The sequence below is a fragment of the Nitrospirota bacterium genome (genome assembly GCA_023229435.1).
GTDB lineage: Bacteria > Nitrospirota > UBA9217 > UBA9217 > UBA9217 > JALNZF01.
In genome coordinates this window covers 346,029-390,470 of the sequence record JALNZF010000001.1, presented here as the reverse complement: position 1 = coordinate 390,470, position 44,442 = coordinate 346,029, and the positions used below count along the sequence as shown (strand labels likewise).

The window sequence follows — 44,442 nt, the reverse complement described above, 5'->3', positions numbered from 1 at the left end:
GTGATCAATCGTCGCCGATAGGTCCCGTCTCTGGTTATGCCCTGGAGCAATAACTGATATCATCCCTTTTGTACGGAGGGGCGGGGAAACTGTTTTTTCCTTGACAACTGTCAACCATATCAGGGTCCGTACGTGGAAATATTGCCGAATAGTGTTGAGGGATGAACATTAGCACGCTGGCTTTTCAGACCCGCCTTGACAAACTGCCCATTCACGTAGAGCTTGGGTTGTTTATTCTGATAAACCACGGCAACATGGTTCCATCCGGATAACGTCGTATTATGAACAAGGAGTGACGGTAAATAACTGCTCCCATGCTCAAAAACGCTGATCCCGTTGTTTCCTATTGAAACTCCGGCCCCTGAATCGGTATTCCCTCCGTTTTGAGGAGCAACAGCGTACCGCTGTCCACTTATCCCTGGAGTACCGGAATTGCTTTCCGAAGTGACGTTGCGGCTGGCAGCAGGATTAGCCCAGAATACAATGGTAAAGGTGTTCGACACGTTCGACACAATTCCGGATCCTGCGCTCACGTAATCATTCAATCCATCAAAGCTACCCGCCTGACTTCCCACCCGAGCAGTAGTGCTGAATGTCGCCCCGCTATAGGGTGTCCCATTGATACCGTTCCCCGATGTATCCGTCCAGTCCCCGTCCATATGCCAAAGACCGATAAGGGATGGATCAATGACCGTAAATGTCACTTCAGCATAACCGGTGTTATTTGCCGCATCGGTTGACTCGACCCGAACAGTATGTGAGCCAAAAGTTAGGACATCTAGGTTGTCGCCGGAGACTTTGGTGGCCGCAACACCGTCCACCTTCACTACAATCGTCCCGTCGCTCACGGTATACGTCAGGGTCGGCGTCGTATTACTCGTATTCCCCACGGCCGGAGATGTTATCGTAACCACAGGCGAGGTAGTATCGAGGGTTATGGTACTGCTGCACGGCAAAATCATCCAGTTGTCAGCATTGTCCTTGAAATTTGCAAAGACCGTCTTTGTCCCATCGCCCGTAGTCAATGTCCAGTTTTTCGACGTTGCGTAAGGTTCAGGCGTCGACCATGTCGAACCGTCATTGCTGAACTGCATCTCAGTCACGCTGCCGTCGCTGTCTGTTGCGCTGAGTGTCAGGGTCACAGCCGTTGTATTCGTAAATACTGCTCCGTTGTTGATCACGATCGAGCCTGTGGGTGGTGTTGATACGGGGCACCCTGACACAGGATCACACTCACCAACCGGACAGACTATGGGGGCTCCGCCGCAGACCCCGCCCGAACAAGCATCGTTTTCGGTGCAGGCGCTGCCATCATTACAGGCTGTTCCATCGGCAATTGGCGTTCCCGTGCAGACCTTGTTCGCGCACACATCGCCTGTGGTGCAGACGTTGCTATCGTTGCAGAGCAAGGTATTGACTCCATATACGCAACAACCGGGAAGGACTGGAACACGCGAATCGGTGGTGCAGACATTCCCGTCATCGCAGTTCTTGAGCGGCCCGGGCTGGCAGACGCCGTTCAAACACACATCGCCCACGGTGCAGGTGTTGTTATCACTGCACGACAGCGTGTTGTTTGTAAACATGCATCCTGTCGCCGTGTTGCAAGTATCGGTGGTGCAGACATTGTTGTCGTTGCAGGTCCTAGGCGTGCTGACGCACACCTGATTGACACATGAGTCGATGGTACAGGCATTGCCGTCAGTACAGGGGGAGCCATCCGGTTTTCCTGTGCAGATACAATCCGGCACCGGGGTATACACACAACTGCCCGAGGCCGGATCACAGGAATTGGTGGTGCACGAGTCATAGTCTTCGCAGGTCTTGGACGTGCCCGCGCAGACAAAGTTTGCACACTTGTCGCTTGAGGTGCAGGCGTTGTTGTCGTTGCAGGACTTGGTATTGGAAACGTGCACGCAGCAAGCGGCAATAATGGGCAACATCTTATCATCCGTGCAGATATTTCCGTCGTCGCAGTTTCTGACCACCCCGGACCTGCAGGCGCCGTTCAAACAATAATCGCCGTCGGTGCAGCTGTTCTTATCACTGCACGGCAGCGTGTTGTTGATGGTGAACACGCATCCATTCAACGTGTCGCAGGTGTCGGTGGTGCAGACGTTGTTGTCGTTGCAGGTCATGGCCGTGCCGACGCAGGCTCCATTCAAACACGCGTCGCCCACGGTACAGGCATTGTCATCGGTACAGGCACTCCCATTCGATTGTCCATCGCACATAGGACATGTCTGAACCCGCACACAATTGCCCGAGACCGTATCGCAGGAATCGATCGTGCAGGTATTGTTGTCATCGCAGTTCTTTTGCGTCCCCGCGCAGACCGCGTTTTTACACTTATCGCCTGTGGTGCAGGCGTTGTTGTCGTCGCAGGACAGGGTATTGGGGTTGTGCACGCAGCCATTCGGAATAATGGGAACACATGAATCGGTTGTACAGATATTTCCGTCATCACAGTTCTTGGTAGTGAAGACACACCCGGTCGCCGTATTGCACGCGTCGACCGTGCAGTTATTGTTGTCATTGCAGACAATGGCCGTGTGGCCGCAAACGCCCGTTCCCTCGTCGCAGGTGTCCGTGGTGCAAGCATCGTCGTCGTTACACCGTATGGCGTCGTCGTCGCAGTTACCTGCAGCAGTAACCGTTGATGACGCAAATGAGATAAGAAGGCCAGTAAAGAGAATCGCGAGAAGGGCCTTGGATATGTAATAATTGCTATTTCTCATTATAATGTTTGTTCTCATCTGACAATCATCCCCTGAATTAATTGACATAAATTGCCATTGATTGCTGAAAGAATACCAATGTTATTAGATTGACCGCTTCGGACCAATGGGCTGACATAGCTGCCCCAAGTGTTGCACTTCGTGATAGAACTGGCGAATATTTTTTAAATAATAGCTGCTTTTTTGCGTTTTTTAAAGAGTTGCAATATTAATACCTTATGGTAATACCATATTTATCAAACACATTGTTTCAATCGTAATAACTTTGTTTGTTATTTCGACAGTCATATAAATATGCCCATAACTTATAAATATCAATGGACTATTCAAATAACTATACGAATATTGTATTATCAATATTGATTTTAGGATTTTTTACTGTAAATAATACCGACAAGTATTTTGGGTAAACTTGATGATGTATCGAAGAGGATTCTGATAAGAATAAAAATCTAATGACATCAGCCCAAACAAGGTTCTTCATCGAGCTTATTAGATAAATTGAGTCATGTCATAATCGTCTTTGCTGTAAGGAGCTTTATTAATCCCAAGACAATGTACCGATCCATCATGGCTTGCTTGCCCGGGCATGAACGATTTTTTAAACAGGGACCACCCCTCATCAGTAAATCGAAAAAAGAAACAGCGCCCCCCGGTTTCCCCCCCTACCAGGTTACCCCCTGGCTTATCAGAGAGTTCTGAGCACCTTTATGACCCAAACGTGCCGCTCTCTTGAGATCCTCAATCGCACGTTCCTTGTTACCGATGGCCATAGAGGCATTCCCCCGGTTGGCATAAGCCCCTGCATTTTGAGGATTGCCCTCAATGGCTCTATCAAAATCCTCAATCGCCTGCATGTAATTTCCCAGGGAGGCATGGGCGGAACCCCGGTTCAAATAGGCGCTCGCGTCCCTGGGATTGATCTCAATAAACTTGTTATAATCCTCAATTGCTTGTCGCTGGTTGCCAAGTTTGAAAAAGGCATTCCCCCGGTTATAATAAACCTCTGCATAGCGAGGGTTGACCTTGAGGGCTTTGCTGTAATCCTCTATCGCCCGCCCATTGTCGCCAAGGTCCGCATAGGCATTTCCCCGGTTGGCGTAAGCCCCTGCATAATCAGGATATACCTCGATGGCTTTATCATAATCCTTAATCGCCTGTCTTTGATCTCCAAGGCTGTAATAGACATTCCCCCGATTATAATATGCTTCTCCATATTGAGGATTGACCTCGATGGCTTTTCCATAATCCTCGATCGCCTGTCTTTGGTTGCCAAGGCCGTAAAAGGCATTCGCCCGGTTATTATAGGTCTCCGCATGTCTCGGATCGACCTCGATGGCTTTGTTATAATCCTCAATTGCCTGCCGCCTGTTGCCAAGGTCCGCATAGGCAAGCCCCCGGTTAATATAAGCCTCGGCATATTTTGGATCAACTTCGATGGCTTTATCAAAATCTTCAATCGCCTGCTTATAGTTGCCAAGATTGTAATAGGCATTCCCCCGGTTATTATAGGCGGACAAATTGTGATCGGTAACTTTCAGGGTGTGATCAAACAAGGTGATACTGTTATGCCAGTATCCGACCTGTGTCCCGGTAAGAATGAAAAGAGATGATAGTATCAATGCAGACGACGCGAAAAGCGCCTCTTTACGATGGCGCCATGTGCCCAAGAGTTGCGGGATACCCCATGCCGCCATGATGAACAACCCGATCAAGGGAATATAGGTGTACCGGTCCGCCCTGGACTGTAAACCCACTTGTATGATCCCGATGACCGGTACCAGTGTGCCTGCGTACCACAGCCATCCCACGGCCAAATACTGAAATTTCTTTGCCGTCCGGATAACCAGTAAGGTCACCGCGGTAAAGAGTGCAATAGACGCCCAGATCTGCCAGGCCGGCCGCGAGCCCGGATAAGGATAAAAAACGGCAAGATCATTCGGCCAGAACATATTTGCGATGTAAGTGATATACGAAACGAAGGCGTTCGCGATGCGAATAGTAAGGGGAAACTCTTCAATGGATGCCACCGTCCCCCCCTTTTGCTGGGCGATGTAGGTTACGATACTTGAGAGTATTGCCAGGCCCAAAAGGGGGATTTTCTCCAAAAGCAGAGGACGAATCAATGTCCATTGATATGGTGAATTTGCAGGCTTTTCCTCTTTCACCTCTTCCTTGACAGCAGTCTGCTTTATCGATTTTCCTTTTGGCTTATCAGAACCACCAGCTTTGTTTGCTTTTGTCTGGATTTCCCGAACCGATATGTTTTGCTGGAAGCGTTGAAGCGGCCAATAGTCCAGCAGGAGGAGGACGAATGGCAGCGTTACCAGCATGGGTTTCGCCATCAAGCCTAAAACGAATGCGAAAACAACAAGCAGATAGCTCCGAAGACGCGGACGCTCAACATACCGGACATACGCCGCCATAGTGAGCATCCAGAAGAAGGTGGAGAGGACATCCTTTCGCTCGGCCACCCAGGCGACAGACTCCACATGAAGAGGATGTAAAGCAAACAGAGCGGAAACAAACGCACTCTGCCAGAGTGATTTCGTCATGCGGTGAAGAACAAAAAAGAGCAATAGCATGTTTGCAAGGTGGAATAAAAGGTTCGTTCCATGATGCCACCCCGGATTTAAGCCGAAGAGCTGAACATCCGTCATGTGGGATATCCAGGTAAGGGGATGCCAGTTCGCGAAATGAATGGTCGTGAATGCCCAACGGATCCCCTCTAAGGTAACGCCATTCTGAACATGAGGGTTTTTTGTTACGTAGTAGGGATCGTCATAATTGGTGAAATCGCAATGAATGACCTGCCAGAATGCCATGAGGGTGGCAACCGTGAGGAAAATATAAATCATCAGGAGCTGCTTGTTCTTCAACACGACAATCCCCCCTCATTCTTATCCCCAGGGCAAGGTGAAACACGTTCGCGGCAGCACTTATCGAAGAGGAAACGACTTGCAGCTATTCGTAAACACCGGCCTCTACATAATACAGGGCGCCGTTCTTTATTGCGAAGAAGCCGGTCATATCCTTGTAATCACGCGGATTGAAGCCTGAATCGGCACAGCAGAGAAAATGCGGGATTTCATCGTAATCAAGCGGAAGGACTACTCCGGCGTATGAAATGCCGCCGAATTTTGTACTCGAACGGAAGAAATAAAACGGCTTGTCTTTGATGTATCCGTAGTTGAACATTTCCTGATAATTATATTGTGCAGTAAGGTTTGCGCCATCCATCATGACGCTGCCGCTGTATACCGTGCATTGTTTATCAGACGCGTCTTTTTGTTTGTACTCAAGAATCCAATGGCCGTTATATGCGTAGAGCTGCTGTATCTCTCGATAAGAAGTACCCTCTATTGTTTCAAATGAATAGAGAGGTCGGTCCCCCAATTGAATTTCGAGGGTCAGGAGAGGGACCCCGAGGTCCTTTCGTATATTTTTTGCGGTAGTAGGAGTTACGCGTCCCACGCCGAGCGTTTTATTGTCCAACTGGTCCTGCTGGAAGTTTGGGGCGATTGCTCTCCGTTCCTTTCTCTTCTTCAGGATTTCGGCAGGCAGACAATCAGCAAGATCGGTGCATTTGTTCTTTCTCGGCAAATCATGAATGTTTTTTGCGGGAAGCTTATACTCTTCAATGATCAGCGGGTTGCTCGTAATTTTTTTGATATATTTCTTATGTAGATAGGCGACAACGTTCGCCGAAGAGCGTTCTTTCCCCTCGCGTATTCCGCTACTCCTGTCAATTGCAACGATATCCATCGTCGTGCCGATCTTGCTGTTCTTTGAGTCGTACAGGATTGCCTTATTATTGATCCTGTCCTTACCGATCACGTCGGTCTTCGATAGAAAAACTTCCACGCTCACAATATACCAGTCATCTTTTACTGCAATGCAATCAACATCCGCATCATTAAGCAATGACACGATGATCTTGCCATCCGGTTTGTCCCGTAAATCCGCGGGACCCGTTACCCGTTCAGCATGCACGGTGGATTGAAAGCATAGTAACAGCACAAGAAACAACAAGTATTTATTCATGATCTTGCCCTCCTGAGTTGTACGCTTCTCAAATATAGTGCACGATTGTATCGCGGTTACGTGATGCTATATCAGCTCGTCAGCATCCTGAGTACTTCGAGATACTTTTCGCTCGTTTTTTGCACGACGTCATCGGGAAGCACGGGCGCGGGGGGCTTTTGGTTCCAGTTAAGAGAAAGAAGATAATCCCGGACGAACTGCTTGTCGAAGCTTTTCTGTACGACCCCTTCCCGGTAATCATTCTTCGGCCAGAAACGGGACGAGTCCGGGGTGAGCACTTCATCGATCAGGATCACGTCTCCGTTGAACATGCCGAATTCAAGCTTCGTATCCGCAATGATGATCCCTTTAGGTTCAGCAAGTTCGCATGCTCTCCGGTAAATGGCGAGCGTATATTTCCTTATTTTATCCGCTGTGTTAGCCCCAATACGCTTAACAACATCTTTAAAGTCTATGTTCTCGTCATGCTCCCCTATCTCGGCCTTCGTGGACGGTGTGAATATCGGTTCAGGTAGTCGGGATGCCTCGGACAGACCGGGTGGCAGTTTGATGCCGCTCACTGAGCCGGAAGTCTTATACTCCTTAAGCCCGGAGCCGGACAGATAACCGCGAACGATGCACTCAACCGGCAGCGGTTGCGACTTCTTCACAAGCATGCTCCGACCTTCTAGGACCGCAGCATGTTTTCTGCACTCAGCAGGATAGTCTTTGACATCCGTGGAAATGAGGTGGTTCATGACGATATCCGAGGTCTTGGAGAACCAGTACCTTGATATCTGCGTGAGCACCCTGCCCTTCTCCGGGACCGCGTTCGGGAGCACCACATCGAACGCGGATATCCTGTCCGTTGCGACAATGAGCAGGGTCTCGCCGAGATCGTAGATATCGCGCACTTTGCCGCGCTTTGGCGGCTTGAGACCTGCAAGATCAGTCTCGAGAATCAACGGCGTCTTCATTATCTTCACCCTCCTTCTGATCAGGCGCGTATTTAAGGACCCGGATGCGGGAGATCCGGTTCTTTCGCAAGCGGAGCACGGTGAACATCAGGTTCTGATACCGGACCTGGTCGCCTTCGGCCGGCAGCCGTCCAAAGATGCCAAGAACAAAACCGCCGATGGTCTCGAATTCGTCCTCAGGCAGGTTCACGTTCAGCCGTTCATTCACCTTTTCAATATTCGTTTTTCCATCGACAAGATACCGGTTCGCGGCTATTTCGTCGATCTCGCGAAGCACTTTATCCTGTTCGTCCTGGATATCGCCGACGATCTCCTCGATAAGGTCCTCCATAGTGACCAGACCGTCGGTGCCGCCGTACTCGTCTCCGACGAGTGCGAGGTGGATGCGTTTTTCCCGCATCTCCTTGAGCAGCACGCTTACATTCTTGTTCGGCGGCACGATATACGGCTTGCGAATCACCTGGTCAAGTTTGAACGGACGATTTTCCATGTGGAGCGCAAGAATGTCTTTGAGATAGACAACGCCGATCACATTGTCGATGGTCTCTGAGTAAACGGGCAGCCGGGAGAACCCCTTCTCATTCATGGTCCGAAGGATGGCATCAACATCGCTCTCCGCCTCAAGCGCCACGATCTCGGTCCGGGGTACCATCACTTCCTTTACCACGGTGTCGGTAAAGCGGAACACACTGTGGATGAGGTCCTCTTCCGATGGTTCGAACACTCCGCTCTTTCGTCCTTCCCGGATGAGATATTTGACCTCATCTTCAGATACCAGGGATGGTTCATGATGGTCGGAGGCAACAAATAATCCGAGCACAAAATTGTTGGAAACCGTAAGAATGCGAAGAATCCAGCGAATAAGCCTGGAAAGAATATCAATGGGAGTTGCAGTAATAAACGCTATCTTTTCGGAATAACGGATTGCCAGTGATTTGGGGACCAGTTCGCCGAACACCAGCGTCAAATAGGTGATTATACCTACGACGAGAAAGACTGCCATCGGTTCCGCTGTCTTGCTGATGAATTCCACGGGCAGGGAGGCTATAAAAGGTTTGATTCGCTCGATGGCAATGACCCCGCCAAAGGTCGCCGCCAGGGTCCCGATGAGAGTGACTCCGATCTGAATGGTGGCGAGAAAGCGCTCCGGTTCCTCCTGAAGTTTCTGGATTTTCCTTGCTTTCGGATTGCCGCTTTTTACAAGATGCCGCACACGGCTTTTGCGCAAAGATATCAGGGATATTTCAGATGCCGAAAAATATCCATTCAGAAGGATCAGAAGTATGATTATCAGAATTTCAAGGAAAAGCATAATTTTATGAACAGTTCAATGGCCAAACGGCCAATAACAAATAATACAAACGAAAAAACAGTTTTTACCTTTCAACAAGCCCCCTCACCCTACCCTCTCCCCGCTGGGGAGAGGACAAAGGTGAGGGGCAAGATTGTTTCAATATTTGTATATTGGTCTATGTAATTTATTTGAGATTTGTTATTTGTGATTTGGAACTTATCAGAATCCATATTCCTTCCAGCGGTTCTCGACAAGCGCCTGTATCGCCGGTGACATTTTGATCTCATCGGGCCATGAGCGGCTGAATCCTTCGCCGGGTCCTTTTCGCGTGGCATCGATGCCCATCTTGCCGCCGAACCCGATCTGAGGACACGAGTGATCAAGAATATCAAGCGGCCCGTCGGTGATGATGACGTCGCGCTGCGGGTCGACATGGTTCATGACCTTCCAGGTGACTTCGGAGTAATCGTGGATATTGACGTCCTCGTCGCAGACAATGACGAATTTGGAGAGCATGAGCATACCCGTACCCCAGATCGTGTTGATCACCTTCTTGCCGTGGCCGGGATAGCGTTTTTTGATCCTGACGATTACGTTGTTATGGAACACGCCTTCAACGGGCATGTCCATGTCGAGTATGTCGGGCGCGACCATCTGGAGAAGCGGGAGAAATATCCGTTCCGTGGCCTTGCCGAGATAGGCGTCTTCCTGCGGCGGGCGGCCGACCAGCGTGGCCGGATAGATCGCGTCCTTACGGTGAGTGATGGCGGTAATATGGAATACCGGGTACTCATCCGCCTCGGAGTAGTAGCCCGTATGGTCGCCGAAGGGTCCTTCCACCCGGCGCTCATGCGGGTCGACAAATCCTTCAAGCACGAACTCAGCCTCTGCCGGCACCCGAACGTCGACGGTCTTGCACTGGACGACCTCCAGCGGCTTCTTTCTGAGAAAACCCGCGAAGATAAACTCGCCGATGGCCGGAGGGAGCGGCGCGGTGGCGGAATAGATGATAGCAGGATCGCCGCCGATGGCAACCGCCACTTCCATGCGCCTGCCGAGGGCCTCGTACTGCTGATACTGCCGGGCGCCGTCCTTGTGTTTGTGCCAGTGCATGCCCGTGGTCTGATGATCAAAGACCTGCATGCGGTACATGCCGACGTTCGTGATCTTCGTCAGGGGATCGATCGAGCAGACCATGGGGAGCGTGATAAAACGTCCTCCATCGGCCGGCCAGCACTGAAGCACGGGGATTTTGGAAAGGTCCACGTGGTCTCCCGTCAGAACAACCTCCTGACAGGGGGCTTTTTTTACGGTTTTTGGGAAAAATTTGGCGAGTTCGGCAAGCTTCGGCAGTACTCCCAGCTTGTCCATGATTCCGGCGCCCGGACCCGGGAACAGGTTTGTGGGATCGACAAACTCCTTGATCCGCTGGCCGATCTCATCCAGACTTTCGACCTCGAGAGCAAGACACATCCGTTTCATTGAGCCGAATGCGTTGGTCAGTACCGGGAAGGCGGAACCTTTGACCCGCTCGAAAAGGAGCGCTTTATTTGCCGCACCCTTTTCTTTTGATACCCGGTCGGTAATTTCCGCGATCTCAAGCTGGGCGTCCACTTCAGCCTTGATCCTGACCAGTTCGTTGTTTTTTTCGAGGACCGCGATAAAATCTCTTAATGTATCGTATGCCATGGGAATTGGATTCTATCGGAATCACTGGAGATTTGCAATAAAAAACTCCGCGAACTCTTACGAGTTTCCGTACTTTTGCAGCCGGTGCCGGAAGGAGCGGAAGGTCAGTCCGAGCAGTTTTGCCGCATCGGTCTTTACCCCCCCTGTTTTTTCGAGCGCTTTGCGGAGAAACGTTTTTTCGGCGTTTTCCAGCAGGGCCTCAAGGTCCATTCCCGCCTCGGGAATATCGAACGTGACCAGGTCGGCAGAGCCAGAGGGAATTTTCACGGAATCCGGAACCTGATCGAGACGAATAACATCTTCCGGCGTCATGATCATCATTCGCTCTATGGTGTTCTCAAGTTCCCGAACATTTCCCGGCCAATGATATGCCATCAGCGCTTTCATGGCTTCAGCATCGATCATTTTGATCCGCGCCAGTTCAACCTCCTTGCGGACGACTTTCTTGAGAAAATATTCCGCAAGAAGCGGGATATCTTCCTTCCGTTCCCTGAGCGGAGGCAGATGGATGGGGATCACGTTCAAACGATAGTAGAGGTCTTCCCGGAACAAACCCTTGGCAATTTCTGCCAGCAGGTCCCTGTTGCTTGCGGCGATGATATGCACATCCACCTTGATCACTGCGGTACCGCCCACCCGGATGAACTCCCGTTCCTGGAGCACCCGCAGGAGTTTTATCTGGAGCGCCGGCGTTGTGGCGCTGATCTCATCAAGAAAAAGGGTCCCGTTGTGAGCCGCTTCGAAAAGCCCCTGTTTGTTCGATGACGCACCGGTGAAGGCGCCCTTCATGTATCCGAACAATTCGCTTTCAAGAAGGGTCTCGGGCAATGCCCCGCAGTTTACCGTCACGAACGGTCCGTTTTTCCTTGGGCTGTTGAAATGGACGGCTCTTGCCACGAGCTCTTTGCCGGTCCCGCTCTCACCGGTTATCAACACCGTGCTCTTTGTGTCCGAGACCTGTCGGATAAGGGAAAAAACCTTTTGCATCGGCTCGCTTTTCCCGATAAAATTGGCGAATCCCGCCTTCGACTCGATCTCACGCTTGAGAAGGATGTTCTCTTTTCTCAGAGAACGCTTCTCGAGGGAATTGTAAACGATCAACTTCAGTTCATCGACCTTGAAGGGTTTGATGATGTAGTCATATGCCCCGATCTTCATGGCCTCGACCGCGGCCTCGGTGGTTGCAAAGGCGGTGATCATGATCACGACGGTCTCGGGTGAGATCTCTTTGACCGTTTTGAGCACTTCCATGCCATCGGCTCCGGGCATCTTCACATCGGTGATCACCAGGTCGAAGATCTCCGCCTGGACCGCCCGGAGCGCGTCGGCGCCGTTCATTGCCGTCACGACTTCGTGACCTTCCTTGGTGAGCAGGATTGCGAGAAAATCCCGCATGCTCTGTTCATCATCAACAACGAGTATTTTGCTCATATCAATTCCGCCTTTTCCGCGCCTGCTCCGTATTGTTCTTAAGCGTCGTGTAAACCGGCTCCTCAATGATTGGGAGCCTGATGATGAATTGGGTCCCTTTGCCCGGCACGCTTTCCACCGTGATCGTGCCGCGATGGTCCTGGATGATCCGGTAGACGATCGCCAGCCCCAGACCGGTGCCCCCGGTCTTTGTCGTAAAAAAAGGATTGAATATCCTGTCCCGATCGTCGCGCGCGATTCCTTCGCCCGTATCCGCTATAATGATCTCACACCAATCCATGTCATCATGTACTCCGGAAAACGGCCTCGCGGTGATTATTATCTCGCCGCCCTGCGGCATCGCCTGGCAGGCGTTAATAAGCAGGTTCCAGAAGACCTGGCGAATCCGCTGGGGGTCCCCTTGTATTACGACGTGCGGATCCACCTGATGAGTGATGCGGATGTTGCCCGTAAAATCCCTGCTGTTCTTCAACAGCATGATCGTTTCATCAAGCACGGGTGAAAGCTCAATGGTTTCATTCTGAGCGTTCTTGAGACGGGCATATTCCAGAAATTCCATGATGATCGTGTTGAGCCGGTCTGTCTCGCGAACAACGATATCCATAAGTTGTTTGTTGTCGCCTTTGAGGTCGAGTTCGCCCTGAAGCACCTGGATGGAACCGCTGAGCGACGCGAGCGGGTTCCGGATCTCATGGGCGATGCCCGCGGCGAGGCTCCCGACGGTCGCCAGCCGCTCCTTCATGCGTACCTGGTCCTCCATCTCGACCATCTTGGTTATGTCCTGGAAGATAAGGATGATCCCGCGAACGGCGTTGGTATCGTCCTTCAGCAGAGAGGCAGTCATCCCGAGCAGTGCAATACTGCCGTCTTTTTTCATGATCTGCCCATTGAAATGAAATGGGCTCGCTTTCAGCGAGTCAGTATGGCCGAAGATCCCTTTGATGCTGTCCCCGAACACCTGCTGCCAGCGGCTTTTGATCTCATCATAACGGTACCCCGTGATCTCTTCAGCCGCGGGATTCCATGACGCGATGTTGCCCTGCAGGTCCATGGTGACGATACCGCTTCCCACGCTCCGAAGGATATGCTCCTGCAGGACACGGAGATCTTCCAGGTCAATGCTCTTTTCCCGGAGTTCCTTGCGAGTTTTTCTGAGACGCTCGGAAAGGTAGCCGCTCAATAACCCCACGATGTAGAACGAGAGGATATTGATGAACACCTGAAAAAGCACCTGGACTGCTGTGAAGTTCTGGCTCCTGACGAAACCGGGAACGTTATAAAACTGCATATCCAGCATTGCGCCGTACAGAATGCTCGAAAGAGAAGCCGACAGATAACCACCCCGACGGTACAGAATAATACTTGAAGAGATGATCGTCAGATGGTAGAGGAGCGAAAAACCGCTGTCGATGCCTCCGGTAAGATGGGTGAGAGCGGTAACGAGAAGAATATCGACCGACGTCTGAAGATAGGCGAGGAGGGAAAAACGCTTTGTCGTTTTAAGAAGGTACCAGTAAACAACGGTGAGGCAATAGACGGAGAGCAAAAAATAGTATACGTACGCGGTATTAAACGGGTAAATAGCATAGTGCCGTTGAAAAAAAATAAGTGTCCCGACCAGAAAGGTCGCGAGCACTACCCTGCTCCAGATAAGCCACTTTATGCGTATCGTGTATTCTTCTTTTGAATACTCTTGTGTCACGTGAGGTATTAACCCGCAGCCGCGCCCATCTGGAATATCGGCATGTACATGGCGACGATCACGAAACCGACCGTGATGCCCAGAAAGATCATCAGCATGGGCTCAAGCAGGGAGGTGAGCGCCGCCACCGCGGAATCCACCTCATCATCGTAGAAGTCAGCGATCTTGTTCAGCATGTTGTCGAGCGCGCCCGTCGCCTCACCGACCGAGATCATCGAGACGACCATTGAGGGGAAGACCTTTGCCCTTCCCAGGGGCTCAGCAAGCGTTTTTCCTTCGCTCACGCTCTGCCGGGTGGCGAGGATCGCTTCTTCCACAACCTTGTTGCCCGCGGTCCTCGAAACGATCAACAACCCTTCAAGGATGGGGACCCCGCTGGTAAGCAGCGTACCGAGGGTGCGCGTAAACTTGGCAACCGCAACCCGCTGGATCAGTGAACCCGCAACGGGTACTTTTAAGGCAAAGGCATCCGTCAATCTCCGGCCATTTTCGGTTTTTCTGAATTGTTTGAGACCGATAAAGAAAGCGACCAGGCTGACGAGAAGGACCAGCCCGCCCCAGCCTTTCAAGAAATTGCTGACCGCCATCACAACGCGGGTGGGGAAAGGCAGCTGCATTTTTGCTTCGACAAATATGTTGGCCAGCATGGGGACGACGACAACCAGCAGCAGGGAAACCACGGCAACCGCCACGAACAGGATGACCGAGGGATAGATCATCGCCGATTTGATCTGGCCCTTGATCTTCGCGAACTTTTCCATAAAAGCTGCGAGCCGGCCGAGAATGGTGTCCAAAATACCGCCCGCCTCTCCGGCGGCAACCATATTGCAATAGAGATTGTCAAAGATCTTGGGGTGTTTCTTGAGCGCATCGGCGAAGGTCGCCCCGCTCTCCACATCGGACCTGACCTGGTTTACCGTCTTTGCAAGCGTTTTGTTTTCCGTCTGGTTGCCGAGGATATCAAGACACTGCACGAGCGGCAATCCCGCATCGATCATGGTCGCCAACTGACGGGTAAAGATCACGATATCCTTATCTTTAACTTTTGGAGCGCCGAAACTCAACTTGAGCTCTTTCGGCTTGGCGGTTACATTGATCGGCTGAATATTCTGCTTTCGAAGAAGCGCGAGAACGTCTTCCTTGCTGTTTGCGGAAATTTCGCCCTTTTGGACAGATCCCTGCCGGGTTTTGCCTTCCCAAGTAAATACGCTTGTTGCCATTTTTCACCTCGAAATTATATTTAGCAGCAACCTATCGACTCAGCGGTATTCCTTCTGGACCTTCTGCCCTCCTCCGAGACCGGAGCGCCCAAGCATTTGAGTGAGTTCGTCCGGGTTCGACGAACGGCCGATACAGTCTTCATACGAAATTATTTTTTTGGTATAGAGTTCATACAGAGACTGATTAAGGGTCATCATGCCGAACTTTGACTGGCCGGTCTGCATAATGGAATAGACCTGATGGATTTTGTCCTCCCGGATAAGGTTCCGGATAGCGACATTCGGGATCATGACCTCCAGAGCGAGAATTCTGCCTCCGCCTATCTTCGGTATGAGCTGCTGGGACATGACGCCTTCAAGAACGAACGAAAGCTGTGCCCTGACCTGGGATTGCTGGTGAGGCGGAAAGACATCAATGATACGATTCATCGTCTGCGCAGCGGAGTTCGTATGGAGTGTCGCGAACGTAAGATGTCCTGTTTCCGCTATGGTCAGGGCCGCTTCAATGGTTTCGAGATCGCGCATTTCTCCCACGAGCACGACATCGGGGTCCTGCCGGAGAATATATTTCAAGGCGTCCTTGAACGATTTGGTGTCAGCGTTTACCTCCCGCTGATTTACCAGGCATTTTTTATGCGGGTGGAGATACTCGATCGGATCTTCGATGGTGATGATATGTTCCTGACGCTCGCTGTTTATCTTATCGATCATCGAGGCGAGTGTCGTCGACTTGCCGCTGCCCGTGGGCCCGGTGACGAGAACGAGTCCTCTCGGTTTTTTACAAAGGTCGGAGACTATTTCCGGAAGACCCAGCTCCTGGAACGTTTTGATCTTGAAAGGAATGGTCCTGATCGCAGCAGCCACGGCGCCGCGCTGCACAAACATATTTGCGCGAAAGCGGGACAGGTTCTTAACGCCGAAGGAGAGGTCGAGTTCGCTGTTCTCTTCAAACTTGTGCTTCTGGGCATCGGTGAGGATGCTGTAACAGAGGTCCTTGGTCTGAGAGGCGCTCAGGGGTTCCAATCCGGGTATCAGTTTTATCTTGCCGTCAACGCGGATCGACGGCGGAATCCCCGTGGTAATATGGAGGTCGGATGCGCCTTTTTCTATCATAAACTTGAGCAGATCGTGCAGGTTGGCCATAGGAAGAACCCCTTTTTTTGAATACTATTTTATACTTCACGCTCTCGACGTCCGCTAATTTTTATCAGGGAATGTGTTCTCAACCACTTCTTCCAGCGAAGTCAATCCAGCCTTCACTTTCAACAGTCCGCTCGCCCGAAGGGTCTTCATTCCTCCGTTGACGGCCGCTTTTTTGAGATCGAAGACCGATGCGCCTTGCAGGATGAGCTCCTTGATCTCGTCCTTGAGAGGCATGACCTCGTAGAGCGCCACCCTGCCCTTATACCCGGTCTGATTGCAAATTTCGCAACCTTCGCCCCGGTAGCTTACGATGGACTTGGCCTCTTCCGGATCGAACCCCGCGTCGATAAACGTCTCAACCGGCAGTTTTTGCGGCTTCTTGCAGTTCTGGCAGGCCTTCCGTACAAGCCGCTGGGCAACGATAAGGATCACTGCCGAAGAAACCAGGAACGGCTCAACACCCATGTTGAGCAGGCGGTTGATGGTGCTTGGGGCATCATTGGTATGCAGCGTGGAGAGCACGAGGTGGCCGGTAAGAGCTGCCTTGACCCCGATCTCCGCAGTTTCATAGTCACGGGTCTCTCCCACCATGATGATATCCGGGTCCTGACGGAGAAAGGAACGGAGCGCAGCGGCAAAGTTGAGCCCGATCTCGTCCTTCATCTGGACCTGATTGATGCCCATGAGGTTGAATTCCACCGGGTCCTCAGCGGTCATGATATTTTCGGAATCGGTATTCAGTTCGCTCAGCGCCGAGTAAAGGGTCGTGGTCTTGCCGCTTCCCGTCGGGCCCGTCACCAGCACCATGCCGAACGGTTTCCCGAGGGCCTCCTTAAAATCCACCAACTGGTCCTCATCAAAGCCAAGCTTGGTCATGTCGAGCTGAAGATTCGACTTGTCGAGCAACCGCATGACGATCTTTTCCCCGAAGAGGGTCGGAAGGACGGAAACACGGAAGTCCATGACCTTGTTCTTGCTCATCTTGAGCTTGATCCTGCCGTCCTGCGGAAGTCTCCGCTCGGCGATGTCGAGGGACGACATGATCTTGATACGGGAAATGATCGCATTCCTGATCTTGAGGGGAAGACCCATGACCGTTTTCAGCACGCCGTCGAGCCGGTACCGCACCCTGAACTTTTTCTCGTAGGGCTCAATATGGATGTCGCTCACGCCCGCCTTTGCCGCCCGGAGCAGAATACCGTTCACGAGTTTCACGATCGGCGCTTCAACTTCTCCCGACAACGCGTCCAGCTTTTCATCTTCAATGACCTCGAGTTCATCGACTGCGCCATGAACGAGGTTATCGAAATCATCGACGTCAACCTCTCCGCCGGTATCGATATCATCGACAAAAGCGTTTTCATCGACCGATTCGTCCATCGCATAATCTTTGGCGTCCAGGGAGATCTTTTTCTCTTCCCGGGGTTGTGCCGCTTGTGCAATCCCGCCGCTTTTGGCGGCAACGAGGGACTTGGCGCCGGAGCCGTAATATTTTTTGACCGCTTCAACAATCGCGCCTTCGGTTGCCACAACCGCCTCGACATTATAGCCGGTCATAAATTTGATGTCGTCAATGGCGAATATATTGGAGGGGTCGACCATGGCGATGGTGATCGTGGCGCCGGCGCGATTGATCGGCATGATGCGATATTTCTGGGCTACTTCCGCGGGAATATGTTTTATGACGGCGGGATTGATCTCAAATTTGCTCAAGTCGACATAGGGGACGCCATACTGTTTGCTCAGGAACGTCATCAGTTTGTCTTCCTGCACAAACTGCATCTTCACCAGGATAGAGCCAAGCCTGCCGCCCTGGCTTTTCTGCGACGCGAGCGCTTTCTGCAACTGGTCTTCCGTGATCAGACCCGACGATACCAGCATCGAGCCGAGTCTTCCAGACATCGCCATAAGGGCTCCCTTAAAAATAAAAAATTATATTCTTTATATTACTTGAATAATGAATGCATGTCAAGACGCCAGACATTCTTTCCCCCGATTTTATAATGTGTTATCGTATCTGCCTGGCAAGTGCGTTCTTCATGACCAGGACCGGCGCTTTCCCCCCGGTCCATATTTCTAAGGCGATAACACCCTGGTATAAAAGCATGCCGAGACCGGATAGTCTCTTGGCGTGCCGCTTCTTTGCCACATTCAAAAGTGCGGTTTCCGGAGGGTTATAGACAAGATCACAAACGAGATGATTTCTCGTGACGAACTTTGCGGGTATCGGCAGGGGGTCCGTTTTCTTAAGACCGAGCGGAGTGGCATTGATCAGACAATCGGCATCAGCCGCATGTTCCGAGAGCGACTCCTGTCCTATGGTTATTGCCGGCACCCCGGTCTTTTCCCGGATATCATTCGCGAGCACAGATGCTTTTCGGGCATCAAGGTCTCGAAAGACGATCTCAGCAGCGCCGGCAAGCGCCAGACTGAAGCTCACGGCGCGGGCCGCACCGCCCGAGCCGATGAACAGAAATTTTTTCCCTTTAGGATCCAGATCCCCATGCTCCCTGAGAGACCGCAGGAACCCTCTGCCGTCGGTATTGTGGCCGATCAGCCGCCCTTTTCTGATCTCGATTGTATTCACCGCGCCGATCAGCCGCGCCTCTTCAGAAAGTTCATCAAGAAAGGCAAGCACGCGTTCTTTGTGCGGGACCGTGACGTTCACTCCGCGGAGACCGAGAGGAACTATTGCTCGCACGGCATCCGCCAGGCCCCCGGGAGGGACCGCAAAGGGCACGTAGCAGGCATCCATACCGAGTTTTTTGAATGCGCTATTATGCATCCCCGGCGAGAAGGTGTGCTCCACAGGGTGTCCGAATATGCCGTAGATCGACGTCTTTCCTGAAATCATCAGAAGCGCCTCCCCTTACCACGCAGCACGTTGACCAGTTCACTGAAGGTATCTGCTTTCAGTACCCTGACAGAGAGCGCCTGCTCCAACTGTGCGAGTTGCATGTTGTCAAGGAACAGGTCTTCATCTTCCTTCAGCGCACTGGAGGGTATCAGAACGAGGTCTCCCAGACGCTTACCCTTGAGCGCCCGGAGAATGTCCTGTCCTGTCAAGAGCCCTGCAACCGTAACCGAAGGCCCGAAAAAACCGTTCTGCGCGATCACCAGTCTGATTGTTGGTCCTTCAACCGTTCTGAACCGCTCAAGGGCGTGTTTGAGAATACGGCCGAATGATACCCCGGTAACCAGGGTCAATTTCATCGGCGTCGTTTTTATCGGGATCCGGGTGCGTGATACATCACGCAGAAATTCGGACACCATGCCCACGCCGTTCTCTCTCTGGGGAAGTTCCTCGTAAAAAGACAGCCGGGGGAACGGCTCTCCCGCCTTGATGAAGAATTCATCAGAAGCAAAAACAAGCCGGGTCCCGAGCTGTCGTTTGAACCGAGACCCGAGTTTGGCAATACGTTCGATCACCGCACGCGCCTCGGACCGGGTAAACGACCTGAGGCGAAATAACGTTTTTCTGAATGACGTTATTCCAACCGGGACTACTGCTATGGAAGCGACCGCCGGGAAAAGACCGGACAGATCGTCCAGCGTCTTCTGCAAGCGATCGCCGTCGTTGATCCCGGGGCACAGAACGATCTGCGTATGCATCATAATTCCGCCCGAGGCCAGACGCTTCATGCTCGCCAGGATATCAGGCGCCTTCCTGTTTCCCAGCATGAAGGTACGGAGCGGGTGGTCCGTGGTATGAACGGAGATATAAAGCGGAGACAACCGCTCACGAAAGATCCTCTCCCAGTCATTTTCTGAAAGGGCGCCGAGCGTAATATAATTTCCGTGCAGGAAAGAAGCCCGGAAGTCGTCGTCCTTTACATACAGGCTTTTCCGGCAACCGGCCGGCATTTGATCGACAAAGCAGAAGATGCACCGGTTATGGCACCGGGTGATGCGGAACGGAGAGAACTCCAGCCCGAGGTTGTCGTCAGGGTCTTTCTCAATAAGGAGCTTTTTGGCCTTGCCGTCCTTTGTATGAAACGCAATAACGATACGTTCTTCAGCGACCCAGAAACGGTAATCGATAACGTCATGGACGTCTTTCCCGTTCAAAGAGTCAAGCACGTCCCCCGCTTGCAAGCCCAGTTCTTCAGCAATACTGCCCGGCAGGATATGTTCGATCTCGAGCAATCAGGGTCTCTTCTTGGAAGCGAACATGAAATCAACGTACCCGTTTATCTGCACCATCGCCTCATCGGAAACCTGACGCAATTTCCGCAACATCATGATTTCATCGATGCTCAGGATCTTTTCCAGGTAACTGGTCTGTTCTTCGGACAGCGGAAATTTTCGCTTTCCCCGCTTGAACTTCGCCTGCGATGGGGAAAGGAAAAATCCTTTGACCTCGTCCGGGACCTTTTCCTGGTGGGCCGCAAGAACGAGCATGGACTTGTCCAGCCCCAGCTTGTTCGCGATCACCATGAGCGTCGAGTCCTTCGGTATGTGCCCTTTATTGATCGTGACCCGCAGAAGCTCAGGGCTGATGCCGAGCACTTTCGAAGCGTCCTTAAGATTTTTGAAGCCTTTCTTTTCCAATGCCTGTCTGATCATATCAGATATCTTCATTCACGACCTCCGTGTAAAAGTATCAATGCACTATCAGCTGACGATCCGGGTTCCGCGCACGATGTACTGTATTCCTGAAACCAGCGTGAATACGGCCGTTGTCCAGTGCAGGACGTGTGTCCCCGCCGGCTCTTTGCCGAATGCCTTCAGGAGCAGCGATAGCGTTACCACGAGCAGCTGCAACACCGTGGTGGCCTTGCCGATGAACGATGGCTTGGCCTTCAAATCGTGCCCCAAAAAATAGATAACAAGGCTGCCAAGGATCAGGATCACATCCCTGCTCACCACAATTATGACGAGCCACACCGGGAGCATCTTGAGCAGCACCAGGGTCACGAACGCTGAAAGAATAAGCAATTTATCCGCGATCGGATCAAGAAGCGCGCCCAATTCCGTTATGGAGTTGGTAACTCGCGCGATCAATCCGTCGAGCGCATCGGTCACGCAAGCAGCGACGAAAACAGCGAGTGCCGACCGGTAATAATCGTAGATCATTAAATTAATAAAAAACGGGATGAGGACAATTCTGATGAGAGTGATATAGTTAGGAAGGTTCATCGCCACCCCGTTAAACACGGTTAATGAGAACAAATATAAACATATTTATTTGTATTGTCAACCTTTACTTTTTGTTTATTTGTTCACATTAGTTTTTGGACAGGGTTTGATGTGATGTATTATCCTGTAATGCAGGGATGGCTGCCGGTTTGTGAAAAAGTCAGTCCATGCGTCATTGAACAGGTTGCAAGATGGAAGGTGGAATTCCTGCGTTAAAGATGGGGGGTTATATTACCCTATTGTTAAATTAGACCGTCATTCCGGGCTCGACCCGGAATCCAGTGGTTTATGCAGGTTTTTCCTGGAATTCCGCTTCCGCGGGAATGACGCTTAGATGACGTCTTTTCAATTTATTTATGCAAGCCTCAAGAATGCTTTTCCAAACCCGTTCATTACTGAGAATGTTCCCTCTTCAAAATAACAGGCGCTTAAAACTTATAATTCACCCCGATACTGCATGCGGTCTCATCCACGAGCCTTACTTCAACATTAACGCTCAAGTGTCTTGGTACGATGTTAATATCGGCGCCAAGAAAAGCACCGAGGTTTTTGTCGGCATCAGCATTTACTGTTTCATCGTAAGAATAAGGAACACCGCTGGTTCTGCCGCTCACGCTGGTTTCGTTCTCCAGGTTCATATCTGAATACTTGACGCCGAGATAGGGACCGATCGGTCCAAAAAACTGCTGCGCATACAGGGCACCTTGCCACTCCTCGACGTTGGTCTTTGTTTCATAGGAGGACGGGGTTTCGAAAAACGCCCTGTCAAGGCCGTTGACGCTGTAGTTTCCGCTGACTGTATAGGTCAGATACTGGATATCACCCATGATCTTTAAACCACTGGAGAACTGATAAAAGCCTAATTTGGCACCGCCGCCCCATGCAAAATCGGCTTCTCCATCAAATTCCAGGTCCCGGTCAGTACCGGCTGCTACCACATGATTTGCTTTCCACAGTACATCCGCGATCCCCATTTTGAGAAAAAGATCCAGGTCTATGTCCTGATGAAATCCAAAGGTGCCTTTTACAAGGACGCGGTTGGACTCCATCTTGAAATCATTGATGCTGCCACCTGAGGCAGGAAAGGATGTGGTGGTGATGGCCCCGTTTACATTCCTCGTCCTGTCGCCGCTATTTATGCTCAGGTCCCTGTTGAATACCCTTTCGTACTCCACGCCGACGGAAACCTCCCCTCCCCCTCCCTGGCTTGAGGCGATATTCCCGATTGTGGATGCATCTGCGGTAAAAGGCAGGCTTACTAATGCAATTAATCCGAACAAGATTGCAGGTATTGTCTTCCTGGTCATTTATACTCTCCTCTACCAGAAGTAAATCAACTACTCCGCCGCACGCGACGGGGTAGTTGATACAGATTCAGCTGATACCTTCGCGCACATTGAGAACATGATACACAAAACGATTTAATTAATACTCACAAAAGTCGATGTTTTGTTTTTGGAGCCGTTTGGCGTGGTCACCTCAACCGTCACCGTTGTCGAATCAGCAGTCGTGTCTACCGGAACACTCACGGTAAATTCAAAAAATGTTGGCCCAACCGGAATGAAATTATCATCAACAACGTATTCCGACGGGATTACGGTTATTACATTTGTGGTGGCTGTCGTGTTTGTTGGTGCCGATGCAATTGTGGATGCCGTCGCTATTATCTTAGTCCCACCTTGGAGTTTATTTAAATTATAATCTCCAACGATTATTTTGAATGAACCACTGCTTCCCTTGGTAATGCCTGTTGTGGGGGCAACTGCAAAATCGTCCTTATTGAAGGTTGCACTGCAGGTGGAAGCAATATCCGTGGTAAGGTTATAACATTTGTTAGCGTCAGGTTGAGGAAGAAATACTGGTCCGCCGCTGATGACGATCGGAGCAGTTTCCCAAATCGTTTTGCTCTGTTCGCATCCCGATGTTTGGCAGTCAGGACCATCCCACTTCACATTAGGGCCATCAAACGAGCCATTATGATTTGTGTCTATATAGAGTTCAAACGGGTGTCCAAAGGTCTGTCCGTCATCTCTTACTCCATCGTCATTCACATCATAGAACGGGTCACCCGGTATGTCTACAAATCCTTCAGATCTGTTCCCACCAGGTTTCCCGGTATCAGTGCATTTTTCGCCTTGCTGTACATACCCCGCGTACCCGCCCGCTGTTCCTCCATCGCATTCACAGATGATGGAATTACCATACGGGCATTTGTCGTTTTTATAAGAACGGGTAAACAGTCCGTCGAGGTTCTCATCGAGGAATGTTTCCTCACCCTTCGTGGCTGCGATGATTGTGCACCATCCATCCCTCGGGTTATAGGTACGACTACCGTACGTACGATAGGGTTCATTGTCTCCATCAAAATACCGGGAAAGAGCCTCTCCTGCCAAAACGCGCAATACATCCTGGGGAATGGGATCCTGGGTCCTGAAAACAACATTAGCCTCGCCGGTGTCGCCCGGAGTACTATCAATGCCGCTCACGTTGGTACCAGTTACTCCTCCCGTTATTCCCTGAGCGTCAATGGCCCCTGATTCTGCATAGAAGGAAACGGATGTCCCGTTCATCACATTATAGTTTCCGAACCGGTCGCCCAAGAATGCCATAACTGTGGATTGAAGGCCCGACCAGCTAAGTCCTTCAAGATTAACAGGCGTCCTGGCTATGTTAAAGTGAGCCGCAGACGGGACACCGCCGCCGATGGATATCGGGGTTGCGGACGAAGATATCGGAACGCCGTCAATCAAAGTGGTAGCAACAATAGTGACTGTCCCGGCTATTGATCCGCTGTGCAGTATAACCGTTACATTGCCGCTTACCGTTACGGCAGTGGCTGTATTGGGTGTTGAATCTATCTCGCCTATATACTCTCCGCCGTTCGGACCAGCCATCGTAAAGCTGACCGATGCGCCATCAACGGGGCTTCCGTTCAGATCGCTCACCAGAAACGTGATGAAAGAGATCTCCTCTCGACCCACGCCTTTTATCCCTATGATCGAGGGAGTGGCTGATATGAACTGTATACTGCCTGTTGCAACTGCTCCTCCGGGAACAGTTCCGACAGTAAGGGTGGTATTGTTGAAGCCGAAAATCGATGTGGCGGTGATTGTAACAGCACCTGAAATACTACCCGCGGTAAATGTCGTGGTTGCGACCCCGTTGGCGGTAGTTACTGTTGAGTTGGACAAACTGCCATAGTCAGCGGAACTCAGGGAAAAAGTGACTGCGGTCCCATCAGGGACCGGGTTGCCATCGCTATCATTTACGGCGACGGTAATCGTTGAGGTTCCGTTAACGGTTATGGAAGACGGGGTTGCAACAACCGCTATATTTTCATTGGGTCCCGCGCTGCCACCGCCTCCGTCGCTGCTCCCGCCTGACTTCTTACTGCACGAGGCCAAAGACAAAAATAATATGATCAGCGCTCCAACTATCAGAGTGATCTTAAAAAATGACATTCTACCTTTCATTGTCCCCTCCTGTTTATAAATCCATTAAATAGTTATTGTGATTAAAGAAACGTCATTGAGATTTATTGCCGGATGCGTTGTCCTGCTAAGATTCATTGTATTAAATATCATTGCCTTGAGGATGTCAAGAAAATATTATCAACAGCGGAACGATATGAGGCGCTATCAGATTTCGAAAAAAAGATAACTAAAGTGTTGCATGAGTTACGAAATAAAATCCGATGATATGTGGAGCCATCTGCCGGAGTCGAACCGGCGACCTACTGATTACGAATCAGTTGCTCTACCAGCTGAGCTAAGATGGCCTGAGGAGATAAAGGAATTGAGTAAAACAAACTGAACAAGCGTTGTTTATACAACATTATCTCATTTGCGTCAAGAAAATCTTTCGGAATCTAACTGTACAGCTTATGACATCCATAGCGCGGCCTCTGGCTGCAAACCAATCCCCCCTCACCTCGATCCTCTCCCTCCCCCGATAAGAGCATTCGAGGGCAGGCTCTATGATTGAGGATGCAAACCGCCCTTATCACCATTCTCCCATTGTCTTTCTTATGCAGGTACGCTATACTCCCTTTCCATGAGCACGAGCAATAATTCAAAAACCACTTTTTATATTATCGACGGCAATTCCTATATTTACCGGGCGTTTTACGCAATACGGGGGCTCAGCAATTCTGCCGGTTTGCCGACGAACGCGGTCTTTGGTTTTGCGAACATGCTCTTAAAAGTAATCAAGGACAAAGCGCCGGCATTGCTTGCCATCGTGTTCGATCCCAAGGGTCCGACCCGCAGACATGGTGAATACAAGGAATACAAGGCCCACCGGCCTCCCATGCCCGGAGACCTCATCCCCCAGATCCCTTATATCCACAAACTGGTGGAGGCCTTCCGCATCCCGGTTTTCGTGATCGAAGGTCAGGAGGCCGACGATGTGATCGCCACCCTCGCCCGAAATGCGGAATCGCATGGCATGGATATCACCATCGTCACGGGTGACAAGGACCTCCTCCAGCTCGTGGGACCCCGGATAAAGGTGTATGACACGCTCAAGGACAAGGTCTACGAGCCCGCGGATGTGGAAGAGCGCTTCAGCGTGCCGCCCGACCGCGTGGTCGAGATCATGGGCCTCATGGGCGACGCATCGGACAATATTCCCGGCGTGCCCGGCATCGGCGAGAAGACCGCACAGGTCCTGATCAGGCAGTACAGGACCATTGAAAACCTGCTCGCCCACACGCACGAGATCACCAAACCGAAGTTGAAACAATCGCTCATTGAATACGCGGACCTCGCGCGCCTGAGCCGCGAACTGGCGATCCTGCATACCGATGTGCCGATCGAGATCAGCTATGACGACCTGAAGCTCAAGGCACCTGACGGTCCTGCCCTGCTCAGGATCTTAAAAGAACTCGAATTCACCGCATTGCTGAAGCACGTCATCCAGGAACCCGAACAGGACGTGGAATATCGCACGATCCTTGAGGAAAAGGATCTTCAGGACCTGATTCGCGCCCTTTCCTCAACGGACGAATTCTGTTTTGATACCGAAACCACATCGCTCGATGCCATGCAGGCCGAACTGGTCGGGATCTCGTTTTCCATCCGGCCCCACCAGGCATATTACCTGCCGCTCGGCCACCGCTACCCTGGCGCTCCAAAACAGATCAGCCTCGAACACGCGCTGGACGCGCTCAAACCGGTCATGGGAGATCCCGCGATCCGGAAGATCGGGCAGAACATCAAATACGACCTGCTCGTGCTCGGGCATTATGGGATACCGGTAAAGGGCATCTCCTTCGACACCATGATCGCGTCCTATCTCCTGAACCCGGGCAAGGCCTCCCATGGGATGGACGCGCTTGCGCTCGAGTATCTTAATCATAAGACCATCACGTATGCCGACGTCACGGGGTCAGGGAAAAAGCAGATCGGATTTGCCGAAGTTGATGTGCAGACCGCGACCCGCTACTCCGGTGAAGACGCGGACATAACGCTCCGGCTGAAACAAACGCTCGCCCCCCTGCTTCGGGAGCAGGACCTGGAAAGGCTTTTCTCTGACATGGAGATGCCTCTCATGGAGGTCCTGGTCGACATGGAGCGCGTCGGCGTGAAGATCAATGCCGAATATCTTTCGCTCATGTCGAAGAAGCTGGGAATTGACATGGCGGGCATCGAAAGGAGCATTTACGAACTGGCAGGAACGGAATTCAACATCAATTCTCCGAAGCAGCTCGCGGAAATCCTGTTCGTGAAATTAAAACTTACGCCGACCAAGAAGACCAAAACCGGATTCTCGACCAATGTGGACGTGCTCGAAGCTCTTGCTCCCCTTCATCCCCTGCCGGCGGAGATCCTCAAATTCCGCACGCTTTCGAAGCTCAAGTCGACCTATATCGACGCGCTGCCATTGATGATCAACCCGAAAACGGGCAGGCTCCACACCTCGCTCAACCAGACCGTGACCGCGACCGGCAGACTTTCAAGCAGTGAACCGAACCTTCAGAACATCCCCATACGCACCGAAGTGGGACGGGAGATCAGAAAGGCATTTATCGCCGAACACGGCGCGAGCCTGCTCTCCGCCGATTACTCCCAGATCGAGCTGCGCGTCCTCGCCCACATGAGCAAAGACCCGGCACTGATCAAGACCTTTCAGAATGATGAAGACGTCCACACCCGGACCGCCTCGGAGATCTTCGGGCTCACCCCTGAAGAGATCACGCCCGAGATGCGGCGCAAGGCCAAGGCGGTCAATTTCGGCATCATCTACGGCATATCGGCGTTCGGCCTGGCGCAGGACATCGGGGTCTCGAATGCCGAGGCAAAGCGATACATAGACAATTATTTTGCCAGATATCCGAAAGTCCGCGAGTTCATAGACAGGACCATCAGGGACGCGACGACGAACGGCTACGTCTCAACGCTCTTTAACCGGCGCCGCTTCATCCCCGAACTTGCGTCATCCACGGTGGCGGTGCGGAATTTCGGTGAGCGTATGGCGGTCAATACGCCCATTCAAGGGACCGCCGCCGACCTTATCAAGCTGGCAATGATCAATGTACAGAAGCGGATCACGCGGGAAAGCCTCCAATCAAAAATGATCCTCCAGGTGCATGATGAGCTGGTATTCGAAGTGCCGGACCGGGAGAGAGAACCGATGAAAAAGCTGGTCAAGGAAGAAATGGAAGGAGTGCTCGCGCTTTCAGTCCCGATCAGGGTGGATATGGGCGTGGGCAAGAACTGGGATGAAGCGCATTGAAACCGCATAGCGCAAAGAGCATGGCGCAGAGCGTAAAAGCTTTAAACCCGTTGCCCCATGCGCCATGCCCTATGCTCTTTGCGGTTCCTACTTGAATTCAAACCGATACTTGATATCAGCCCCGTTGTTCCCCGTCTCGTTCCGTTCACCCACGACTGAAAAATGCCTGTTCAGCAGGTACTCCATCCGGAAAAGCTGCTCCGGGGCCGTAGCGCCTACGTTTGACGAGTAGGTGGCATAAAGCTTGTTCCGCACGAGTTCCTTGCCCACGGTGACCCGCGGCACAGAGGTATCGCTTTTGCCGACGTAGGGATCAACCTGAAAACGATCAAGCCCGGTCAGTCTTTTTGCATTACGCTCAATAACGTCCTGGAATTGGCCGGTGGCGAATGAAGTGGCCTCGCCCACCCCCACGCCGGTTTCCTTGCCTTTGAGTTCTGATCCGGTTTTTCCCAGCGTCAGCAGCGCCAGAATATCGGTGTCAATAAGCGAAGGCTCGGAAATATAGGTGATTACCGCATGCTCGGCGGTGCCCGTGACCGCGAGCCGGATCTTGTATTCGCGCACCTGTGTTTCCGCCTGAATGTCCAGCACGGGGTTCATCCGGTTGGGATCAACGAAATCCACGGAAGCACGGAGTATCTTGAATTCGTTCTTACGGAAATACACGACCCCGCTCCGGGCCTCGATCCTGCCCAGGAGCTGAGGATGGTTGACCGTTCCCCGGAGAAACACATCCACAGCGAGAGGCATTTTAGCGAGATTGTTCTGGAACAGGATGTTGTTTTCTCCATGGAATCGGATATTGACCTGCGTATCCCCGATCCATGCCACCTCGGTCTTCTTTTTCTGGTACAGACCTCTGCCGATATCAACGAGCATGCTTTTCCACTCCACCCGCTTATCGTACCTGGAGCGTATGATCGTGATGTCGCCGGCGAGGGACTGCTCGGACGCGTCGCCGTCATAATACAGCTCTCCGGAAAGTGTCGAGGTGAGTCCTTCGGGATAGCGGACCGTCACATTATCCACGGATGCTTTTGCGGAGAAATCCTGAAGTTGCAAGCCGGAAAGCTGCGCCCATCCCGATGCGCTCAGCGTGCCGCCTCCCACCTCGCCGGACAAGGAGTCCGCAACGATCCTGCCTTGCTCGAAGACGATCTTGCTGTTCAACGCGGTGAACCGCTGCGGGATGTCCTTAATTTTGATCTCACCGTTCCGCAACAGCAGCTCTCCGGTAATGTCAGGGTTCTTCCAGGTATCCTTGATCCCAAACTTCACCTCGGCAACACCAGCTGCGTGCTCCACCTCACGGTAGAGCAGTTTCAGGAGTGATAGATTCGCCGTGCCTTTCAGGGCGATGTCTATTTCCTCCATGGGCCGGACCCAGCCGGTGATGCCGAACCGGGTGTCGGCGCCGACGAAATTCAGCGCCTTGACCGATATTTTGCTGCCTTCCACAGATAACTTTACCTCTGAATCGTTATCGATCCGATAATCACCGATGAAGAGGCGTAACTTTTTGAAGATCGCCTCTCCCGAGATCGTCGACAGATCAAGTCCACGGCCCTGCGCCCTCAGCACGCCTTCAGCGGCCACCTTCACCCGATCAGCGAGCCCCTTTTTATCGAGCATGGATAAAGGGTCGAAGTCATCGGTAAGAATCTTTACGTCAGCGGTCCAGGGGTATGGCGTGTGAAGCGTCCAGCGCATAGTCAGGTTCACACGGTCTCCGGGCAGCCCTGTTTTGCAAAATATCACCCCGTCCCGGATAAACGCAATCGCATGTATCCCGCCCATCGAAACCTGGTGGTAGGACAGCGCTTCAACAGTAAGCGAAGCCCTGACCACAGGCAGGGTAAAGGTTCCCGAGGAGTGAATATCGAGATTGCCCTCACCGGCGATCGGCAAATCCTTTAGCCGGTCGACTTCGGACAGGTCGATCCCCCTGCTTTCAAGATCAGCGGAATATTTCCCGTCATGAAACCCGATCCATCCGGTCGCCTTCACCATTCCCCGCTCTTTGTAGAGCACAACCTGAGGAAAGGCGATCCTGCCGTTGGTGAGCGACGCCGTGACCGCCCCCCGGACAAAGGATTCCCCATATGCGCTGCCTGCATCAAGGGTGAGATGCCCGTTCCCCGAATAATTCTGCGCAGTTCCGCTGAACGTCAGCTCGCCGGTTGCGGAAAGCACGAGCGGCAGTTGTTTATAGAACATTGCCACAACGTTCACGACATTTGACCGAAGGACACGGAGTCGAGCTGAATAGACCGGTTCTTTGCCGTTCAGGTCCACGGAGCCGGAAAAAATATATCGGGATGACTGCTCGGCGATGTCCACGGATGAGAGCAGTATCTTCTTATGCTCATACTCTATCCTGCCGGCTATGGAGCTGATGAGGACGCCCCGCACGGTCACGGGACCCGCGGAAAGGCTGCCGTCGAAACGGGGCGAGTCGAGTTTGCCGGAAAGACGTCCGGTTACCTTGACCGGGCCCTCAAACGGCAGACCGGTCAGAATCGAAATGGTCCTTCCTTTCCCCGAGGACGCGGCGCTGAGAAGCGCGTCGAAGCCCTTTGCCGTGTCCGCACGTCCGTCACCATGCAGCGCCAGGTCGCCGGCGAGGATATCCAGACGCCGTATTTCCAGTCCTTCCCTGCTGGCGCCAAGTGCGGCGTCGATGGAGTCGATGACGAGGTTTGCCCCGCCCTTCGTGAGTTTCCACTGACTGCCGGAGATCGTGACGCTCTTGTCCCGATAGGAGAACGACAGGGCACCGTTCCGAAGCACATATTCTCTGACAGGAATTGCGGATATTTTCAGGTTTCCCTCTACGACCGGATCGGACAGTTTCCCCCGGACCAGCGCCTGCACTTCGAAGAGAGAGTCCTTTTGCTTCTTGACCGGTTTCAGGACATCAAGAAACCGACCGATGGTCTGCGGACCCGATCTGCCCGTGATCTTGAGATCAAGCGGTGATTCCTGCGACAACCCGGCGTCTCCGGATACGGTGAATACAGCGTCCGTCGTTGACAGCTCGGCCGTATCCATATGGATCCGGCCCCGGTCGTATTTCATGGTTGCCATGACCTTGCCCATTATCTCAGGATAGACGGGAGTCGAAATGCGGATGAGGCCGCTCTTGATGCTGGTGGTGAACCGGTCTTGCGAAAGATAAACCCTGGTGGTCACATTGAGATCGCTCAGGGTGTACTGAGCTGAAGTCATCTTGTCCTTATACTCGATCCGGCCCTTGCTGAGCGACAGGTTCCTCAGCAGAAGGCTGAACCCGGCCGTGCCTTCCGACTCTTTGCGGGCCGCATTCGTTCTGATCCGATCGATGAGCGGGGTAAGGTTGATCGTGCCGTCTTTTGCACGCTCCGCGTAAATGCGGGGTTCAAGGATGGAAATCGAAGGCAACCTGATCTTTTTCAGAAACAGCGGGAGCGGGTTGATGTAGGCCTTTATCTTCCGGATGGCGATGGCTTCGTTCCCGCCTGCGTAGGGAATCGAGATGTCCCGCACTTCAATATTGGGCGGAATGAAGTGGGCTTTAACCAGACCGATCTTCGCATCATCGCCCACCAGTTCTTTGAGCGGACCAAGCACATAAGGCCTGATCATCCGTGAAAAGGCGTCACTCTGCAGGTAGCCCTCGGCTCCCGCAGTCAGGACGAACAGAACGATCGATATGATGATAACGATTCTTTTCATTACTCCGAACTCCACACTCCAAACTACGAACTACGAACTGTTACCCGATCACCTTCATCAGCGTTTCCCGGATCTTCTCAAGCCGGACCGCATCGTCTATCTTTTTCTTAAACAAGTTTGTCACGTAAAAAGAGTCCATGACCCGCGATCCCTCGGTCACGATCTTCGCGGAGCCGATGTCCAGGTTCAGGTCGTACAGGGCCTTCGACACGTGATACAAAAATCCAACGCAATCGCGGGCGGTGATGTCGATAATGGTGAATATCTCCGAGGTTTCATTGTCGAACGTCACCGCGGGGGTTATCGACACGGGGAGCGACGGGGTACATGCATAAGGGCTTGGTTCAGGAAGCTTGAACCCGCTCATGAGCGCGGCCCGAAGTTCAATGCGTACGCTTTCCCATGCCTCCTCATAATCGAAGAACTTCCCCTCGGGACCGGTGATCTGGAACGTGTCGATCATCACGCCGTTCTTTGAGGTAAATACCTGGGCGCGGAGGATGTTCAGGTTCTTGGAGGCGATCGTGCCCGCGGTCCGGTAAAACATGCCGTAGGCGTCGTAGGCGCAGACGGTGAGCTCGGTGTATCCCCGCTCAATATCATGCCGGCAACGGATAACCAGCTGTTCTTCGGGCAGTTTCTTCATCATGCTCAAGTGATCCAGCACCCGGCGCGTCGAGGCGGTGAGGAGGTACTGTTCGGGCATGGTTGCGATGAATTCATCGATCTCTTGAGAAGAGAACTGTCCATCCGCAGCATTTTTTATCCTGTCGGATGCCGCGGTAAGCCTGGCCCGTTCTTCCTCAACGGTCTGCGCGCTCGCATCCAGATGGTTGAGCGTCCTCAGGTAGAGGTCCTGAAGCAGCGCGGCCTTCCATTGCGTCCAGGAAGTGGGGTTCACCGCCGATATATCGGCATACGTGAGCAGATACAGCATGGAGAGGTTCTCGCGGTCCTGCACGAGCCGGGAAAAATCAGCGATGACCTTTCGGTCACTGAGTTCCCGCCGCTGTGACAGGAGCGCCATGACGAGATGGTTCTCGATGAGAAAAAGGATCCGATCACAATCCACTCCGGTAACCGAGAGTCGCATAAGGATATTCTTGGCCAGTTCCACGCCCCGGTGCTCATGTTCATTCCGGTATGCCTTGCCCAGATCATGAAGCAAAAGAGCAAGGATCAGGACCCAGCGCTTGCTGAGGCCCCGAAAGGCATCGGAAAGCGTCGTGAGCGAAGGGAAACTGCCCGACCACAGGGCCTGAAGATTTTTAATGGCAAGCAGAATATGTTCATCCACGGTGTACAGGTGGTAATAATCGTGTCTCGCGAGCGCCTGGATCGCCCGGAATTCCGGGATGTACCGGCCGAGAAAACGCAGGTCCTTCATCAGGGCAAGCGTCTCCGATAGTCCATCAGGATTATTGAGGATCGTGAGGAACACGTTTGAAGCCGGAGCGGATATCCTCTCAGCATCATCGAGTCTGCATGAACCGATCAGAGATCCGAGCTGGTCTGAAAAGACGGCATGCCTGTTTTGGGCGATCTCGAAAGCGGTCATGGCAAGAACAGCATTTTTATGACACCCCTCGTCTGAAGAAAGAAATAGCGTTCTGCCCGACAGTGAGAAGGGTCCGAGTTTCTGCGCCCTTTGGAACCATTTGCGGGATGGTTTCCCAAGAACGGCTGTGACGACAGCATCCGTAAATTCACGAATGTTCCGTGCATGAAGAAAGTAGGCCTTCATAAATCGCTCGACTGCGAACAGGTGCGCGGAGTCGCGGTATTTGAAGTCCTTTGCAGCGCGTTCCTGGAGGTCGAAGGTAAGATGGTCGTTCTTCCGGCCCGAGAGATAGTGGATCTCGTTCCTGAGTCTCCAAAGGAAGTTCCGGGACCGCTGGAACACCGCGTACTGCCTCCCGGTGATGACGTTTTTCGCGACCAGTTCTCCGAGCGATGCGACCCGATAACGCACAAACGCGATCCATAGCGCGGTATGAATGTCCCGGAGTCCGCCTTCGCACTCCTTGATGTTGGGTTCACGCAGATAGATCGAGCCGCCGTATTTCCGGCGCGTTGCAACGCGCTCCGCGATCTTTTCCTGGATGAACGCGGAAGGCTTCCAATAAAAGACCCCGCTCTGCATGGTCCTGATGAACAAATCGTAGAACGCGGGGTCTCCCGCGATCAGGCGTGATTCAAGGAGCGAGGTGCGGATCTTGATGTCCTGCCTCGCGAGCGACACGCACTCAGGCATGGTCCGAACGCTGTATCCCACGTCCATGCCGGCGTCCCAGAGTACATACAGCAACTCCAGAGAACGCTGCCGGTCCTGTTCGTCTCTGCACAGGAACATGATGTCTATGTCCGAGTGCGGATTCAGCTCGCCCCTGCCATAGCCTCCGGTGGCAAGGAGCGCGGGCATGGGACCGGCCGCGGTCAGGTGGTCATACGCGTTGCAGAGCGTCCTGTCAATGAGTTCGGTCCGGCGCAGGACCACCTCGCTGCCGCCCGCGCCGGAAAAATGCGCGTTGCGGATGATCGCGCCTTCCTTCTCGAGCATCGTCTTGATGGTGCCGGCCTGAATTGATGTCATGATATGGTCCGAGCCGTTCATGGGGGGAAAAGAAGTGTATCTACTCAGGTCAAATCAGGTCAAAATCTGTTTGCCGCAAAAGCTTGCTTTTGCGGCAAATCTGAGTAGTTACTCAGGAGTTGCCTTAATTCTTTTTAAAGACAACCGACTTGATCTCGTCCATCTGCAGCATGAAGCTGCCGAAACTTGCATCACCGTAGCAGCGCGATTTCGCGTCAACCTCAAAGCCCGTCTCGGTCCCGTCCGTGAGTCGCGCCGTAACCTTCACCTTCCGGTCACGTTTCTCCCCCACGATCAGCTCCTTGATCTTCTCGAAGGGCATCGTCACCTGCGCCATGCCCAGGTATCCCGCGAAATGGATACGTCCTTCCCAGCTGAACTTTTCACCCTCGATCCTGTTTCCCGCGGCGTCGGTAACGACGACGGCATAGTTCTTCTCAACCCGGGGGGACCGTTCGAACCCGCCGGTGCCGCCCATGGCCGTAAGCAGGGTGAAGGCGGCAACCACGACAACCGCGTACAAAGATTTCTGAAGCATGATCAGTCTCCTTTCCGACGTCAATAATGCTTGGTGGTGCATATGAGTAAGAGTACCATAGATAGCGCTTTGCTTCAAGAAAAAAGCTTGCAAACAAAGAGTGGTTTGTGTAAGGTAAAAAAATCGTAACTACTCAGATTGGCCGCAAAAGAACGCAAAGAACTCAAAGAAAAAACCTGAAACCATGTATTTCAGTTTTAATTCTCTCTGCGATCCTGGAGCCTGCCATCGAAATGTCTTATCGGGGGTTCTTTCGCGGCTAATAGATTTTGACCTGATTTGACCTGAGTAGATACAAAAAATCAACCCTGTTGCGACACACGTATTGACATCAATAACAATCCTGTCCGATAACGGAGTATTTTAATGAAGAATAACCTCAACGACCTCGTGGAACTCATGGCGAAACTCCGGGGACCGGACGGCTGCCCCTGGGACCATAAGCAGACCGCCGGATCGCTTAAACCATTCCTGATCGAAGAATGCTATGAGGTCGTGGACGCCCTCGACGAGGGGTCGCCCGACAAGGTGAAGGAAGAGCTCGGCGATCTCCTGTTCCAGATCATCTTTCACGCCCGCATCGCGGAGGAAAACAACCAATTCACCATCCAGGACGTTATTTCGGGCACGATCGAAAAGATGACCCGCCGCCATCCCCACGTGTTCGGAGACGCCCGGCTGGCCACGGACAAGGAAGTTTTAGCGAACTGGGAGGAGATCAAGAAAAAGGAAAAAGGGTATGAAGATCGGAAATCGGTTCTCGAAGGCGTGCCCCGCCACCTCCCCTCGCTTCTTCGCGCCCACAGCCTTCAGGAGCGCGCCGCGCGCGTGGGCTTCGACTGGAGCAAGATCGACGAAGCCCTGCCCAAGCTCGATGAGGAGATGGCCGAGTTCAAGGAATCGCTGAAAAACAAGGACGCCGCGGGCATCGAAGAGGAGCTCGGAGACATATTCTTCATGCTCGTGAACATTTCGCGCTTCCTCGGCGTCAACCCGGAAGAGGCGCTCCGCAAGACCATCAGCAAGTTCATCCACCGCTTCCGTTATATCGAAGAACACGCGGCGAACGCAGGGCGGTCGCTGAATGATATGACGCTGGATGAGATGGAAGCACTTTGGCAGGAAAGCAAGGGGAAGTGACCGAAAAGGGCGCGGCGTGTTAAGCAAAGACCTTGCTTAACTCGATTTTGAGGCCTTTAACGACTTGCGATTCAATAACGTCCTTATCAGAATAGGTTTTCAGGAGCTGATACCCGCCTTTGTCCTTAAGCGTATAGACCTCGACCAGCCTGTCTTCAGGGGCGACGAGCCAACACTCTTTCACGCCGAACCGCGCATACAGTTTCTTTTTATGAATAGTGTCACGATAGGCGGTGCTTTCCGAAAGAATTTCAACAACCAGGTCAGGCGCGTCCTGAACGTTTTTTTCGCCGATGATATTCATCCGCTCTCTCGAGATAAACAGGATATCCGGCTGCACGACATTATCACCAAGATGAACATCAAGCGGCGCGATGAATACTTTCCCGAGATTTTTCCCCATGACATGTTGATGGATTTTCGCGGACAAGTTCATTAAAATTTCTTGATGTTTTGCATTCGGCGACGGCGTCATCAGCAAATCTCCTTCAATAAGCTCATACCGTTTATCATCGGGAGTCTTTAAATAATCTTCATAAGTATATTTTCTTTTTTCAGTGATTGTTCCCATAACATCTCCGCTTTTGACCTGGTGAGACTGCCTGCATCCTTATGTTAATACTGTATCACATTGAATTTTCACTGTCAATAACGGCTTCTCCGTACGCGTCCATACAGCGCGATCGTCGTCATCGTGAAAGTCGAACAGAACAGAATAAACACGAACGGATACTTCACCGCATATACGACCGGAGTAAGCGCCGACCGCGCCAGTATCCTGAGACTGTCATGGCGGCCGATAAACTCCGCCAGGGGAGGCGAATAGTGGTAATAGAACCCGACGAACGCCCTGCCGGCCGCGTTCGTCATGAGATGGCGGTCCCGGAAGTCCCGAAGCGCCATGACGTGCGGCTCCCATGACGATCCGTACGCCGCCGTCGCAATGAAGCAACCGGAACCTCCGCCCCCTCCTCCGCTGTCCACCACCGCAATATTGGCTATGACCATACCGGAAAAATCAGACTCGTCTCCGTCTGCGTCAATAGCGGTGACTTGATACCCGTCTCCCGTGCGAGCATCAGGATCGCGGAAAGACAGACTCGAAGACTGGCCGATCTGGACGGCATTCCGGTATACGTTATAGCCGATGACGCTCTGGTCTGTTGTCGAGGGCCATGATATGGTGTCCCCAAACATTCCGGGCGTCCCCGGAGGGAGCGGCACGAAACCGATGTCGGCTGTTATCGTGTTCGTCGGCGTGGGTCCGGTCTCAAGAATGTTCCTCACATTCACCCATGCGGCCGGACTATACGCAGTTGACGGCGGAGTGGAGTGGAGCGTGAACGCTGTGTTGTTCGTGGAGCCCGGGAACGTGTCCCCTGCGCTTCCGCAGTCGTCGGGCAAAGTACATCCATACGATTGCAAATTCCAATCATTGTCCGCCTCGATCAATTTGACACCGGGCCTGAACGAGTTGTTATTAATGGTATTGGAGGGGAAGTTGAGATTGATCACATAGTCGTCGATCAGCCAGATCAGCAGCCCGTGGCCCGGCAGACCTTTGTCATACCCGGTCAGTTGACGGTTCTCGAGCAGGAAATACTGCGTGGGTGCAGAGGATGAGGCCTGTATCTTTACGATGTCCTGGTTAGTCTCCACAGGAGCAAAAACGTGGTTTCCAATGTCCGTGGGCGGAACAGTCGTTTCAGGAGTGACCCAGCCGAGAAATACTTTGCTCCAGGCATCAAGATGCACGGGAGAAGATCCGTAAATATCGGGAGTGGCCGGGTCAGCAGTATAGATGCCGTCGCCCATCAGGCTCCATTTACCCACGCCATCCGGGAGGCAGACAAGGCCGGTGCAATACAGATCCGGCAGGCCGAGCCAGTGGCCGAACTCATGCACATACACTCCAAGCGGATCGACGATGATATTGTCCTGGGAGTCTGTCTGGGGCATGATGATGGCTTCTTTTATTGTCTGGCCGTTCTTAAGCGTGGTGGTGAGACACCCGACGCCCGAGGCGTTGGGCGAGATGCAGTTGTTTGAATAGTAGAGCGACCAGATGTCGTTGGACGTATCACCTGCGGTGTCTGATTCCTCACCGGTGCCTGCATGAACAATAAGGATGGCGTCATAAAGCGTGAAATCGATTTTTGTCGCAGGATCGGTATCGGTGTTCGCAGCGGTAACGCTGTCGTTAATGAGGCTCTCAAGTGCGGCGTTTGATTCATTGCCATAGTACGACATCGTATGGGGAAGTTTATAAACGTTTGTGGATGTTACCACGCTGACGATAAGTTTGTTATACGAGACTTCGTTCCAGTAGTTGATAAAGTTCGTTTTTGCCTTGTTGATCCAGTAGTCGGAGTCACCGCCATACGCGTACAGCGGATCGCTCCATAGTCCGGTTCCCGTGGTGCGTGATGACGATGGGGCCGGATCTTCCTGAAATTCCACCTTCAAAAATAGAATGTCCACCGAGGCGGGATAGCTTCCGGGCGCGCGCATGAGACGCCCTGATCTCATGACCATGCGCTCTTGCAGCGGGGTCCCCACCCTTTCGATCGGCTCAGGTTTGTTCTTAAAGATATGCGGTGCTGCGATGGCGACTGAATGGAAAAGAAGAATTGCGGCAATACCGGCAAGTACTTTATTCAAGGATAATTTCCTTCCTGACCGTAAATTGTAAATCGTCGTTTATTTTTGTTAACAGACCCTCAATTAATACCGGTTTGTCTATAACATCGGACATAAGCCTTGGCCGCGCTTTTTTGAACGGAGATTTGACCGCTTCAAGCGGCAGCCATGGTTTGACTGAAATGGTCCGCTTCCGGTCGGTCAATACAAACCGGGCGTTTTTGAAATATTCTCCCCTGCTCCCGATCCATCCGATCACAGTATACGTCTTCCGCGGTCCTTTTTCAATTGCTTCGGACACGGTCAAAGCGCCTTTGCGGAAGGCCTTCAAGATCAACGGTGCATCCTTTATATTATGTTCTCCGGCGATCTTTAGCCTGAATTTATCATCCTTCAGCATAACGAGCGACGGCACACCCTTAACCCCGTATTTTGACGATGTGGCTTTGTCGCCCTTTTTGACCTCATAAGGCATCTGTTCTCCAGCATCCTTTCCGTACAGCAGACCCTGGATCTTGTATTCTTTGCTCAAGTCTTTCATGACAGGCGCGACATTTTTACAGTGGGGACAGGTTGAGGAATAAAAATAGAGGATCGTGTATGAAGGCTCAGCCGCGGATGCAGGCTGTGTTGCTTGCGACCAGAATACAATAAACGCGAAAACGCATCCTATGTATTTTCTCATACAATCATTCACTTAAATCTTTATAAAAAAACAGGGGCATCCGAAGATGCCCCTGTTGGATGAATATACTGAATTGCTTATCTCCGCACCTTTTGCGCGTTTAGAGCCGGCGCAAGCGAAGTGAGGCCCGTGTTGGGCGTCAAAATCGTTACCACTCCGTCTACCGCAACCTTGACGTCGCACACGCGGTAGTCCGCAGATGAGGTGCCATTGAACATATAGGTCGGGAACGTATACGCATTGCTACCGATTTTAAGCGATACTTTTACCGTAGCAGTTGCGTCGAAATCCATTCCCCACGGGTCCACATACAGAAGATAGTAGCCAACTGGCAGTGATGACACAGTCAGATGCTCAGGGCCATCCCCTTCCGTGTCGTCGTAGTCGAGATTCCCCTCGTATCCACCGATGACATCGCCAGTCGTGCAATCGTTATTCGTGCAGATTACCGGCGTGTTCACATCATCATTAGGAAGCGGATTGACCGATAAATCAGTACCATCCTGGTCGGCAAAGTATATATGGAAATCAACCGTGCTGGCTGATGTAGGCGCTGTGTCTGCATAATGCATAAGGTGGAGGTCCATGTCGCTCGTGCAGCCGGTAGTAGTGGGACATCCCGTGCCTGTCCACGTGAGCGTGGCCAGCAGCGTCGTGCCTGTTGTAGTGGTGGTCCCTCCCGTTGACACCGTGGTGACAGTGCTGTCCTGCGCCTCCTGTTCCTGAAGATCGCAGACCACCTCGAATGCATCATTACTGGCAAAGGTATCCGAGGTTTGGCCGGTGACCGTCACCGTAATGGTGCCGTCCGGGTTATACACGATCGTCACGTTGCCGTTTATCACCACATTGCCCTGCGTAGTCAAACCGGTCGCATAGCTCGTGCGGACCGGCGTTACCGTATCTATGGTGAAGGTGCCGGCAAAGCAGTAATCAGCCGGTGTGAAACTCAATGTCACGGTGCCGTCGGCTGTCTCCTCATAATATGTGGCGGTGTCCGTAAAGGTCAGCACGAAGGTCGTGAACGTGACGGAAGCCCCCTCGGCGGTCGAGCCCGATGTCCAGGCTTCGCTGATCCCGCCGTTAATCGTATAGGATGCGGTATAACCCGCTGTTGTCGTGGTATCCGACCCTGTAAAGGAGAAACTGCTGTACGTAAAGGTATATACATTGATGTAATCGTCATACTTTTCTGTACCGCTTGCGCTTAAGGTGGAAGTAAACGTATCGCATGCTGCGTTCGAGCAGCTTACGCTTCCCGTGAGGGTCATGTCAGCGATATAGGTAGCATACACATCCCCATAGCCGGTAGTGAAAAGCCGCGCCATGAAGTCAGTGCTCTCGATAGTGCCATCAGCATCTCCCAGTTTCATAGTGATCGTGTCATTGCCCGAAGTTGAATAAACGCCTGAAACAGAGGTCGCGCCATTCAGTTCTTCATCAAGCTCACGACACTGGTAATAGGTCATGGTCAGGTTAAAAACACCGCTGACATCATCGTAGTCGCCGTTGAAGGTCATCTTACCGCTGTCCTCGCAAGGGTCATCCGTGGCAGGAATCGTAACAGTAGCTCTATTAGCTGTAACAGCGGCTTTCGCCTTCTTTAGGGCGGATGCCAGTTTTTTCTTCTGCACTTTCATTGCCCTGGTCTGCGCTGCATGAACCTTGTTGAACTTTGCGTCTTTAACGGCAAGGGGCGTCTTGAACCTGCTTGCCCCAGGCCCGGACTGGGATCCCTCAGCTATATTGCTGAGAGACACGCCGGAATTGGAAGCGAGAGACGTCGACTGTGCCGCGGAAGCGGAGGCGCTGCTGCCTTGTGCGTTTGTGGTAATAGCCCCTCCACCCCCTCCACCTCCGCCATCGCTGCTACCCCCGCCGCCGCAGGCTGTCATGGTCATGGCGAGCGCAACCGATACTAATGCTGTTAAAAGATATTTACTAATGTTTTTCATTGGGTCCTCCTTGAATTTATTGAGATTTGATAAAGCATGGTGCAAACATTGGATTAGTCTACTCACCCCCCCCTTTTTCTTCATGTGTGTTTATTCACTTTATCAGAACTATATTTGTACAATGCAACAGGATAAAATTTTAACCGGTCGAACCAACTTTGTCAAGGTACTATTCACATCAATTTTATTATTGTCCATTGTCCTCTTAATAAGAAAAGGACGAGGAGAGGAACAACATCCAGCCTAATGAATCGGCATCCTGCGTCCTGGTGCTGTTGCTGATGATCTGTGCCGTTCCACTTCCGTAATTATATCCTCCTCCGAACGTTACGGATGTATGCCGGGTAAAGTGGCTGACCGAGAGCGTCGTTCCGTAAAGGTCGATATGCTCATTCTGGTTCATTTCGGTCGATGAAATCTTCGGCGTGTTCGCATAATCGGTGAAAAAGCCTCCCCGCATTGCCCAGAATTTGGAGAAATAATACTCCGCGCCCACGGCCAGATTTAATACCGCATCCGCATTCACCTGACCAACCTTGGTAAAATAGTTCAGATCAGTCGAGAGGACCAAACTTTGAGTCGGGAAATAAGCCAACCCGAGAGATACCTGCGCAGGATATTTTCTTCTTTCACCGAAGCTCGACTGCCCGTCCGGCAGGCTCACGACGTTGTTGTTGCTCGGGATATTGTCGACAGCGATGTTCTCTCTTCGATAGGAGTGTTGATACGTGGTATCGGACCCCTGTATCAGGACCTGGGAAACCGCGACACCCATCGAGAATTTGTCAACCGGAGCATACATAAAACCCAGGACCGGCCTCAGGCCCCATTCTTCCGTCTGAAAATAATCATTGGTCCACTCAGATCCCCCGTTGCTTGTTTTAATGATCTGATTGAGGATCCATTGTGTTTTCCGTTGATAATAGTAAAGGGTGAACCCAGCGGCAAAATTGTCCGCAAGCTCGGCGGCAATTGACGGCCCGAAGTTGTACTTGGTGCTTTCGTTGTTGAAATTGATGATGTACGATGATATATACGTGCCGGGTGGGTTATAGCCTGCAATCCCGGAACTGAGCGGCAGGTCATGGAACGTCTGGTCCTGGTCTTCCATGATCGATTCCGGCACGGCATAGGAAATGCCGACCTTGAACTTTCCCATCGGCTGGACCACGCCGAAATAGTTCGGCAACAGTGACGAGGACGTCCTGACCCATCCATTGCCGCCGATCACGTTTTTGTATTTTTTCTCGGTGTTATAGAACGCGTTCACGCTGGCGGAAATGCTCCTGCCGGCTGTGTACGCGGCGCCGGCGGGATTGTAGTAGAGACCGGTTGCGTCGTCGGAAACAGCGGTATACGCCCCGCCCATGCCCGACGCGCGGTCGCCGATGAGAAGGTTGGTATAATGAAATTCGTCCGCGCTTGCGCTGTTGCAAAGAAACACCACTGCTAACAGTAACCCTGAAACCAGCCTCGAAGATATCCGGATCATAAGTCCTCCCTGTCTCATTAAAAAAAAGTTTTTTGATGTCCTGAGTAATAGTGGTCTAACTATACTATATCTTGGTCATTCCCGCAGTGATTCTGAGCGGGAATCCGGTTCTTCCTGATTAAAACCATATCCCCGATTAAAGAAATTTGGGGATGACGATATGAGGATACATCTCGATTTTTTGATGCCGTGACTAATTTTAAACCGGCATGTGTGGTCATTTCAACTCTTTAATAACCTCTGCAAATCGGTCCTGATGGTTTTTGTAGCTTCCGGTATCAACGCCTTCTTCAGTAATGGTACGCTTGAGCAACGCGATCCTGTCCACGTACGCGGGATGGGTCTTGTCAAGTACCCCGGTATTCTTTCCCTTCTGGGTATTGAGCCGTTCAAAAAACTTCACCAGTCCGGACGGTTCATACCCTGAAAGCGCGCAAAACAGGACCGCGTCCTTATCGGCCTGTGTCTCGTCTTCGCGTTTGTAGCCGTTCTTGAAAAGCATGTCCAGCGCCTGGTCCACTGCCTGTGAGAACGCCGTGCGTGCCGACTGGGATGAGCCGCCGATGATCGCCGCGAGGCCCGCGGCAGTCGATTCATCGGACCCCTTGATCTTCAGCTCCTTCACCACATGCTTCTCGACAATGTGCCCCATCTCATGGGCGATCACGCCCGCGAGCTCCGCCTCGTCCTGCATCTTGAGCATCGCGCCCCGGGTGATGAATACATAGCCGCCTGGCGCGGCATAGGCGTTGATCTCGTCCGTGTTCAGAACGGCAAAATGAAAATCGAGCTCAGGACGATTCGTGGTCCGCGCGATGACGCTTCCGACCAGATTGACGTATTTCATAAGCTTCGGATTCTCATAGAGTCCGTACCGGGCGATGACCCGCGCCGCCACTTCGCGTCCGAACCTTACCTCTTCGTCTACATCGGACGACAGCTCTACATCGCCGGTCGATACCCGCTGTCTGAACTGCGCCTCGGGTTCCGCCGCAATGAGCGCTCCGGGTAAGAGAAAACACAATGCTGTTATAACCACGAACAGGGAGATGGAGATCTTCATAGTTTTTTACCCTCCATGAACCGGGTGATTTCGTCGGGGCTCAAGGTAAAGGACTCAACCTTATCAAGTGAATAGTAGTCGATTGCCTCTTCCTTGCTCAGCCTCCTGCGTTCGTCCTGCGCCAGACCACGGGCGGCGGCGGCGCTCGTATAGGATGAAGCGCGGCGGCGAACACCCTGCTTTATTTCAGCGTCCTCGCCCTTGATAATCCCCGTTTTTTCAAAGGGCGGGTGGGTCGACACCAGAAGGGACGACACGTATCCATCCTTGTCGGAGATCCTGACCTTTACCCAGGAGCCTTCTTTGCCTGATGAGCTCAGTTTGTGCCCCTTGGATACCTCGGAGATGACCCCGGACTTGAACGATGGGCCGGACATCACCTTGGCCTTTACGCTCTGGACATAATAATCCGTCTGAGCATACAGCGTTGTTGCAAAGAAAACACTCACCACGACCATCACTACCTGTAAAAGCGTCTTTCTCATGGCACACCTCCTAATTCATTATAGCAAACGCAATAATTGTTAT

29 protein-coding genes and 1 tRNA gene are annotated in these 44,442 nt (G+C 52.2%); 2 read left to right on the top strand and 28 right to left on the bottom strand.

Features of this window, described 5'->3' with window-relative positions; genetic code table 11:
• Positions 1-119 precede the first annotated feature (119 nt).
• The 18 genes from M0R70_01630 to M0R70_01545 form a co-directional block, all read right to left on the bottom strand.
• Positions 120-2,738: a hypothetical protein gene (locus M0R70_01630; GenBank protein ID MCK9418061.1), complete on the bottom strand. Its 2,619-nt coding sequence runs from the start codon at positions 2,736-2,738 to the stop codon at positions 120-122.
• Positions 2,739-3,403: 665 nt separating this feature from the next.
• Positions 3,404-5,620 carry a tetratricopeptide repeat protein gene (locus M0R70_01625; protein MCK9418060.1) on the bottom strand — a complete coding sequence of 739 codons (2,217 nt, stop codon included), beginning with the start codon at positions 5,618-5,620 and terminating at the stop codon, positions 3,404-3,406.
• Positions 5,621-5,702: 82 nt separating this feature from the next.
• Positions 5,703-6,782: a hypothetical protein gene (locus M0R70_01620; protein ID MCK9418059.1), complete on the bottom strand. Its 1,080-nt coding sequence runs from the start codon at positions 6,780-6,782 to the stop codon at positions 5,703-5,705.
• 71 nt (positions 6,783-6,853) lie between these two features.
• Complete coding sequence (locus M0R70_01615) at positions 6,854-7,738, bottom strand: phosphoribosylaminoimidazolesuccinocarboxamide synthase (protein ID MCK9418058.1); 885 nt, start codon at positions 7,736-7,738, stop codon at positions 6,854-6,856.
• The gene (locus M0R70_01610) at positions 7,710-9,050 is read right to left on the bottom strand and encodes a hemolysin family protein (GenBank protein MCK9418057.1); all 1,341 of its coding nucleotides are present in this window, start codon (positions 9,048-9,050) and stop codon (positions 7,710-7,712) included. The genes M0R70_01615 and M0R70_01610 overlap by 29 nt, the downstream gene beginning before the upstream one ends.
• A 201-nt stretch (positions 9,051-9,251) precedes the next feature.
• Positions 9,252-10,721 carry a menaquinone biosynthesis decarboxylase gene (locus M0R70_01605; protein ID MCK9418056.1) on the bottom strand — a complete coding sequence of 490 codons (1,470 nt, stop codon included), beginning with the start codon at positions 10,719-10,721 and terminating at the stop codon, positions 9,252-9,254.
• A 57-nt stretch (positions 10,722-10,778) separates the two neighbouring features.
• Positions 10,779-12,152 carry a sigma-54 dependent transcriptional regulator gene (locus M0R70_01600; protein ID MCK9418055.1) on the bottom strand — a complete coding sequence of 458 codons (1,374 nt, stop codon included), beginning with the start codon at positions 12,150-12,152 and terminating at the stop codon, positions 10,779-10,781.
• A 1-nt stretch (position 12,153) separates the two neighbouring features.
• Positions 12,154-13,854: an ATP-binding protein gene (locus tag M0R70_01595; GenBank protein ID MCK9418054.1), complete on the bottom strand. Its 1,701-nt coding sequence runs from the start codon at positions 13,852-13,854 to the stop codon at positions 12,154-12,156.
• Between the two features lie 8 nt (positions 13,855-13,862).
• Complete coding sequence (locus tag M0R70_01590) at positions 13,863-15,074, bottom strand: type II secretion system F family protein (protein ID MCK9418053.1); 1,212 nt, start codon at positions 15,072-15,074, stop codon at positions 13,863-13,865.
• A gap of 39 nt (positions 15,075-15,113) precedes the next feature.
• The gene (locus tag M0R70_01585) at positions 15,114-16,217 is read right to left on the bottom strand and encodes a type IV pilus twitching motility protein PilT (protein ID MCK9418052.1); all 1,104 of its coding nucleotides are present in this window, start codon (positions 16,215-16,217) and stop codon (positions 15,114-15,116) included.
• 54 nt (positions 16,218-16,271) lie between these two features.
• A complete protein-coding gene (pilB, locus tag M0R70_01580) occupies positions 16,272-18,119 on the bottom strand; it encodes a type IV-A pilus assembly ATPase PilB (protein MCK9418051.1) in 1,848 nt (615 codons plus the stop codon).
• A gap of 106 nt (positions 18,120-18,225) precedes the next feature.
• Positions 18,226-19,071 (bottom strand): shikimate dehydrogenase, encoded by an 846-nt coding sequence (locus M0R70_01575; GenBank protein MCK9418050.1) that lies wholly within the window; start codon positions 19,069-19,071, stop codon positions 18,226-18,228.
• Positions 19,071-20,363 carry a DUF512 domain-containing protein gene (locus tag M0R70_01570; protein MCK9418049.1) on the bottom strand — a complete coding sequence of 431 codons (1,293 nt, stop codon included), beginning with the start codon at positions 20,361-20,363 and terminating at the stop codon, positions 19,071-19,073. The genes M0R70_01575 and M0R70_01570 overlap by 1 nt, the downstream gene beginning before the upstream one ends.
• Complete coding sequence (locus M0R70_01565; GenBank protein ID MCK9418048.1) at positions 20,364-20,798, bottom strand: helix-turn-helix domain-containing protein; 435 nt, start codon at positions 20,796-20,798, stop codon at positions 20,364-20,366.
• A 33-nt stretch (positions 20,799-20,831) separates the two neighbouring features.
• Positions 20,832-21,356, bottom strand: a complete 525-nt coding sequence (gene pgsA, locus M0R70_01560) for a CDP-diacylglycerol--glycerol-3-phosphate 3-phosphatidyltransferase (protein ID MCK9418047.1) — start codon at positions 21,354-21,356, stop codon at positions 20,832-20,834.
• Positions 21,357-21,784: 428 nt separating this feature from the next.
• Positions 21,785-22,663 (bottom strand): hypothetical protein, encoded by an 879-nt coding sequence (locus M0R70_01555; protein MCK9418046.1) that lies wholly within the window; start codon positions 22,661-22,663, stop codon positions 21,785-21,787.
• A 114-nt stretch (positions 22,664-22,777) separates the two neighbouring features.
• Positions 22,778-24,829 (bottom strand): hypothetical protein, encoded by a 2,052-nt coding sequence (locus M0R70_01550; GenBank protein MCK9418045.1) that lies wholly within the window; start codon positions 24,827-24,829, stop codon positions 22,778-22,780.
• Between the two features lie 229 nt (positions 24,830-25,058).
• A tRNA-Thr gene (locus M0R70_01545) sits at positions 25,059-25,134 on the bottom strand.
• Between the two features lie 275 nt (positions 25,135-25,409).
• Here M0R70_01545 and polA point away from each other — a divergent pair.
• A complete protein-coding gene (gene polA / locus M0R70_01540; GenBank protein ID MCK9418044.1) occupies positions 25,410-28,091 on the top strand; it encodes a DNA polymerase I in 2,682 nt (893 codons plus the stop codon).
• 87 nt (positions 28,092-28,178) lie between these two features.
• On the opposite strand, the gene M0R70_01535 is transcribed toward polA, so the two are convergent.
• The 3 genes from M0R70_01535 to M0R70_01525 all read right to left on the bottom strand — a co-directional run bounded on the left by M0R70_01535 (position 28,179) and on the right by M0R70_01525 (position 34,939).
• Positions 28,179-31,808, bottom strand: coding sequence for a translocation/assembly module TamB domain-containing protein (locus M0R70_01535; protein MCK9418043.1), 3,630 nt, complete (start codon positions 31,806-31,808; stop codon positions 28,179-28,181).
• A 40-nt stretch (positions 31,809-31,848) separates the two neighbouring features.
• Complete coding sequence (gene glnD, locus M0R70_01530; GenBank protein MCK9418042.1) at positions 31,849-34,401, bottom strand: [protein-PII] uridylyltransferase; 2,553 nt, start codon at positions 34,399-34,401, stop codon at positions 31,849-31,851.
• A gap of 124 nt (positions 34,402-34,525) precedes the next feature.
• Positions 34,526-34,939: a hypothetical protein gene (locus M0R70_01525; protein MCK9418041.1), complete on the bottom strand. Its 414-nt coding sequence runs from the start codon at positions 34,937-34,939 to the stop codon at positions 34,526-34,528.
• 366 nt (positions 34,940-35,305) lie between these two features.
• On the opposite strand from M0R70_01525, the gene mazG reads away from it, so the two are divergent.
• Positions 35,306-36,079 (top strand): nucleoside triphosphate pyrophosphohydrolase, encoded by a 774-nt coding sequence (gene mazG, locus M0R70_01520; protein ID MCK9418040.1) that lies wholly within the window; start codon positions 35,306-35,308, stop codon positions 36,077-36,079.
• A 19-nt stretch (positions 36,080-36,098) separates the two neighbouring features.
• Here mazG and M0R70_01515 read toward each other — a convergent pair whose 3' ends face one another.
• The 7 genes from M0R70_01515 to M0R70_01485 all read right to left on the bottom strand — a co-directional run bounded on the left by M0R70_01515 (position 36,099) and on the right by M0R70_01485 (position 44,399).
• Positions 36,099-36,650, bottom strand: coding sequence for a Uma2 family endonuclease (locus M0R70_01515; GenBank protein ID MCK9418039.1), 552 nt, complete (start codon positions 36,648-36,650; stop codon positions 36,099-36,101).
• A gap of 74 nt (positions 36,651-36,724) precedes the next feature.
• Complete coding sequence (locus M0R70_01510) at positions 36,725-38,740, bottom strand: M6 family metalloprotease domain-containing protein (GenBank protein ID MCK9418038.1); 2,016 nt, start codon at positions 38,738-38,740, stop codon at positions 36,725-36,727.
• On the bottom strand, positions 38,733-39,404 hold the full coding sequence (locus M0R70_01505; protein ID MCK9418037.1) for a thioredoxin family protein: 672 nt from the start codon (positions 39,402-39,404) through the stop codon (positions 38,733-38,735). Before M0R70_01505 ends, M0R70_01510 begins: the two co-directional genes overlap by 8 nt.
• A gap of 77 nt (positions 39,405-39,481) precedes the next feature.
• Positions 39,482-41,359, bottom strand: coding sequence for a hypothetical protein (locus M0R70_01500; GenBank protein ID MCK9418036.1), 1,878 nt, complete (start codon positions 41,357-41,359; stop codon positions 39,482-39,484).
• Between the two features lie 205 nt (positions 41,360-41,564).
• Complete coding sequence (locus M0R70_01495; GenBank protein MCK9418035.1) at positions 41,565-42,851, bottom strand: hypothetical protein; 1,287 nt, start codon at positions 42,849-42,851, stop codon at positions 41,565-41,567.
• Between the two features lie 217 nt (positions 42,852-43,068).
• On the bottom strand, positions 43,069-43,914 hold the full coding sequence (locus M0R70_01490) for a M48 family metalloprotease (GenBank protein MCK9418034.1): 846 nt from the start codon (positions 43,912-43,914) through the stop codon (positions 43,069-43,071).
• On the bottom strand, positions 43,911-44,399 hold the full coding sequence (locus M0R70_01485; protein MCK9418033.1) for an SH3 domain-containing protein: 489 nt from the start codon (positions 44,397-44,399) through the stop codon (positions 43,911-43,913). The genes M0R70_01490 and M0R70_01485 overlap by 4 nt, the downstream gene beginning before the upstream one ends.
• Positions 44,400-44,442: the final 43 nt, after the last annotated feature.

Excerpts from the sequence above, each read along its gene's own strand:
- M0R70_01630 (MCK9418061.1), bottom strand. The coding sequence starts at position 2,738 with ATGAGAAATAGCAATTATTACATATCCAAGGCCCTTCTCGCGATTCTC.
- M0R70_01620 (MCK9418059.1), bottom strand. The coding sequence starts at position 6,782 with ATGAATAAATACTTGTTGTTTCTTGTGCTGTTACTATGCTTTCAATCC.
- M0R70_01615 (MCK9418058.1), bottom strand. The coding sequence starts at position 7,738 with ATGAAGACGCCGTTGATTCTCGAGACTGATCTTGCAGGTCTCAAGCCG.
- M0R70_01610 (MCK9418057.1), bottom strand. The coding sequence starts at position 9,050 with ATGCTTTTCCTTGAAATTCTGATAATCATACTTCTGATCCTTCTGAAT.
- M0R70_01605 (MCK9418056.1), bottom strand. The coding sequence starts at position 10,721 with ATGGCATACGATACATTAAGAGATTTTATCGCGGTCCTCGAAAAAAAC.
- M0R70_01600 (MCK9418055.1), bottom strand. The coding sequence starts at position 12,152 with ATGAGCAAAATACTCGTTGTTGATGATGAACAGAGCATGCGGGATTTT.
- M0R70_01590 (MCK9418053.1), bottom strand. The coding sequence starts at position 15,074 with ATGGCAACAAGCGTATTTACTTGGGAAGGCAAAACCCGGCAGGGATCT.
- M0R70_01585 (MCK9418052.1), bottom strand. The coding sequence starts at position 16,217 with ATGGCCAACCTGCACGATCTGCTCAAGTTTATGATAGAAAAAGGCGCA.
- pilB (MCK9418051.1), bottom strand. The coding sequence starts at position 18,119 with ATGTCTGGAAGACTCGGCTCGATGCTGGTATCGTCGGGTCTGATCACG.
- M0R70_01575 (MCK9418050.1), bottom strand. The coding sequence starts at position 19,071 with ATGATTTCAGGAAAGACGTCGATCTACGGCATATTCGGACACCCTGTG.
- M0R70_01565 (MCK9418048.1), bottom strand. The coding sequence starts at position 20,798 with ATGAAGATATCTGATATGATCAGACAGGCATTGGAAAAGAAAGGCTTC.
- pgsA (MCK9418047.1), bottom strand. The coding sequence starts at position 21,356 with ATGAACCTTCCTAACTATATCACTCTCATCAGAATTGTCCTCATCCCG.
- M0R70_01555 (MCK9418046.1), bottom strand. The coding sequence starts at position 22,663 with ATGACCAGGAAGACAATACCTGCAATCTTGTTCGGATTAATTGCATTA.
- M0R70_01550 (MCK9418045.1), bottom strand. The coding sequence starts at position 24,829 with ATGAAAGGTAGAATGTCATTTTTTAAGATCACTCTGATAGTTGGAGCG.
- polA (MCK9418044.1), top strand. The coding sequence starts at position 25,410 with ATGAGCACGAGCAATAATTCAAAAACCACTTTTTATATTATCGACGGC.
- M0R70_01535 (MCK9418043.1), bottom strand. The coding sequence starts at position 31,808 with ATGAAAAGAATCGTTATCATCATATCGATCGTTCTGTTCGTCCTGACT.
- glnD (MCK9418042.1), bottom strand. The coding sequence starts at position 34,401 with ATGACATCAATTCAGGCCGGCACCATCAAGACGATGCTCGAGAAGGAA.
- M0R70_01525 (MCK9418041.1), bottom strand. The coding sequence starts at position 34,939 with ATGCTTCAGAAATCTTTGTACGCGGTTGTCGTGGTTGCCGCCTTCACC.
- mazG (MCK9418040.1), top strand. The coding sequence starts at position 35,306 with ATGAAGAATAACCTCAACGACCTCGTGGAACTCATGGCGAAACTCCGG.
- M0R70_01515 (MCK9418039.1), bottom strand. The coding sequence starts at position 36,650 with ATGGGAACAATCACTGAAAAAAGAAAATATACTTATGAAGATTATTTA.
- M0R70_01505 (MCK9418037.1), bottom strand. The coding sequence starts at position 39,404 with ATGAGAAAATACATAGGATGCGTTTTCGCGTTTATTGTATTCTGGTCG.
- M0R70_01500 (MCK9418036.1), bottom strand. The coding sequence starts at position 41,359 with ATGAAAAACATTAGTAAATATCTTTTAACAGCATTAGTATCGGTTGCG.
- M0R70_01495 (MCK9418035.1), bottom strand. The coding sequence starts at position 42,851 with ATGATCCGGATATCTTCGAGGCTGGTTTCAGGGTTACTGTTAGCAGTG.
- M0R70_01490 (MCK9418034.1), bottom strand. The coding sequence starts at position 43,914 with ATGAAGATCTCCATCTCCCTGTTCGTGGTTATAACAGCATTGTGTTTT.
- M0R70_01485 (MCK9418033.1), bottom strand. The coding sequence starts at position 44,399 with ATGAGAAAGACGCTTTTACAGGTAGTGATGGTCGTGGTGAGTGTTTTC.